Annotated in this window: 66 protein-coding genes, 1 rRNA gene and 2 pseudogenes (1 of these 69 only partly in view); 15 read left to right on the top strand and 54 right to left on the bottom strand. The window is 71.9% G+C overall.

Features of this window, described 5'->3' with window-relative positions; all coding sequences use genetic code 11:
* From FZ103_RS00355 to FZ103_RS00265, 20 genes are all read right to left on the bottom strand, one after another.
* Positions 1-111: the start of a hypothetical protein gene (locus tag FZ103_RS00355; protein WP_155997971.1), read on the bottom strand. Its footprint begins 114 nt before the window's first position; 111 of the gene's 225 nt are visible here — the first part of the coding sequence; its start codon is at positions 109-111; its stop codon lies off the left edge, out of view.
* 256 nt (positions 112-367) lie between these two features.
* The gene (locus tag FZ103_RS00350) at positions 368-2386 is read right to left on the bottom strand and encodes a right-handed parallel beta-helix repeat-containing protein (protein WP_186355589.1); all 2019 of its coding nucleotides are present in this window, start codon (positions 2384-2386) and stop codon (positions 368-370) included.
* Entirely contained in the window at positions 2386-2610 is a 225-nt protein-coding gene (locus tag FZ103_RS24765; protein WP_186355588.1) for a hypothetical protein, read from the bottom strand. Before FZ103_RS24765 ends, FZ103_RS00350 begins: the two co-directional genes overlap by 1 nt.
* 85 nt (positions 2611-2695) lie before the next feature.
* On the bottom strand, positions 2696-3553 hold the full coding sequence (locus FZ103_RS00345) for an N-acetylmuramoyl-L-alanine amidase (RefSeq protein WP_155997967.1): 858 nt from the start codon (positions 3551-3553) through the stop codon (positions 2696-2698).
* Positions 3554-3613: 60 nt separating this feature from the next.
* Entirely contained in the window at positions 3614-3955 is a 342-nt protein-coding gene (locus FZ103_RS00340) for a hypothetical protein (RefSeq protein WP_155997965.1), read from the bottom strand.
* Between the two features lie 4 nt (positions 3956-3959).
* The gene (locus tag FZ103_RS00335) at positions 3960-4535 is read right to left on the bottom strand and encodes a hypothetical protein (protein ID WP_155997963.1); all 576 of its coding nucleotides are present in this window, start codon (positions 4533-4535) and stop codon (positions 3960-3962) included.
* Positions 4510-5697 (bottom strand): hypothetical protein, encoded by a 1188-nt coding sequence (locus FZ103_RS00330; protein WP_155997962.1) that lies wholly within the window; start codon positions 5695-5697, stop codon positions 4510-4512. Before FZ103_RS00330 ends, FZ103_RS00335 begins: the two co-directional genes overlap by 26 nt.
* A 1-nt stretch (position 5698) precedes the next feature.
* On the bottom strand, positions 5699-6562 hold the full coding sequence (locus FZ103_RS00325; RefSeq protein WP_155997961.1) for a hypothetical protein: 864 nt from the start codon (positions 6560-6562) through the stop codon (positions 5699-5701).
* A 10-nt stretch (positions 6563-6572) separates the two neighbouring features.
* On the bottom strand, positions 6573-7487 hold the full coding sequence (locus tag FZ103_RS00320) for a hypothetical protein (protein ID WP_155997960.1): 915 nt from the start codon (positions 7485-7487) through the stop codon (positions 6573-6575).
* A 14-nt stretch (positions 7488-7501) separates the two neighbouring features.
* Entirely contained in the window at positions 7502-9013 is a 1512-nt protein-coding gene (locus FZ103_RS00315; RefSeq protein ID WP_155997959.1) for a hypothetical protein, read from the bottom strand.
* 157 nt (positions 9014-9170) lie between these two features.
* On the bottom strand, positions 9171-9713 hold the full coding sequence (locus FZ103_RS00310) for a hypothetical protein (RefSeq protein ID WP_155997958.1): 543 nt from the start codon (positions 9711-9713) through the stop codon (positions 9171-9173).
* A 2-nt stretch (positions 9714-9715) separates the two neighbouring features.
* The gene (locus tag FZ103_RS00305; RefSeq protein WP_155997957.1) at positions 9716-10171 is read right to left on the bottom strand and encodes a phage tail tube protein; all 456 of its coding nucleotides are present in this window, start codon (positions 10169-10171) and stop codon (positions 9716-9718) included.
* Positions 10172-10228: 57 nt separating this feature from the next.
* On the bottom strand, positions 10229-10639 hold the full coding sequence (locus FZ103_RS00300; protein WP_155997956.1) for a minor capsid protein: 411 nt from the start codon (positions 10637-10639) through the stop codon (positions 10229-10231).
* A gap of 7 nt (positions 10640-10646) precedes the next feature.
* A complete protein-coding gene (locus FZ103_RS00295) occupies positions 10647-10997 on the bottom strand; it encodes a hypothetical protein (RefSeq protein ID WP_186355587.1) in 351 nt (116 codons plus the stop codon).
* Positions 10994-11329, bottom strand: a complete 336-nt coding sequence (locus FZ103_RS00290; protein ID WP_155997955.1) for a hypothetical protein — start codon at positions 11327-11329, stop codon at positions 10994-10996. Before FZ103_RS00290 ends, FZ103_RS00295 begins: the two co-directional genes overlap by 4 nt.
* On the bottom strand, positions 11329-11715 hold the full coding sequence (locus FZ103_RS00285; protein WP_186355586.1) for a hypothetical protein: 387 nt from the start codon (positions 11713-11715) through the stop codon (positions 11329-11331). The genes FZ103_RS00290 and FZ103_RS00285 overlap by 1 nt, the downstream gene beginning before the upstream one ends.
* Before the next feature lie 4 nt (positions 11716-11719).
* Complete coding sequence (locus FZ103_RS00280) at positions 11720-11923, bottom strand: hypothetical protein (RefSeq protein WP_155997954.1); 204 nt, start codon at positions 11921-11923, stop codon at positions 11720-11722.
* Positions 11923-12189 (bottom strand): hypothetical protein, encoded by a 267-nt coding sequence (locus FZ103_RS00275; RefSeq protein WP_155997953.1) that lies wholly within the window; start codon positions 12187-12189, stop codon positions 11923-11925. The genes FZ103_RS00280 and FZ103_RS00275 overlap by 1 nt, the downstream gene beginning before the upstream one ends.
* A gap of 9 nt (positions 12190-12198) precedes the next feature.
* The gene (locus FZ103_RS00270; RefSeq protein ID WP_155997952.1) at positions 12199-13056 is read right to left on the bottom strand and encodes a P22 phage major capsid protein family protein; all 858 of its coding nucleotides are present in this window, start codon (positions 13054-13056) and stop codon (positions 12199-12201) included.
* A 12-nt stretch (positions 13057-13068) separates the two neighbouring features.
* Positions 13069-13920 carry a hypothetical protein gene (locus tag FZ103_RS00265; RefSeq protein ID WP_155997951.1) on the bottom strand — a complete coding sequence of 284 codons (852 nt, stop codon included), beginning with the start codon at positions 13918-13920 and terminating at the stop codon, positions 13069-13071.
* Positions 13921-14078: 158 nt separating this feature from the next.
* Between FZ103_RS00265 and FZ103_RS00260 the strand changes: the two genes are divergently transcribed.
* The 3 genes from FZ103_RS00260 to FZ103_RS00250 are packed head-to-tail and all read left to right on the top strand — an operon-like array spanning position 14079 to position 14906.
* Entirely contained in the window at positions 14079-14261 is a 183-nt protein-coding gene (locus FZ103_RS00260) for a hypothetical protein (RefSeq protein ID WP_155997950.1), read from the top strand.
* A complete protein-coding gene (locus tag FZ103_RS00255) occupies positions 14261-14506 on the top strand; it encodes a hypothetical protein (RefSeq protein WP_155997949.1) in 246 nt (81 codons plus the stop codon). Before FZ103_RS00260 ends, FZ103_RS00255 begins: the two co-directional genes overlap by 1 nt.
* A 1-nt stretch (position 14507) precedes the next feature.
* Positions 14508-14906 carry a hypothetical protein gene (locus tag FZ103_RS00250; protein ID WP_155997948.1) on the top strand — a complete coding sequence of 133 codons (399 nt, stop codon included), beginning with the start codon at positions 14508-14510 and terminating at the stop codon, positions 14904-14906.
* Here FZ103_RS00250 and FZ103_RS00245 read toward each other — a convergent pair.
* From FZ103_RS00245 to FZ103_RS00230, 4 genes are read right to left on the bottom strand one after another with little or no spacing between them, the layout of a single operon-like run.
* The gene (locus tag FZ103_RS00245; protein WP_155997947.1) at positions 14894-15079 is read right to left on the bottom strand and encodes a hypothetical protein; all 186 of its coding nucleotides are present in this window, start codon (positions 15077-15079) and stop codon (positions 14894-14896) included. The two genes, FZ103_RS00250 and FZ103_RS00245, sit on opposite strands and share 13 nt — an antisense overlap.
* Before the next feature lie 9 nt (positions 15080-15088).
* Positions 15089-17011, bottom strand: coding sequence for a phage minor capsid protein (locus tag FZ103_RS25055; protein WP_222936404.1), 1923 nt, complete (start codon positions 17009-17011; stop codon positions 15089-15091).
* Between the two features lie 12 nt (positions 17012-17023).
* Positions 17024-18607, bottom strand: coding sequence for a phage portal protein (locus FZ103_RS00235; RefSeq protein WP_155997946.1), 1584 nt, complete (start codon positions 18605-18607; stop codon positions 17024-17026).
* 15 nt (positions 18608-18622) lie between these two features.
* The gene (locus tag FZ103_RS00230; RefSeq protein WP_222936402.1) at positions 18623-19879 is read right to left on the bottom strand and encodes a PBSX family phage terminase large subunit; all 1257 of its coding nucleotides are present in this window, start codon (positions 19877-19879) and stop codon (positions 18623-18625) included.
* 33 nt (positions 19880-19912) lie between these two features.
* Between FZ103_RS00230 and FZ103_RS00225 the strand changes: the two genes are divergently transcribed.
* Positions 19913-20218 (top strand): hypothetical protein, encoded by a 306-nt coding sequence (locus FZ103_RS00225; protein ID WP_155997945.1) that lies wholly within the window; start codon positions 19913-19915, stop codon positions 20216-20218.
* On the opposite strand, the gene FZ103_RS00220 is transcribed toward FZ103_RS00225, so the two are convergent.
* From FZ103_RS00220 to FZ103_RS00100, 25 genes are all read right to left on the bottom strand, one after another.
* Entirely contained in the window at positions 20193-20729 is a 537-nt protein-coding gene (locus FZ103_RS00220) for a helix-turn-helix domain-containing protein (protein WP_155997944.1), read from the bottom strand. The genes FZ103_RS00225 and FZ103_RS00220 overlap by 26 nt on opposite strands.
* 23 nt (positions 20730-20752) lie before the next feature.
* The gene (locus tag FZ103_RS00215) at positions 20753-21061 is read right to left on the bottom strand and encodes a DUF4190 domain-containing protein (protein ID WP_155997943.1); all 309 of its coding nucleotides are present in this window, start codon (positions 21059-21061) and stop codon (positions 20753-20755) included.
* A gap of 348 nt (positions 21062-21409) precedes the next feature.
* Positions 21410-21649, bottom strand: coding sequence for a hypothetical protein (locus FZ103_RS00210; RefSeq protein WP_155997942.1), 240 nt, complete (start codon positions 21647-21649; stop codon positions 21410-21412).
* A gap of 123 nt (positions 21650-21772) precedes the next feature.
* Entirely contained in the window at positions 21773-22411 is a 639-nt protein-coding gene (locus FZ103_RS00205) for a hypothetical protein (RefSeq protein ID WP_155997941.1), read from the bottom strand.
* Positions 22411-22659, bottom strand: a complete 249-nt coding sequence (locus tag FZ103_RS00200) for a hypothetical protein (RefSeq protein WP_155997940.1) — start codon at positions 22657-22659, stop codon at positions 22411-22413. The genes FZ103_RS00205 and FZ103_RS00200 overlap by 1 nt, the downstream gene beginning before the upstream one ends.
* Before the next feature lie 14 nt (positions 22660-22673).
* Positions 22674-23045 (bottom strand): hypothetical protein, encoded by a 372-nt coding sequence (locus FZ103_RS00195; RefSeq protein WP_155997939.1) that lies wholly within the window; start codon positions 23043-23045, stop codon positions 22674-22676.
* An 8-nt stretch (positions 23046-23053) separates the two neighbouring features.
* Complete coding sequence (locus FZ103_RS00190; protein WP_155997938.1) at positions 23054-23263, bottom strand: hypothetical protein; 210 nt, start codon at positions 23261-23263, stop codon at positions 23054-23056.
* Between the two features lie 2 nt (positions 23264-23265).
* Positions 23266-25839, bottom strand: a complete 2574-nt coding sequence (locus tag FZ103_RS00185; protein ID WP_186355585.1) for a bifunctional DNA primase/polymerase — start codon at positions 25837-25839, stop codon at positions 23266-23268.
* Between the two features lie 137 nt (positions 25840-25976).
* Entirely contained in the window at positions 25977-26177 is a 201-nt protein-coding gene (locus FZ103_RS00180) for a hypothetical protein (RefSeq protein ID WP_155997936.1), read from the bottom strand.
* Between the two features lie 16 nt (positions 26178-26193).
* A complete protein-coding gene (locus FZ103_RS00175) occupies positions 26194-26367 on the bottom strand; it encodes a hypothetical protein (protein ID WP_155997935.1) in 174 nt (57 codons plus the stop codon).
* A complete protein-coding gene (locus FZ103_RS00170) occupies positions 26364-26984 on the bottom strand; it encodes a hypothetical protein (protein ID WP_155997934.1) in 621 nt (206 codons plus the stop codon). Before FZ103_RS00170 ends, FZ103_RS00175 begins: the two co-directional genes overlap by 4 nt.
* Positions 26981-27175, bottom strand: coding sequence for a hypothetical protein (locus FZ103_RS00165; protein ID WP_155997933.1), 195 nt, complete (start codon positions 27173-27175; stop codon positions 26981-26983). The genes FZ103_RS00170 and FZ103_RS00165 overlap by 4 nt, the downstream gene beginning before the upstream one ends.
* Positions 27172-28773 carry a hypothetical protein gene (locus FZ103_RS00160; protein ID WP_155997932.1) on the bottom strand — a complete coding sequence of 534 codons (1602 nt, stop codon included), beginning with the start codon at positions 28771-28773 and terminating at the stop codon, positions 27172-27174. Before FZ103_RS00160 ends, FZ103_RS00165 begins: the two co-directional genes overlap by 4 nt.
* A gap of 76 nt (positions 28774-28849) precedes the next feature.
* Positions 28850-29443 (bottom strand): hypothetical protein, encoded by a 594-nt coding sequence (locus FZ103_RS00155; RefSeq protein WP_155997931.1) that lies wholly within the window; start codon positions 29441-29443, stop codon positions 28850-28852.
* A gap of 32 nt (positions 29444-29475) precedes the next feature.
* Positions 29476-30306: a hypothetical protein gene (locus FZ103_RS00150; protein ID WP_155997930.1), complete on the bottom strand. Its 831-nt coding sequence runs from the start codon at positions 30304-30306 to the stop codon at positions 29476-29478.
* Positions 30303-30587: a hypothetical protein gene (locus FZ103_RS00145; protein WP_155997929.1), complete on the bottom strand. Its 285-nt coding sequence runs from the start codon at positions 30585-30587 to the stop codon at positions 30303-30305. Before FZ103_RS00145 ends, FZ103_RS00150 begins: the two co-directional genes overlap by 4 nt.
* Entirely contained in the window at positions 30580-31131 is a 552-nt protein-coding gene (locus FZ103_RS00140; RefSeq protein WP_155997928.1) for a hypothetical protein, read from the bottom strand. Before FZ103_RS00140 ends, FZ103_RS00145 begins: the two co-directional genes overlap by 8 nt.
* A 157-nt stretch (positions 31132-31288) precedes the next feature.
* The gene (locus tag FZ103_RS00135; protein ID WP_155997927.1) at positions 31289-31669 is read right to left on the bottom strand and encodes a hypothetical protein; all 381 of its coding nucleotides are present in this window, start codon (positions 31667-31669) and stop codon (positions 31289-31291) included.
* Entirely contained in the window at positions 31666-32202 is a 537-nt protein-coding gene (locus FZ103_RS00130; protein WP_155997926.1) for a hypothetical protein, read from the bottom strand. The genes FZ103_RS00135 and FZ103_RS00130 overlap by 4 nt, the downstream gene beginning before the upstream one ends.
* Positions 32189-32458, bottom strand: a complete 270-nt coding sequence (locus FZ103_RS00125; protein ID WP_155997925.1) for a hypothetical protein — start codon at positions 32456-32458, stop codon at positions 32189-32191. Before FZ103_RS00125 ends, FZ103_RS00130 begins: the two co-directional genes overlap by 14 nt.
* Positions 32455-32718, bottom strand: a complete 264-nt coding sequence (locus FZ103_RS00120; RefSeq protein WP_155997924.1) for a hypothetical protein — start codon at positions 32716-32718, stop codon at positions 32455-32457. The genes FZ103_RS00125 and FZ103_RS00120 overlap by 4 nt, the downstream gene beginning before the upstream one ends.
* Complete coding sequence (locus FZ103_RS00115; protein WP_155997923.1) at positions 32715-32915, bottom strand: hypothetical protein; 201 nt, start codon at positions 32913-32915, stop codon at positions 32715-32717. Before FZ103_RS00115 ends, FZ103_RS00120 begins: the two co-directional genes overlap by 4 nt.
* Positions 32908-33282, bottom strand: coding sequence for a hypothetical protein (locus FZ103_RS00110; protein ID WP_155997922.1), 375 nt, complete (start codon positions 33280-33282; stop codon positions 32908-32910). Before FZ103_RS00110 ends, FZ103_RS00115 begins: the two co-directional genes overlap by 8 nt.
* Positions 33283-33342: 60 nt before the next feature.
* A complete protein-coding gene (locus tag FZ103_RS00105; RefSeq protein WP_155997921.1) occupies positions 33343-33516 on the bottom strand; it encodes a hypothetical protein in 174 nt (57 codons plus the stop codon).
* The gene (locus FZ103_RS00100) at positions 33513-33779 is read right to left on the bottom strand and encodes a helix-turn-helix transcriptional regulator (RefSeq protein ID WP_155997920.1); all 267 of its coding nucleotides are present in this window, start codon (positions 33777-33779) and stop codon (positions 33513-33515) included. Before FZ103_RS00100 ends, FZ103_RS00105 begins: the two co-directional genes overlap by 4 nt.
* Positions 33780-34000: 221 nt before the next feature.
* Here FZ103_RS00100 and FZ103_RS00095 point away from each other — a divergent pair, with 221 nt between their 5' ends.
* The gene (locus FZ103_RS00095) at positions 34001-34570 is read left to right on the top strand and encodes a helix-turn-helix transcriptional regulator (protein WP_186355584.1); all 570 of its coding nucleotides are present in this window, start codon (positions 34001-34003) and stop codon (positions 34568-34570) included.
* A gap of 84 nt (positions 34571-34654) precedes the next feature.
* On the top strand, positions 34655-35137 hold the full coding sequence (locus tag FZ103_RS00090; RefSeq protein ID WP_222936400.1) for a hypothetical protein: 483 nt from the start codon (positions 34655-34657) through the stop codon (positions 35135-35137).
* On the opposite strand, the gene FZ103_RS00085 is transcribed toward FZ103_RS00090, so the two are convergent.
* The 3 genes and pseudogenes from FZ103_RS00085 to ssd all read right to left on the bottom strand — a co-directional run bounded on the left by FZ103_RS00085 (position 35134) and on the right by ssd (position 38725).
* Complete coding sequence (locus FZ103_RS00085; protein ID WP_155997917.1) at positions 35134-36585, bottom strand: recombinase family protein; 1452 nt, start codon at positions 36583-36585, stop codon at positions 35134-35136. The two genes, FZ103_RS00090 and FZ103_RS00085, sit on opposite strands and share 4 nt — an antisense overlap.
* A gap of 29 nt (positions 36586-36614) precedes the next feature.
* A pseudogene (locus FZ103_RS00080) lies at positions 36615-37424 on the bottom strand (TadA family conjugal transfer-associated ATPase); the annotation flags it as partial.
* Positions 37425-37600: 176 nt separating this feature from the next.
* Positions 37601-38725: a septum site-determining protein Ssd gene (gene ssd / locus FZ103_RS00075; protein WP_155997916.1), complete on the bottom strand. Its 1125-nt coding sequence runs from the start codon at positions 38723-38725 to the stop codon at positions 37601-37603.
* Between ssd and FZ103_RS26135 the strand changes: the two genes are divergently transcribed.
* A complete protein-coding gene (locus tag FZ103_RS26135) occupies positions 38688-39752 on the top strand; it encodes a sensor domain-containing protein (RefSeq protein ID WP_155997915.1) in 1065 nt (354 codons plus the stop codon). The two genes, ssd and FZ103_RS26135, sit on opposite strands and share 38 nt — an antisense overlap.
* A gap of 1113 nt (positions 39753-40865) precedes the next feature.
* On the opposite strand, the gene FZ103_RS00065 is transcribed toward FZ103_RS26135, so the two are convergent.
* The gene (locus tag FZ103_RS00065; RefSeq protein ID WP_155997914.1) at positions 40866-41699 is read right to left on the bottom strand and encodes an oxidoreductase; all 834 of its coding nucleotides are present in this window, start codon (positions 41697-41699) and stop codon (positions 40866-40868) included.
* Between the two features lie 145 nt (positions 41700-41844).
* On the opposite strand from FZ103_RS00065, the gene acs reads away from it, so the two are divergent.
* The 7 genes and pseudogenes from acs (at position 41845) to FZ103_RS00030 (ending at position 50651) form a co-directional block, all read left to right on the top strand.
* Positions 41845-43824 (top strand): acetate--CoA ligase, encoded by a 1980-nt coding sequence (acs, locus tag FZ103_RS00060; protein ID WP_186355581.1) that lies wholly within the window; start codon positions 41845-41847, stop codon positions 43822-43824.
* Between the two features lie 268 nt (positions 43825-44092).
* On the top strand, positions 44093-44530 hold the full coding sequence (locus tag FZ103_RS00055) for a phage holin family protein (protein WP_255429673.1): 438 nt from the start codon (positions 44093-44095) through the stop codon (positions 44528-44530).
* Between the two features lie 22 nt (positions 44531-44552).
* Positions 44553-45464 carry an alpha/beta fold hydrolase gene (locus tag FZ103_RS00050; RefSeq protein ID WP_186355579.1) on the top strand — a complete coding sequence of 304 codons (912 nt, stop codon included), beginning with the start codon at positions 44553-44555 and terminating at the stop codon, positions 45462-45464.
* Positions 45465-45590: 126 nt separating this feature from the next.
* Positions 45591-46028 (top strand): annotated as a pseudogene (locus FZ103_RS00045) (DUF309 domain-containing protein); the annotation flags it as partial.
* Between the two features lie 247 nt (positions 46029-46275).
* Positions 46276-46827: a GNAT family N-acetyltransferase gene (locus FZ103_RS00040; protein WP_343233312.1), complete on the top strand. Its 552-nt coding sequence runs from the start codon at positions 46276-46278 to the stop codon at positions 46825-46827.
* A 672-nt stretch (positions 46828-47499) separates the two neighbouring features.
* Positions 47500-49902, top strand: a complete 2403-nt coding sequence (locus FZ103_RS00035) for a sodium-translocating pyrophosphatase (RefSeq protein ID WP_394350060.1) — start codon at positions 47500-47502, stop codon at positions 49900-49902.
* 275 nt (positions 49903-50177) lie between these two features.
* On the top strand, positions 50178-50651 hold the full coding sequence (locus FZ103_RS00030; RefSeq protein WP_155997910.1) for a histidine phosphatase family protein: 474 nt from the start codon (positions 50178-50180) through the stop codon (positions 50649-50651).
* Positions 50652-50769: 118 nt separating this feature from the next.
* Here FZ103_RS00030 and FZ103_RS00025 read toward each other — a convergent pair whose 3' ends face one another.
* Positions 50770-51453 (bottom strand): haloacid dehalogenase type II, encoded by a 684-nt coding sequence (locus FZ103_RS00025; RefSeq protein ID WP_155997909.1) that lies wholly within the window; start codon positions 51451-51453, stop codon positions 50770-50772.
* 836 nt (positions 51454-52289) lie between these two features.
* On the opposite strand from FZ103_RS00025, the gene FZ103_RS00020 reads away from it, so the two are divergent.
* A 16S ribosomal RNA gene (locus tag FZ103_RS00020) occupies positions 52290-52485 on the top strand; the annotation flags it as partial.

The raw sequence follows: 52485 nt of genomic DNA, 5'->3' as shown, positions 1-52485 counted from the left end.
CATCGTGCCCCAGGCGGACAGATCATCGCCCAGATCTGCCCGCGCGTGCTCCTGCGTCTGACCATCCAACGGGCCACCCACCAGCGTCACCCGCACCATGTCCTCACTCATGCGGATGAGTCTGCCCGCACCGGCTGACATCCGCAGCCGCAACGGCTACAGTGCTGGCATGCTCCCCGCGCCCGCGGGGATGACGCAGGCACACCGGCAGGACCCGCGCCACGCGCGCGTGCTCCCCGCGCCCGCGGGGATGAGCCGCCGGCGCCTGAGGATCCGGACACCGCGACCTGTGCGTCTCCCCGGAGTCGCCGGACATGCGAAAAGCGCCCCACCCTCCCGCGGGAGGGTGGGGCGCACTGTTGTGCGGTCAGGACGTTACCGCCGCTGGCTGGTTCGCCGACGTCGTGCTGTTCCATGTCTCGGATGTGCCGTTCATCGACGGCACCACGATCCGCCCGGCGTCGGCGTGTGTGCCCCACACCTTGATGTGGTCGCACGAGCTGGTGATGCTGATCGCATCCGTGATCGCGCCCGCGCCCTGCCGGATCCGGTTACCCGACACCGTGTGATGCGACGCGAAAGACGTAATCCGGATCCCGTAGTAGGTGCCGCCGCCCGCGGCCGCCCCGACGATCACGTTGCCGGACCATACGACGTCGTTGCCGCCCTGGGCCCACAACCCGTTTTCGCCGATTAGCGTCAAGGTGTTGCCGTCGACGACGCAGCCGGACAGCGAGTCGATCAGGGTGATGCCGGCGCCGTTGATCGCCCGCAGCCGGTTGCTGGAGATGGTGACGCCGTCGCATGCCTCTGTCGAGATGCCGGTTCCGCCCACGGACCGCAGTGTGTTGCCGGTGATGGTGGAATCGTGCAGGTGGATCAACCTGATGCCGTTCTCGACCCCGGTCGGGTCGATGTTGAGCAGCATGTTCCCGGTGACGGTGGCGTACTGGAGCGCCCCGGTCGACTCGCCCTCCAGGGTGATGCCGTCGTTGTGGGCGCCGGTGCCCGTGATGACGTTGCCGCTGATGACAATGCCGGGGAGCGGCTGTGATCCGGTGATGCTGGTGCCGTCGGGATACTGCTGGTCGGCGCTCTTGGTCGAGTCGAGCGACCGCCACCAGATGCCCGCGCCGCAGCTGCGGATCGTGTTGCCGGAGACGATGGACTCAGCCCAGCAGTAGGCGCCGACGGCGTACTCGCCGCACGAATCGATCTCGTTGGAGATGACGCGGATGTTGCGGTGCGGCTGGTCGGGGGCGGTGCTGTGGGAGCCGATGCCGCGGCCCCACGGCCCCGCGCCGGGGGTGCCGGACGGGCCCACGTAGCACCCCTGGATCAGGATGTCGATGCAGGCAGTGTGGTCATACGGCCCGAACGCCCCGAAAACGGAGCTGCGATAGGCGCCGTCGACCTGGACTGCCTCGGAAAAGCCGCGGGTGCCGGAGAAGTCCGTGAAGCCGAGGAAAGAGCAGTTGATCACGCGGCCCGTGTGGGTCGAGTTGAGTTCGACGCCGTGATAGCCCGGCACATCCAATATCCGCAGGTCACGGATGGTGACGTTCCGCGCGTGCCCGATGCTGATGGCCATGTTGTTGTCGGTGATGCTGGCCCCGTTGGCGTCCCACGTGCCGCCGGAGATGGTGATGTCACCATGCCCGTCATAGCCGCCGAGGGACTGGCCTGCATCACCGTTGACGATCATCGTGGTTGCGGCGTCGCGCCGGATCGTCGCGTCCGGGGCGAGCCACAGATGGGTTCCCTGGTAGATCCGCAGCGGCCCCGTCTGCACCGAGTAGACGCCACCGGGCACCCACACCAGGCCGCCGCCGGCCGCCCCAGCGTCGTCCAGTGCCGCCTGGATCGCCGCCGTGTCGTCCGTGGCCCCGTCACCCACGGCGCCGTAGGCGGACACGTCCAGCATGCCCGTCACGCCGCCCGCCAGGCTCTCGGGGAGCTGGGCGGTGGGCACCTGCCCGTCGGCGTCCAGGGTGGCCAGACCGCCCGGCGCGCCACGCGAGTCCTCCAGCGCGCTCACGCGCGCGTCGGTCCCGGCCTGCTGTGTCTCCACGCTGGCGATCCGCGGGGAGACGTCGGCGGGCACCAGGTGCACGCGGCCCACACCGGGGATCACGCCGTCGGGGGCGCCGATGATGTAGAGGTGCGGCGTGTCCGCAGGGTCGACCCATCCGTCGAGGGCGATGTAACCCCATTCGTCGCAGGTCAGGATGCCGTCGGGGATGACGGTGACGCCGTCAAGCTGGCGGAGGTCGGTCACCTGCGACCCGCCGTCCGCGGCATCCCAGACCGTGGCCTGCGCATACGGAATCGGGGTGCCGTCCTGGGTTTCGGCGCGCCAGGTGCCGCGGCGGTAGGTCCGCGCCATTAGGCCGTGCCCTCGGCGTCGTCGCCGCGGCGGGTGTGCGGCGCCAGCCACGCGGCCACGGCCATGACGAGCGTGACGATGGCGGCGGCGACCGCCTGCGGCATGTCGAGCCCGGCCAGGTCGGCGAGCCACAGCACCAGCGCCGCACCGGCGCCGCTGGCGGTGCCGGTGGCGACCTTGGTCTCGGGCAGGAAACGGCGCGGCGACTTCGGGGATTCGTGCATCGTGCCCTCCTCGGGGCATGGAAAAGCCCCCGGCGCGTGGCCGGGGGCAACGATTAACTGCGGGTTAATGGTTGGGGGAGGGGGGTCAGCCGACGCTGATGCGCTGCGCGGTCAGCGACCGCACGGTCAGGTCCTGCGGAACCTCCGCCGACCCGCCGCCGGAGCCGCCCATCTCGGCGAGCACCTCTCGGATCTCCTGGCGCATCACGGCCTGATGCAGCTGCGAGTAGGCGTGACCGCTGACGCGGTCGCCCCACCCTTCCTTGGCTTCGCTGCCGACGTCGGCGCGGCACAGCCGCAGCCCCTCAGCGGTGGCGTCGCCGTACCGGCCGTCGACCCCGGCGTCGCCCAACGCGTCGCGGCGGCCCGCCTTGACGATCATCGACTGCAGGGCGATCACGTGCTCGCGCTCGCCCGTGTCGGGGCCGGCGCCCTTCGTGAGGTTGATCAGGGACATGTCGTTGTCTCCTCCGAGTCCGTTCGTGGGCATGCCGTCGTGCACCCAGTCGTGCAGCTCCCCGCCGGGGCAGCTGGTTTCGTTGACGTCGCCGTGGCCCTTCGCGGAGAGGCGCCGCCCGGCGCGCTCGCACGCCTCGTCGTACAGCGCGCGGATCGTGACCATCGCCGCAGGGGTGGGGTTGTTCTCGCCGATGTAGCAGACGCCGATGCCGCTGCGGTTGTGGCCGACGGCGTGCGCCCCGACGACCAGCCACCCGCGGCCCTCGTAGGCGTTGCCGTCGTCGTCGACGAGCAGGTTGTAGCCGATGTCGGACCAGCCGCGCCCGTCGAGGTGGAAGTCCTGAATGCTGCGGACCGTCTGGGTGGTGGGTCCGGCGGAGTGGTGCACGATGAACTCGGTGCGGGCGTCCCACGACACGTACTCGCGGCCGCGTGGGGCGCGGGCGCCCCACTCCGACCGGTCGATGATGGCGACCTCGGACATGCGTGTGTGCCTCCCTGGGCATAGATCAGCCCCGGCACACTGGCCGGGGCGGAGGATGGGTCAGAGCAGGGCGGCCGACAGCGCCGCCACGATCAGCGACAGCACCGCGGCCAGAATCGACCCCCAGATCATGCGGCGATCAGCCGCCCGCCGGTCGTCGGCCGCCTGCCTGTCTGTCTCCAGCTGTTGCTTGTCGCGCTCACGGTCCGCGCGCAGGTCCGCCACCTCCGAGCCGAGCCGCTCGATACGCTCGGTCGTGAGCCGCTGCTCAGCGGCGTACACATCCGCGGACACGCGGGCGTCCAGTCCCGCTTTCAGCTCGGCGAACCCCGTGCGCATCTCCTCGCGCATCAGCGTCAGCAGTTCTCCCAGGTGCCGGTATTGCGGATCCTCGGGTGCCATCAGATCAGTCCTGCACCAGCGTGCCCTTGTAGTGCACCGTGCCGTCCGGCTGGGCCCACATGTACGACACGATATTGCCCGCGCTGTCGAAGGCAGCGATGTCGGCGCCCTCGATCGTGGCGCGGGCAGTGGAGCGCATCGACCCGTCCGGGTTGCGGTAGCGGACATCGGCCTGCCAGGTCGTGATCTTGGCTTCCCCGCCGCCTTCCACGTACATCGTGGCCTCGTCGACCGTGGCGGCCACCTGGGAGCGCAGCGCCCCGCCGGCGTCGTGCACCAGCATGCCGATAGCGGGGATGCCGTCGATAAGTGCGCTGGTCACGGACCCGGTCACCCCGCCGCTGTCGGGCAGCTCGAACACGACGGTCGGGCGGCCGTCGCGGTTGGGGTCGATAGTGATCAGGGTTCCGCCGGTGTCCTCGATGACGATTTTGCCGCCGTTGGTGACGCGGAGGGTGCCGCCGGACACGCCTGCGTGGCGGGTGCGCGGCGCGGTCTCCAGCGCCCGCAGCCGGGTCAGGATGTCGTTGAGGGTGCGGCGCAGCCAGGACTCGTCACGCGGCCGGTTCTGCGTGCCCACGGGCCTCCTCCAGTTGCAGTGTCGTCGTCTCAGTCGGGGCGGGGGTGGTGCGCATCCCGATCACGCGCACATGCCGCTCCATGGGCCCATCCGGCCACCTGGCCGGGTCGCTGATCCGCAGCCGCACCCAGTCCCCTTCGGCCACCGGGGGGCGGCCGACGACGGCCACGGCGGGAATCTCGACCGGGCCGCGGCGCCGCGCGAGCTCGGCACCGGCCTGCGCGGTCAGCGTGTCGACCTGGCTCGTGGACTTGTGGGAGACAGCGGCCTCTAGGAGGGGGTTGCCGTCGATCAGGGCCCGCCGGTCGATGACCTCGGACCACCGCATTTCAGACTCTTCGCCCGCGCCGAGCGAGGCCACATAGGTGGCCGTATCCGACGCGTCCTCGTCCCACTCGTAGTCAGTGATGGTGCCGGGGTACTCCAGGACGTGTGTGTCGGGGCCGGGTAGCCGGCCGATGGTGGGGTATCCGAGCACCAGGCGGCGCCGTGCCTCGCCGGCGGCGGTGAGGTAGGGGTCGACCCTCCACTCGAATCCGTCGACCAGGTCCGCGAGATCGTCCAGGTACTTGAGGTAGTCGTTGAACTCGTAGCCCTGATAGCTGCTGTCGGTCTCGCCGTCGACGGAGACGTGCCGGTCCCGCAACACCCCCGACATCACCGTGTCGTCAGCGTCGACGCGCAGGTCGGCGGGGAAAATGTTGTCGATGGCAACCGACTGCGCATCAGCGAGCAGCGCCCGGAAGATCTCGAACTGATCCACCTGCGTAAACGACAGATTCCTCGTCGAGCCGGGCCCGCCGCGGGGACGCAGCAGCAGCCGCTCCAGCCGCCACCGCACCGTGTCCGCGGCCTGGATCCGCATCACGCCGGAGCGCGCCGCGTACCGGCGGGTCACGATCATGCCGTCCCAGACGGGCACCCCGTCACGCAGGATCCACAGCTCGGCTCGGCGGGGCGTGGTCGCGCCGAGCACGTCGCGCATGCGCACCCGCGGATCTCGGATCTTCAGGGAGCCTTCCACGGTGCCGCCGCCGCCCAGCGCCCGCTCATAGGAGCCCAGGGCGAGCGGAATGTGCTCGGACAGGCGGCGGCCGGTCACGGCGTCGTACGTGGCGTAGGAGTAGGCGGGCTGCCGCCGCTGGGGAGGAGTGACAGACACGTCAGGCCGCCCCGGTCGCCTCGAAGAGGATGCCGCGCATACCGATCCACCCCGGCTCATATGGGCTGTGGAAAGACCGGATCGTGCCGTCGGGGCGGACCTCCGGCCGGGCGGCGCGCTCCCCTCCGGAGGACTGCCCGGCGCTGACGAAATGCACCAGCGAGGCGGGGCGCGCCTCGGGCGGCAGCGTCGCCAGGATTGTTCCCGTGGTGATCGGCTGCCCGTCGGTGCGCTCCAGCGTCCCGCGCACCTGCACCATGCCCGGCAGAAGGAAACGCCATCCCGGCGCGTCGTCGTAGGGGGCCTGCTGCAGGCCGGACGCCAGGTCGAGGGGATGCCACTCACCCGCACCCAGCAGCGCGTTCGGCGCCGGGTTGGTGATGTCCTGGTTGCGGATATACCCGTCGGTCTCGGCGCCCGCGCGCACGTAGACGTCGCCGATGAGCAGGTATGTCGCGTCGGGCTCGTCGGCCGGCGGCAGGGTTGGCAGCGACGGGGACGCGGCGGCGGTGCCGGTGATGATTCGCAGCCTGTATGCGTTGCCCGCCGCGGTGCCGGTGTCGTTCATGGAGATGATGACGGCGTCGCGCCGGTTGAGCGTCGACGACGACGAGGCGACGTCGAGGTCCGCATCCGCGAGCAGGTCGGCCGGGTAGTAGCCGCCCGCACCATCCGACAGGGCGGCCATGCCGGGGCCACTCACCCGCACCCGCATGTCCGGCGTCGGTAGAGCCTGCACGACCATGCCGCGGATGATGCCCTCCTGAGGCACCACCAGCCCGAGCAGCTGGCGGCGCAGCTCGGCGGCCGGGACGGTGGTGCCGTCCATCCACGCGGGCGGCTGCAGATCGACATCGGTAGCCATCGGTCTCCGATCACAGGTAGGCGTGGCGCCATGAGGCGGCCAGCTGAGGCAGGCGGGTGGGGTCGGTGGCGGTGCCGGTCATGCGCAGCCGCGTAGTCCCGGATGGGAGTAGGCAGTCGGCGACCACGGAGGAGCCCGCGGCCGGCGGGCGGGCGGCGTCCGGGCTGCCGAGGTAGGCGGCGCCCGCGGCGACGTCGACCGTGAGCACCTGCCCGGCGGCGAGGTCGAGGTCCCACGACAGCCGCCAGCTCGGCGTGGTGACGCCGGGGGTGCGCCACGGCCCGGTCAGTTGCAGCAGCGGCGGCGACGGCCAGGTGCCGCGGTTGAGCGCGAGGATGATGCCGCCGCCGGGCTGCTCGGGCAGGGCCAGCGGGGGTGTGAGCGGCGGCGCGATGCCGCCGCCCGGTGCCGGCAGGGTGGCGGTGTTGCGGACGGCGCGGTGCGAGTAGTACGCGGGGTCAGTCGAGACGAAACCGGCCTCGATCACCGAGACGCCCACACCCATGGTGGCCGTGTCCGGCTCCAGTAGCCGCGGCTTGCCCCACCGCAGGTAGGTGGTGCCGCCCTGCCGGTACAGCAGCGGCACCGGCTCAGCCGCGGGTCGGAACGCCTCGGTGATCCTCGACAGCAGGTAGTGCGCGCCCGCGTGCGACCGGGCGGAGATCCGCAGCGACATGGGCACCTGCAGCTCGGGCAGCAGGTCGGTGCCGGTCCACACGCCGTGCATCCCGGACCGCTCCTCATCCTCCTCACGCACGGACCTGATGCCGTACCAGTTGAGGCGCATGAGGCGGACGACCGACCCCGCGCGGGTGTCCATGATCAGCCCGCGCAGGGCCGCCTGCCCGTCCTGGTAGGGGTCGCCGTACAGCGGCTCAGGCAGCGCACCGGCGTCGGCGGGCGGCTCGACTGCAGGTATCGGCACCGGTCACTCCCTCTCTATGTGGCGAGCTGCCACGCGACATCACGCAAGACCTGCCGCGTGCTGAACTCGCCGGACACGGTCTTGACCTCCAGGTGCTCCACGTTGATGCCGCCGCGGCCGTGCCCGCCCGCTGGCGCGTAGCGCTGCACCCTCTCGCGCGCCGGAGCGACCAGGTCACCGGCCAGCGTCGACACACGGCCCATCAGATCCGTGCGGCCGGATTCGATGCCGGCGCCGATGCCGGCGGCGATCGGCTCGCCGACGTGCCGCTTGAACTCGCCGGACGGCGACGCGATGTCCAGGGCCGACCGTGCCTGCGCGAGCGCGTCCGCGGCGATGCTGCGCAGCGTCGACCCGATCGCACCGGCAGCACCCACAATGCCGTCGATGATCCCGCCAACGATGTCCTGACCGACACCCACGAACTTGCCGGGCAACGTTCGCGCCACCCACAGGGCCGCCTGCAGCGCAGAATCGACCACGTGCGGCACCCGCCGCCACGCGCCGACCGTGGCATCCTCGACCCGATCCCAAGCCGCATCAATGGCGGCCTCGATCTCATCCATCTGCGCGGCGGCAACGATCTTCATCGACCGGATCCCGACCTTGAATGCCTCTACGGGGTCATTCAAGAAACCCTTAATGGCGCCGCCCATCTTTTTTGCTGCGGCGTCCATGGCTATGTGAGCCTGTGCCAGCCAGCTAATCACCTGGATCAAGCCATTGACGAAAGAAAGCGCACCGAGAATGAGATCACCGAAGATCTCCGGATTTTCCTCGACAATTTTGAACAGCTCTTCGAGGGAATCCGCTATTTCTCCGAGCGATTCATCCAGCTCGGGACCGACCGCCTTTAGCAATTCATTAAAGGCGGCCGTTGCGCCATCGATCGTGGGGCCAAAGTTCTCAAAAGCACCGAGCAACTGATCCGAAAAATCGGACAGCACCGGCGCCATGTCCTCAAACGCCTGTTCCAGGTGCGGAGACAGCGAATCGAATAGCTCCTGCAGGTCGCCCGAGACGTCCACCAGGGTATCTTCGAGCGGCTCCGCCATGTCCTTCAGGTCGGAGACCACATTCTCTTTCAGGTCCGAGAATGAGTCCTTGACCTTTTTCGATTGGGCGGCCGCGGCGATGCCCACACCCGCGATGCCCAGGCCGAACGCGGCCGTGATGCCGGTCGCGGCTACCGCACCCGCTATCGGCAGCATGCCTATGCTGGCCACGACCGCCAACAGCATCGTGATCCAGTTGCCGGAAATGGTCTGGGCTGCAGTGCCGAACGCTCCGGCAACCCCGCTCGCGGCATCTTTTCCGGTGGCTACGAACTGGCCGCGAGAGTTTCGCAGCTTTCCGTCGAGTCCGACCGTGAATTTGTCGCCTGCGTCGAGCCCGGCGTCCTCGAATTCGTCCTCGATTTTGTCGGCTGCGGCGGCGGCCTCGGCTACCGCGCCGGTGAGTCCGCGCGTATACCCCTCATCCCGGACGTCCAGGCTGGCGTACAGTTCGCCGACATTGAGCGACATGGGGGCATCACCCCCAATGCGCTCTATAGATTACGGAGTGCGCTGCGGGCGGCCTCGCCCGAGACGGTTTTCGGTTCCCGGCTCACGAGCTGCCAGAATCGAGAATCCTCCGGCATGGCCAAAACGAGATTCTCGAATTGGCGCACCGGGAGGTCCGCTATTTCTTCCGGCGTCCACCCCTGCGCCGTGAGCCACCCCTCGATCGCCCACCAGTGCCGCCGGATGGCTTTATCGAACCAGGATTCTTTCCGGCCGCCGCCGCCGCCACCTTCGCTTTTCCCGCCTGCACCGCCTCATAGGCCCGCTCCCATGAGATGGGGCGGCCCTGAGTCTGCGCCAACCCCCATGCCAGGATCACGGCGAGCTGCTCGACCATCAGCCCGCGCTCGATCCACGCCTCCAGGGCGCCCTCGCCGTACATGTCGCCGATGGCGGCGTGCAGCTCCGGCTCGGTGGTGAGGCGCTGCTGAGACCTCGCCCGGTCCAGGATGCGGCGCAGCCGCATCGTCAGCTGTCCGGGTGCGGGCACCTGCACCCGCACCCCCCGGATGGTCGTGTACTCGACCCGCCGGCGGGACTCGACCTCGGACCAGAACTCGTCGAACGTCCGCTCGTCGGCCTGCTGCTGTTCAGCCTGCTCGGCGGCGTCCTTCTCGGCGTGGATCTCCTCGGCGCGCCTGATCGACTCCTCGACATCCATGCTCAGACGACCGCCTCAGACGTCGACGGCCCGGACCTGCGCAGTGTGCAGTTCCAGGCGGCGAAACCGTTCGTTTCGCCGCCGATTTCGCCGATTCGGGTGGTGGCGTCCCAAACGGTCCAGTTGGTGTCGCTGGGGTACCTGAAGCGGTAGGCGCCATGCGACGCCGCGCCCACGCCCTGAGCGTTGGTCTCGCACAGCGCCTGCCCAGGGTCCAGCTCGCCCGTGGTCGCGTCCTGGAGCATCTGGCCGACCATGGTCACCATGGCGCCGCGCTGCAGCACGTCCTCCTCGTGATGGCCGCCGCTGTCGAAGGTCGCGGCGCTGGGTGCTTCCTCGTTCTCCGACTTGTTGATGATCGCCGACGTGAGCCCGCCGATCTCGGTCCAAACCGGGGTAGCGGCCCCGTCGGAGACCTGGATAATGATGTCGCGCGCGGGCACCCTGGTCGGGGCCATGGCGGACACCTCCTCACTGCATACTGGGGCGCCCCCGACACGGGGGCGCGATGGTGGTCAGCGTTCGATGGCGATGCGCAGGTTCACCACGTGCTCGTGCCGCCCGGACTGGTCGCGGCCCATGTACACCGGCCCCGACTGGAGCCCCACCGCCAGAGCCAGCCACGTACCGCCCGCCAGCGTGCGGCCGGCGAGCCCGTGCATCGCCCCGTAGGCGGCCTGCGCCAGCTGCTCGCCCGTGCGGGCGTCGGTCGCGGTGCCGCGGGCGCGCAGCTGCATCCGGGGCTCGTGCCAGCCGTTGCGGATGTCGCCCTCGGCGCCGGCGCCGTAGCGGGCCACCGACAGGGCGACGTCTGGGGTGTCGGGCAGGGTGGTGAGGTAGATGGTGCCGCCCGGTGTGCCGTCGGCGTGGTAGGTGCCGACGCCCAGCTCGGCGAGCAGGGCGGCGACCTCCTCGGTGAGGGTCACGCGGGCCTCACCCCCTGAGTCTGCGTCGGATCTCGGCGCCGATCAGGGCCTCGATCGTGCGATGCGTGCTCGGATCGCTGGCCGGCTGCTCCAGGTATTTAGCCTGGCGGCCGGGGTCGTGGCGCCAGGTCAGCTCCTCGTGCTGCCGGGCCGCGTACACCGTGTCGTAGGAGACGGTGCCGGACAGGCCGTCCTGATCGGTGGTGCCGGACCGCTGTAGGGTGCCCTCCTCCAGCGGCACCAGGCGGTCAGATTCGCCGAGCAGGTATTCGAGCCCCTTGCCGAGCCCGACCTCGGCGCCCTCGCGGCCCGCCCGCTGGGCAGGCGCGATGTTCGGGCGGAAGTGCGCGGAGGTCACGTCAGGGCCACCTCCAGGTGTGACGGGACGGGCAGGCCGCGGCCGTCATGGCGGCTGGTGGTGATCACGGTCGGCGTGGTGCCGTCGGGTAGCGTCACCCTGCTATGCGCGGGAAAGCTGACGGCGTCGGCGAGGCGGACGCGCAGGGTGGTCTCCGAGACCACCTCGGATCCGTCGTCGCCGCGCACCAGGCGGCGGCCAGCGTCCATCAGCGCCCGCACCGCCACCGGCGCCCCATACGTCGGCCCATACGCGCCCGCCCCCTGGTACGGCTCGACGGTGATATCCCAGCCCATGCGGCGCAGCATCCACCCGGGGATCGTGCCGGGCATCAGCACCACCCCGACCGCGGCGCGTGCCCGGTCAGTCCGGCCTGCTGGAGCACCAGCCACGCCTGGTGGCCGAGGTGCTGTGTCACGGACAGACGCTCGCCGGTGCGCCCGCCCGCCCGCGACATGCTGATGCTGCCTGCCGAGACGGTCTGCCAGGCTGAGGGGTCCGACGCCTGCGTGCCGTCGGACCCTGCCTCATCCCACTCCGCGCATTGCTCCAGCGTCGCCGAGCGCAGCGCGTCGATGACGTCGGGGTCGGCCGGGTCGTACCGGGCGGAGATGAGCGCCTGGTCGACGAGCCGCGTCGCACGGTCGAGCATGCGCTGAGCGCCGTCGGGGGCGGTGCCGAGGTAGGCGGTCAGCTCCTCGGTGGTCGCATACGCCACGGGGTCACCCCCCGTCGGCGTCCGCGGCCTCCGCGGGCTGCTGGTCGCCCTCGGCGGCCTGCTCGTCGACCTTGTGCCAGCCGTCCGCCTCGCTGTGCTTCGCGCGGTCCAGGGCGGCGAGGCCGAGCCGGGTGTCCTCGAACTTGCCTGCGACGGTGCGGACGCGCTCGATCACGCGCCCGCCCTGCCGGTACTCATACAGCGGCATCAGTCACCGCCCTTCTCCGAGCCGTCGCCGTCGCCCTGGCCGCCGTCGCCGTCGCCCTGGCCGCCGTCGCCGTTCTCCTGGCCGCTGTCGGGTGCCTTGGTGTCGCCCTTCGCCGAGGTCGCCTTGCGCCCCTTGGGCGCGGCCACCTTGACGAACTCGGGCTTGCCGTTGTCGCCCACACGCGACTCGTAGAAGCTGGCGGGCGGCCGCGTGCGCTCGTCGGCGCCGTACACCTGCCCTGTTTGGGTGTGCTTGTAGTACTGCACTCGGGCCTCCTAGATCGTGTAGTGCAGGACAGCGATGCCGGACGGTTCGACCAACTTGGCGCCGTAGAGGTGCAGACCCTTGACCGCGTCGCTGAAAAACTTCTCGGGGCGGTACGCCTCAAGGGCGCTGACCGGGATCTGCTCGGCGTAGCTGATCGCGGCCGGGATGCCGGTCACGACCTTCTGCGAGGTCGCCGACGGCGAGTTGTTCGACTTCATCACGTCGAATCCAGCGGCGGACCCGGCGAATCCGTTGCGGCGGACCTGCGCCGAAGCGCCGTCGCCCGACGAGGTGAACCGGTCGTCCTTGGCCAGCATGTTGACGAACGCCGGTGCGGCGATCGCCCACCGCCCCTCAGTGGGCACGTTGGCCTCGTCCAGGGCGGTGCCGAGGTCGACGAGCTGGTCGTAGGCGCTGGTGGAGCCCGTCGGCGTGATCGTGATCGGGGCCGCGTCGGTGCCGATCACGTTGGCCGCGGCCACGCCGGTGTAGAGCCCGGCGACGTACTGGTCTGCCACGTCGCGCAGGCCGTAGGCGGCGCGGCCCATGGCGGTCTGCATGACCTTGGGTCGGTTCTGTGCGGCGTCGATGTCATCGACCATGAAGTTCACGAACTTGGCCTGGTCGATGACGAGGTCCCGCTGTGTGGAGGTCAGCACCTCGGGGTCGGTGATGGCGGTGTTCTTGGTGTAGTCGCCGACGGTGACGGGGCCGACCTGGTTGATGTGGACGGTGTCGCCGGCCTGGCTGATCTCGCCCTCGTAGTCGCGGTTGACCACGCCCTCCTGGGCCCAGACCAGGCTCTTGTCGAGGTAGAACAGGATCTCGCGGGCCCAGATCTCGGGCGTGAAGTTGTCCAGCGCCATGCTGGCGTCTCCTTACTTGCTCTTGCTGAGCTGCGCCATGATCGCGTCGCGGTTCTTGGCGTACTCGGCGGGTGTCATGCGAGCGATCTGCTCGCGGGTGAAGGTCGGCGTGTTTCCGGGCCCGCCGGAGAAGTCGCCGCCGGAGCGCGCCGGCGCCTGGCCGGTGCTGGTGGTCTTGTATCGGGGGTCGTCCTTGTACTCCTTGACCAGCGCGTTGAGCGCGGTCTGGAAGTCGGACGCTGCGGGGTCGAGCTTGCGGAGCTTGCCCTCGAACTCGCGGGAGTCGAGTAGCCGGTCGGGGTCGAGGTCGGCGGCGCGGGCGGCCTTCTCGGCGTAGCGTTCGCGGCGCTCGTTGCTGAGCTGCTCGGCGAGCTTGTCGGGGTCGGCCTTCTGCTGGTCGTCGGTGACGAGCCCGAGGGCCTTGCCGATCTTCTGGGCGAAGTCCTGCCGCGCGTCGTCGGCCGCCTGTTGCTTGGCGTTCGTGCGGGCGGACGCGTTCTCCTTGCGGAGGTCGCGGACCATGCGCGCGAGGTCGGCCTGGGAGAGCTGGGCGAGGTCGTCGCCGTCGCCGCCCTGCTGGCCGCCGCTCTGCTGCTGCGCGCCGGTCTGGCCCTGCTGGGACTGCTGCTGGGGGGCGCCGGCGGGCGGGGTCGGCGCGGGCTGGCCGCCGGCGGGCGGCGTGCTGCCGCTGTCGCTGCTGCCGCCCTGCTGCTGCCCGCCGCCCTGGGCCTGGCCGTCGCCGCCGGACTGGCCGCTGGGGGCGCCGGTGGGGTCGCCGCCCATCTGCGGCCAGACGGGGCCGCGGCTGGTGTGGCCGATGGCGCGCAGGCCGGTGCGGGGGTGCACGGGGAGTGTGGTGGTCATGAGTGGTTCGCCTCCTGGGCGTTGTGGGGTCCGGCGCCTGGCCGGGCATGACGACGGCCCGCACTCGGTACGGGGCCATTTTTGTCTTCGGTGTTGACACGTGAGCGTGGCGCCCGTAGCGTCCTACCTGTCAGCAGCGGCGACAGTTAGGGGCGGTTATGGACGCGCTGTTCTCCACCTGGGAGTGCCAGCAGTTGCGGGGGCAGGTCGACATCTGGGACGCCATCGCCGAAGCCGAGGCCGAGACGCCCGCGGCCCCGCAGCCGCGGAATGGCGCGCTGTTCGCGATGCGCGTCCTCGACGAGCCCGCCGACGGCGCGCTGTTCGGGATCGGCGTCTGATGGCGCGCACCAGGGAGTACCTGAGCACAGCGCAGGTCGCGGCAGAGGTCGGTGTCGACCGGTCCACCATCACGACCTCGCTGCGCCGCCACGGACCCAAGAGCACACGTCCATTCCCGGTGCCGCGGGTGCGCGTGGGGTCCTCGCCCGGCTGGGACGAGGACCAGCTCGACGACATTCGAGCGTGGTTCGGGCTGCCCGCGCGCGGCCGTCCCCGCACGCACACCAATACAGAGGAGGCATGACATGGGCGCGATCCTGACCAGCACCGACGCCATGGGCGAATGGGGCGTCGAGGTGCGGCGCGAATCGTTCTACGTCAACGACCCGACCGGGGTCGACGAGCCCGGCCGGTTCGCGGTCCGCGATGACGGGCTCGCCGTCGACGCAGCCGACGTCCCGTACCTGCTTGCGTGCCTCGACCGGGTCGACGCCTGGCGTGAGGAGCACACTCCCGACAGCCTCGGCGAGGTCCGGGACGTAGCGGTGCGGCGCGACGGCGACCAGGTCGTCATCGTGGGCGATGTTGGGGCGGCATCCCTGGACTACCTGCGCGACGCCGGGCACGCGGCGACGGATGCCCTGGAGCTGACGTATGCGGAGGTGCCCGTGCTGCGGTCGGCGCTGGCGTCTCAGCCGGAGTAGTCGACCGGGGTCGGGGTGATCTCGGCGTATCCCCGCATCCACGCGACGAACGCGTTCCGGGTGCGGGGATCGGTGGCGTTCGGGTCGTGCGGGCACGTCGATCGGAGCGCCCCGTCCTGGGCGGCCTGGCGGCCGGCGGCGTAGGCGTCAATGATGTCGAGCGCGAAGGACACGGCGCACCCCTAGCGGTTGAAGTCGCGGCCGGTGCCGCCACGATAGCGGCCCTGCTCGATGGAGTCGACGAATTCGCTGAATGTCATGCGCCCGTGCTGGTCAAACCAGTTTTTCAGCTCCTCGCTGGCGTACTTCTCGACGCGTGACCGCGGCCCGGAGAACAACGACATGTAGTTGATGCCCGCCCGCTCTCCGGCGGCGTTGACCATGACGCCGCGCAGCTCGGTCTCCGCCTCCACGTAGCGGCGTTCGATGTAGAGCCGGTACTGCTCACGCGCGAGCTGCTGGAACGAGCGCCGGTCGTCGGCGCCCGCGCGCTGCTCCTGCGTGAACATCCTGCGGCGGATCGCCTCGACCGGCTGTCCCAGCACCTCGGCGGCCGCCTCATCCCATGGGACGCCCTGCTCGACCAGCTCCGCCATCGCGGCGTGCTGCTCGGCCTCCCGCTGCTCGCGGGTCTGGCGGCGTTCCTCGCGCTGCCGTGCCGCCCGGTCGCGGCGGTCCAGCTCGCGGCGGAACCGGCGCAGGCCGGGGCTGTCCCAGTCGGCGCCGCTGCGCACGAAGTCCAGCGCGCGCGCCTCCAGCTCGCCATCCGTCATGGCGCGCAGCTCCGCCGTGGTCAGCTCGCCCAGCTCGGTCTGCCCCGCCCCGGCGGCCGGCGCCTGCTCGTCGGCGGGCGCGGGCTCGTCGCGGCGCGTGCTGGGCGTGGCGAGCTGCCCGCCGCCGAGGAGGTCGGGCTGCACGTCGGGGCCGAGCGGGGTGACAGCGTCGTCGCGGCGGTCCGGCGGCGGCGTGCTGCCCGCGCCGAGCTGTTCTCGGTACCTCAGGCGTTTCAGGCTGGGGTTGTCGGCGAGGTGGTCGCGGAGGGCGGCCTGCCGCGCGCGGATCTTCTTGCGCGCGGCCTTGCGCGCGTCGTCGTCGAGCGCGGCCGCCTCCTGCGCTTTGGCCTTGCGGATCTGCCGCTCCAGGTAGCGCTGCCGCATGCGGGCCTCGTAGGCGTCGGGGTCCTGGTCGCGCGGCTCGGGTATGCGGGTGACGCCGGGCAGGTAGGCGGACACGCTGTGACGGCAGTTGGGATGGAACAGCCCGGCGGCCCTGGCCTCGGGCAGCGATCCGGCGACGTCGACCTCGATCGGCTCGCCCGACAGCGCGTGCGGCACCGTGATCCGACCCGACGGCCCGGCCACCCGGTGCAGGATGGTGGACTCCCACGGGCGGCAGAGCGGGCACTGCTGGGCATGGTCGGACACGTACACCAGGTCGACGCCCAGCGATCCGAGCCGGTCGGTCTGGCCCTGCACGGCGGCCCGCGCGCTGGCGGTGCGCACTGCCATCTCCGCATAGGAGTGCAGCCGCCACATGCGCCCGGCGCGATCCTGGAAACCCACGATGCCGCGATCGACGAGCGCCGACCACGCTGCCTGTGTGGCCTCGCGGCGGGTCTGCCCGCCGGCGAGCATGCGGGCGGTGGCCCCGGCGACGGTCTCGCGGTAGGCGTCGAAGACGTCTCTCAGGATGTTGGAGACGACGCGGCCGACGTCGCGCACCAGCGCCGACGCCAGCGACTCGATAGCCCCCGACTGCGGCACCACCGCACGCGCCGCCGCGGCGGCGTCACCGATGCCCGACTCCGGCCACCAGGCGCGCGGCAGATCCACCAGCGCCGAGCGGTCGCCCAGCCGCCACGCCGCGGCGATCGACTCGCGCAGCGCCGCGGACCCGTCCGCCTCCAGGGCCGCCTGGATCGACTCGACCGACCGGCGCAGTTGCCCGATCGCCTCTAGCCGGACCTCGCCGGCGCCCGCCCCCGGCGCACCGGGGTACCGCTGGAAGTGGCGGGCGAGCTGACGGTACAGGGCCAGCTCCGCCTCGCGGTAGATGGCCGCGGCGTGCTGCACGATCGCCTCGATGTCGTCCGGCTCAACGGGCACAGCGGGCACCCCCTACTCGGCGGGCTCCTCGCCCGCGGGCCCGCCGCCGTCGGCGATCCGGTTGCCGGCCAGCCCCTCAGCCGCACCCATCCACGGATCCGCCTCGCCGGCGCGATCCCCGCGGATCCGCTCGACTTCCTCGTCGATCGCAGGCTCGTCCCAGTCCGGGTGAAGCATCGCCACGCGGGTACGGATCGACGCGGCCTCGGCCGTGGCGATACCCGACAGGGCGCGCGACAGCGCCTCCGGATCCGGGGTGACGGCGTCGGGCCACTCGATCTCAGGCCGCTCGACCACGGCGCCGGCGCCCGGCCACACGGTGACGTCGATACCGAGCAGGCCCTCGATGTAGCTCCCGAGTTCGGGCCGCCAGTACCCGATCTTGCGGGCCCTGGTCTGCAGTGACCGGCCCTTGCGGTCGTGGATCTCGGTGGCGGTGACCGCCTGCCCGTCGCCCTCCTCGGCGATGCCGGGCGCCGAGTACCCGGCGCCGCGCACGGCCTGCTTGGCGACCTCGGCGCAGGTGCGGGCGTGCTCCTCTACCCGGATGGCGGGCTGGATGAGCTGCACCAGCTGCGAGGGGTTGGCGTCTTGTCCGGGCAGCATTTCCAGCCCGGACCAGATCTCGCGGTCCTCGTCGAAGTGCGCGCCGTTGCCGGGCCCCATGTCTTCGAGGGCGGTGTTCGGCACGACCGCGCGGGCTTTCGACAATCGGAGTTCACGCGCCCAGGACGACCATGCCTCATCAAGGAGGTCGAGCACCTGCTCGATACCCGAGAAGTCGGAGCGGCCCAGCGGGGACCCGCGCAGCATCCGGTTCGGGCGGACGTTGGGGATGTAGACGACGGCGAGCCCGTCGAGACCGGTTCGGATCACACCGCCCGTCTCGGCCTCGGCGAAGGCCGCGGTTTCGGGCTGCTCGGTGAGGTCGACCTGTTGTCCGAGCCGGCCGCGGGTGCCGCGGTAGAGCCCGTGCAACACCTGCCCGTGCTCGTGCCGCTCCAGATGCCGCCACACGGTGCCGGCATCCTCGCGGACGGTGCGCCAGAACGTCACCGCGACGAGGTGGCCGTGCGACCACTCGGGCGCGGCGCAGTCCGGCGGGATCACGTCGGTCAACGGCACGTCGGCGAGGGTGGTGTCCCAGGATGCGCGCAGGTACACGCCGCCGTATGCGGCGCACACCTCGGCGGCCTCCTGCAGCTTGGCGTGCAGCCCGGACTCGCGAATGATCTCGTCGAGCCGCTCCTGTGATCCCTCGACGGTGATGGTCGGCATCTCCTCGAACAGCAGTTGCGAGGATGCCTCGGCGATGGCTGAGGCGAGGGGGACGTGCACGCGCGAGGGCGCCTGTGCGGGGTTGGCGCTCTGGCCCCAGAACCAGCGGACGACGGCGCGGACCGCGCGCCCGATGACGGTGCCCTTGTCGGGGTCTTCGTAGAACCCGCGGGCGGTGTCGGTGCCCAGCGCGCCGCCGTAGACCTGCGCGAGGTCGGCGGGGTCGCCGGTGTACCAGGCGCCCCAGGTGGCATACAGCTTGCGGGCGGGCTCGGTTTCCTCGGGCGGCCAGACGGGGTTGCCGGTGGGGAGCGGCACGGTGTCGCCTCCCCTCTATGCGGCGAGGGCGGCCGGCCGTAGCCGGATGCGCCAGGTCGGGTGTGTGGTGTGCAGCAGATACCGGCCGCCGTCGAGGCTGTGATCGTTCGCCTTCACTGGGCGGTCTTCGCCTTTCTCGGCGGCGTCGTCGTCCCAGGAGTAGCCGGGCGCCTCGTCGATCCAGCCGGCGCACGACTCGTGCACCCTGAGCCGATCGGTGCCCAGGAGCGAGGAGACGGTGCGGATGCCGTCGAGGACGTCGTTGTTGGCGTGCGCGGCGGTCACACGGTCGGTCATGAGCTGGCGAATGAAGCTGGAGGCGGACGGGTCGACAACGTGCCAGCGGGGGCGCACGCCGAGCCCGTCGAGCCAGGCCCGGTACCGGCGGGAGTACTCGTGATCGGTGAGCTGCCCGTACTCGCGCCGGGAGTCGTACCGGTACTCACTCGCGAGGTAGATCCGGCCGTCGTCGCCGAGCCCGCCGAGCAATGCGGCGAAAGGATTGACGGTGCCGTAGTCGACGCCGGTGCCGATCCATTCGCGGATGGTGGGCAGCTGCGAGACGACGTGCCGGTCCGGGTCCCACATGTCGTACACGGCGCCGCTGGCGAGGCACCATTCGCCGGCGATGAACCGCCGGTACCAGAGTCCGACGTATTGGACCTTGAGTCGGTCGGCGAACCCCTCGGGCAGGCCGGGGTTGTCGTCCAACGTGAAGTGCCAGTGCCGCATGCCGACCTCGTCGGCGCGGAGGATGTAGTCCTTGCGGAGCCAGTGGGCGGGCCCGTCGGGGTTGGTGGTGCCCAGGAGTCGGGCGTCCTTGACGCGGAGCCGGGACAGCAGCATCGTCCAGAACGACTCGGGTATGAGTGACGCCTCGTCGACGTAGGCGAGCCCGACCGTGGCGCCGCGGATACGGCCCTCGGCGCGGGCGTCGGATGCGCCGATCAGGTGCACGGTGCGGCCCAGGATCACGGCTGTGGTGCTGCCGGGTGTGTGGTGGACGTGGGCGGCCACCGGGCCGAACAGTTCGGGGCTCTGCAGGACGTCGATGATGTTGCGCTCAATGGTCTGCAGGGTGCGGCCGACGATGACGACGAGCCCGTGCCGGGGGGCGCGGACGAGCAGCAGCAGGAACGCGACCAGCGAGGCGATGGTTTTTCCGGAGGCGACGGCGCCGGACCAGAGGGCGATCTGGGGCGTGGTGAGGGCGCCGGCGATGCTGCGGAGTTGGGGGCGGGACATGGTGTCGGTGAGCCGGTCGAGGTCCACACTTTGCCCCCTCTCACCTGCGACGATTCGTCTATGAGTGAGCAGAGCGAAGGCGTGGACTGGGCAGCCGAGCGTGACGCGGTCGAGGATGTTCTGCGTCGCGCGAACGTCCCGGTCGACGTGCCGATCTCAGGGGTTAACACGCAACAGGGTTGGTGGCACGTGGTGCGTGTGAACGACGGCGTGCGGGTCGATCGTCAAAGGGTTCCGGCAGCATCGGGCGAAGAAGTCCGGGCGGTCCTTCGACGTGCGGGCTGGGAGGCACGCCTGACAGGTCCGGACGATCCCGCCGCAGGCATGATGATGATTCGGATCACTGAACCTCGTCGTCAGCCGTAGCGTCGGGCGGTGTGTCGAGGCGGTCGGCGGCGCCGAGGAGGGCGTCGCCGATGCGTCCGAGCATGGACGCGACGTCGTCGGCGCCGTCGCTGGCGTCGACCTGTTCCAGGCGGACGGCCTTGTCGGTGGCGGTGCCGATCGACTGGATGAGTGCTTTGACGTCCTGGGCGGGGAGGTGCTTCGCGGTCCAGGTGATCAGCTGGCCGGCCGATGGCTGGGACAGCTCGTGCTCGTCGAGGTTGAGCCGGGCGAGCTGGGCCTCGGCCTGGTCGTAGAGCCCGGCGATGATGGCGCGGCGGCGGGCGGCGTGGTCGGCGCGGGCGGCCTCGGTGGCCTCGGCGGTGCGGTCCCGGTCGAAGGTCAGCCCGAGATCCTGGGCGATCAGGCTGACCGTGGATTGGGACGCGCCGACCTGGCGGGCGATGGCGTTGCGGGAGTGCCCGCCGGCGTGCAGCTGGCGGACGCGGTCGCGCAGCTCGGGGTCGTCTCGGCGGCGGGGCTGTGCTCCCACACGGGCTCACCCCCTCCGCGCGGTCAGGACGTGGTGTCGGCGATCAGGGAGATGAGCACCGCCACGCCGACCACGGTGAGCGCCGCGTTGAGGATCAGCCCGACGACGGCCATGGGGCGGCCGCGGCGGGGTCCGCCGGGGCGAGTCTCGGCGATGCCGATGATGCCGAGGAGGACGCCGATGGCGGGGAGGATGACGACTGCCCAGAGGCAGGTGACGGCGGCGATGCAGCCGATGACCAACGACGCGATGCCGTTGCCGGTGTTGGGGAGGGGCGGGTGGGTGGGGATGGGCGGCGGGGGCGCGTAGCCGTAGGGGCCGTACTGGTGCATGGGGGCTCCCGGTGGGGTGTGGGGGGATGGCCCTAACGGTAGCCGCGGCCGTGGTGGGGGCGGGTGTGGTGGCCGGGGGCGGCCTGGGTGTGAACCTCGCGGCCCTGGTGGGCGTCGGGGGGTGCCACCCTCGGACGGTTCCCGGCCGTCCGAGGGTGGCCGGCGCCCGCACGCCTCCCAGCCGCTGCTGGGCCTGTGGGTCCCGGCCGCGGCTCGACACGCTCCCCCACGGGCGTGGAGCCGGGGCCGGGACGGGTCCGCGCCGGGCCGGTGTGTGCCGGTCTGGTGCGGACGGTGGGGTGCCCGCGCGGCCGGGAGTCGGCGGCCGGGCGGGCACGTCTGGCGAGGTCAGTCGAGGGTGGCGGCCTCTAGGGCGGCGGCGGTGGCGGCCCAGCACGCCGGGCAGTACCAGGAGTCGCTGAAGTGGCGCCATCCCAGGTCGGTGAGCTGGGCGCATCCGATGATGATGGCGTGGCCGGCGGTGGTCTCGACAGGCACCCGGTACTCGAAAGTGTGCTCGGTGTGGCAGTCGTCGGCGGCGCGGTAGTCGCAGCCGACGCTGAGGATGACGCGGCGAGTGTCGTCCATGGGGCCTCTCGGCAGGGGGGCGGGCATGCAAAAAGCCCCGACCGCGGACGATCGGGGCTTTCATGCGCGTGGAGTGCGCGTGGAGATAAAACTCCAACGTGCCTGAAAGTACACCTCGATATGTCAAATCCGCAAGCGGGCGCCGCGGCGGCGGTCCATCATCGCCTGCACCGTCGTCGTGTGCTCCGGATCGCCCGAGCTGCACCGCACCTGCCCGTCGGCGGGCAGCCCAGGAGCGAGGACCGCGGACAGCTCGCCGCCGCACGGCACCGGGGTCTGCCCGTCGAGGACGACGGCGCGGCACGACTGGTGGAGCGGCACGAGCCGGGTGGGGCGGTCGACGGCGCGCCGGGCTTGGCCGACGGCGGCGAGGATCTCGTCGACGAGGTCGGGCCCGTAGTCGGCGTGGCGGGCCCACCCGATGACGGGGGCGAGCCAGGCGGCCATGGCTGTGAGGCTGTCAGACGGCCATGAGCCGCCGCGGTCGCCGTGCACCACCCGGACCCACCCGACGAGTGCCGATCGGAGCACAGCGGCGGCCTCGGCGGCGCGGGGGTCGATCGGCAGCGGCACCTCGGCGCGGGGGGTGCGGCCGCCGTGACTGCTACCGAACCGGGTCTGTTTGCCGGTGGCGTCGTCGAGGTCGGCGACCAGGTCGGGCACCTGCCGGAGCGCGGTGGCGCACTGGCCGGCGCAGCGGGTGCACACGGGGGCGTCGTCGCCGGTGGGGTGGGCGCAGAGGTGGCAGGGTGTGCCGGGCATCAGCGGTGGGTCTCCTCGTCGGCGTCGCAGGCGGGGCAGGAGTCGGTCAGCCGGTAGCCGCCCGGATGGCCGCACGGGGTGGCCTCGGCGAGCACGCGGCCGGGGCCGGCGATCCAGTACTCGGGGTCGGCGGCGATGTCGGCGGGGGTGAGCCCGCGGCGGGCGGCGTGGCGGCGGCGCATGCGGGTGACGGCCTCGTGTGTGCGCGATGGCCAGCTCGACCGATCGGCGCTCATAGGACTCGGCATGGCGGGGCTCCTCCTCAGTACGGCGGCCGGTCGCCGGCGGGCTCGGCAGCAACCGGAGCGGGCATGGGTGCGGCGTGCTCGGTCATGGGGCGGCCGCAGATGTGGGCGGGGTAGACCGGGCCGCGGCGCGGCGCGGAGATGTTGTGTTCGGCGCGGTGGTGGATTTCTTTTCGGCCGCGGCTGGTGGTGAGGTCGTATGTGGTCCGCCCTTCCATTAATGCGATTGCCTCGCCGATTTCTGTTATCGGGGTGGGGTCGATTTGGACGCTGAGTGCGCATATGTCGGCGTCGTATCCGGCGAGCACGGGCGCCCGGCATTTTTTGCACAGTCGGAGTTGTGCGGCGCGGGCGTATTCCTCGCGGCGCTGTTTCATCCATTGGGGCATGGGGGCGGTCATGGTGCGCCGCCGGAGAATCCGGGCTCCCAGGATCCGACGCGCCGGCGCGAGATCCAGATCTGGGGTTCGCCGAGGTCGGGGCGGTCGACACCTTCAAGCTTGGCGATGAACGCGCGCGCGTCGCGCTCGCGGCTGAAGATTCGCGACTTGGTGCTTGCCGTGGCTGACCAGGTGGAACGCCTCCACTGAATGCGGTACTCGAACATGGCTACTCCTTGGGCTGGTGCGGGAGGTCATCGACGCGTCCATAGATCTCGCCGGTGGTCGCGTCGACGAGGTCGCCGTCGTCGGGAGTGAGGACGACGCCGCCGCGGTCGGTCATGGCGATGATGCGGCCGTCGATGACGATGATCTTGGCGTCGGGTTGGCGGCCGGTGCCGACGGCGGGGGCGCTCGGTGGCTCGGAACCGGTCTCGGTCGGTTCCGGCGCGCCCGGCCGGGACGGTTCCCGGTTCCGCTCTATAGAGAGCGGAACCGGGAAACCGGTCCCACCGGGGCCCGGGAAGGTGGTTTCGGAACCGGTTGAAACCGGTTGGGAACCGGTGAAACCGGTACCGGTTTCGGCCTTTACGTCTGAATTGCCGGTTTCTGGCGCGTCCGCGGGCGGTTCCGAGGTGGTTTCACTGGTTTCATGCAGGTCAGAGGATCGGGCGATCAGGTCGTCGAGCGTGGAGTAGGGCCGCACGAGCGTGTGCGTGTACGCCTGCCCGGACTTCGCTCGCGTCACGTACCCGTCGGCGACGAGCGTCTCGACAGCCTCGGCGACATCGTCCGGGCGCCCCTTCACGACGTCCCGGATGCCGCGCAGGCTGGTCCGCTCGGGCTCAGTGGCGAGGTAGGTCGAGACGGCTTCCATGAGCCCGCGGATGCGCGCCGAGGCGGCGCCGGCGGCCGTTCCTTCCGCGGCCGGATTCTCGGCGGCGTCCTCGGGCGCGCGAATCACAACGCCCACGGCGCCCGAATTCCGGTCGGACTGGAGAATGGCGGTTCCGGCGTATTTCGCTTCGGAGCAGACGGCGCGCACGAATCCGGGCCGGTCTTTGTCGACGAGAAGCCGCAGCCGCCCTTTCATGCCGCGGCCGAATGGCGCGGCAACTTCCACGGTGATAGAACAGCCGGTCATCATGGCGCGTTTCGCCTGGGCGCCGATTCCGCCCTTGCCGCGGGATTCCTTGGCCTTGGGGACGTGGTCGACGGCGACGACGGCCGCCCCGGTGGCGGTCAGCGGCTTCAGCAACGTCTGCGTGAACTTGGTGGCGTCGGTGTTGCTGGTGAGATCGAGCCCCATGAGCGTCATGGCGGCGTTGACGCCGTCGACCACGGCCAGGGCGGGGCGGTGGTGGTCGATGTATTCGGTGAGGTCGCCGCGGGCGCCCATGTGCAGCGCCTCGTCGGGCCCGATGTAGTCGAGACGGCCGAACTGGTCGTCGGGTACGCCGATGGCGCGCAGACGGGACACGATCCCGGCCGGGGTGTCCTCGAAGTCCAGGTAGGCGACGCGCTGCCCGTCGGCGAGCGCTTGGGCGACGCCGAGCAGCGCAATCCACGTTTTGCCGGACTCGGACTCGCCTTGGAGCCCGTTGACCTTGCCCGCGTACCAGAGGCGGGCGCCGTCGTCGCGGGCGAGCAGGGCGGGCGGCGGCTCCTCCTCGGCGCCGGAGAGGATCGCTGACAGCGACCGGGGCCACCAGGACGTGCGCTCGCGCTCGTCGGCGTCGAGCTGGTGGACGGTGGCCAGCGCCCCCTCAACCCCGCCCGCGCCGTCGGCGGTGGGGGCGGGGGGCGCGGTGAAAGGGAGCAGCTCCGCGATCATCTGCGCTTCGTCGGGGGCGCGCTCGTCGGCGCCGTCGACCACACCGGTGATCTCCTCAGCCGGGGCGGCCTGGGCCTGGGCGATGGCCCAGGCGAGGATGCCGGCGAACTCGGCGCGCGCGGTATCGGCGGGGATGGCGCGCTCGGTGCCGTCGCGCGACGTCGCCAGGGCGGCCGTGAACGCGTTCTGTAGGGCGGTAGCCGCGGCGTGCGCCGAGTACAGCCCGGCGCGGGCTTCCCGCATGGCGTTGGCGGCGGGCAGCAGCATGGATTCGTGGCGGGACCGCGCGGCGGCGACGTCGGCGGTGAACCGCTGCACGATCGGGGTGATCAGGCTGGGCCGGTCCGCGCGCGTGTGCTCGTCGAGGAACGCGCGCACCGCCGTGTCGGTGGCGGCGTCGGCGGACTGAGATGCGTCCGGCAGGGCGGCCGCCAGGGCGGCGGGCAGTTCGGGCACGGGCCCGGTGGTGACCCACTCGTACCGGCCGCCTTCAGCTGCACGCTCGTGCTCGGACGGGCTGACGACGATGATGCCGTTCTTGCCGCGGACCTCGCCCCAGTCGCGGCCCAGGGAACCGGCCCCGTTGCCCAGGGTGCGGCCCGCGGGCTCGGCGAACACGTAATGCCCCCGATTCGGGGTGTGCTCCCGGGTGGACTGGAACGGCGGCGCGAGGTCGGCGGCGGCCTGGGCGAGTTCGGGCGGTACGGCCTCAGGCCGGTCGACGTCGAACACGACGGCGCCGCTGCGGCCGACGTGCAGCGCCAGGGCGTACCCGCCGAACACGAACCAGTCGGTGATGGTGTCGCGGTCGCGGCTGCTCTTGGCGGGCCAGCCCTTCCCGAGCACGGAGCCGGGGTGCTTGGTGCCGGGGTCGACCGGGAGGACGTACCAACCGGCGTCGGCGTAGTCGAGGGCGGCGGCGATGGTGCCCCGGTCGGGGTCGATGTCGGGGATGTGCAGGCGTGTCACGCGGCGCCGCCCGCGGGGTGGGTGGTGGTCATGGTGTGCGCTCTCCCCCTGGTCGTGTGCTGCTGTGCGGGCGGTGGGTGGTGCCCGCCCCGGTCGCGATCCGGGCGCCGGCCTGGAAGCCGGTGCGGGCTGAGGGGTCAGGGGTTGACCTGGGCGATGCCGACGTACCGGATTTCGCGGGTCGGGATCACCACATAGCCGTCGGTCCGCTCCAGCCACACGGCGTGGCTGTCGAGCAGGCCGCGCAGGTGCTCGACCGTCTCGTCGGTGGGGGCGGCGTCCTCGGGTGTCCCGTAGTGGGTGCCGTGGTGGGTGTGGATCTCGATGCGGTACTGCATGGATCGGCCTTTCGGGTCAGAGGCGGATGACGGCGGAGTACACGCCGCGCAGGACGGCGATGCAGTCGCGGCAGCGGACGGTGCCGACGAGGCAGGGGCGGCAGCAGTCGGCGCAGGTGTTGGATCGGCGGCCGGGCTGGTGGGCGGCGGCCGGGACTTCCAGCACGCGGGCGGCGGCGAGCCGGATCACCGGGCCCCCGTGTCGTGGTCGGGCGCGTCGGCGCAGGGCATCGTGTGGATCCGCACCGGGCGCCAGTCGATGCGGCCGCCGCGCACCTCTGCGTGGATGCCGACCCCGGCCTGGCAGCGGGGGCAGCCGCCGGGGTCCTCGGCGGCCTCGTCCATGTCGTCGGTGGTGATGAGCACCGACGGCGGGGCGGCGGCCGGGATGTCCTCGTCGCCCAGGGCGCGGATGGCTTCCTGGATCTCGTCGAGCGTGGTGACCGCTCGCCCGTCCCCGAGGTCGGCGGATGCCTCGATGTAGGGCCAGAGCGCGTCGGCGCACCGCTCGCGCTCCTGGCGGCGGGCGGTCGCCAGCTCGGCCCTCAGTCGCCGCACCTCCGCCACCAGGGCGGGCACGTCGGCGCGGGCGTGGGCGATGAACTCGGCATCGGGCCTCGCCTGCGGGTCTGAGAGGTCGCCGAGAATCGCGACGACTGTGCAGTGGCCGCGGTGCATCACCATCAGCGAGCTGCCGACGGCCTCGACACCCCAGGGGTCATCGGTGGCGGCGTCGGTGCGCGCCTCGATGGCGTCGAGGTCGAGGTCATCGAGGTTGCTCACTGGCTGCTCACTGGGGTTGCTCACTGAGCCTCCTCGGTGGTGGTGCGGGCGGTGGTGCGGGTGGCGTTGTAGGCGGCGGTGCGGTCCTGGTGGGTGTCGTAGGGGCGCACCCGGCGGCCGCCGTGCAGGGTGCACGGGGCGCCGGGGTCGGCGCCGCAGTAGGTGCAGGGCACGCTGATCTGCGGCAGCTCCAGGGCGGGAATCTGGTCGCTCATCGGGCGTCACCGGCCTCGGCGGAGTCGGCGGTGAAGTAGTACTTCGGGGAGACTGGGCCGTGCCCGTTGGCGGTGCCGCCGTCGAGGACGATGTGACCGCGGGCCGGGCCGACGAGCACGACGTTGGTGACCTTGCGGATGCGGGGATCACCGATCTTGCGGACCCGGTCGCCGACCTTGAATGGCAGATCGTCCTGGGCGGTGGCCTGCTCGCAGTCGTCGGTCACGGGTGCGAGCGGGCCGAACCGGTGCTCGACCTCTTCCCGCGGGTACGCCGCCGCGCCGGGGTGGTCGGGGATGCGCAGCAGACCGCTGGGGGCGGGCTCCCAGATGTCGCCGTGCCGGTCGCGCCACCGGGGACGCTCCGCGGCCGGGTGCTCGTCGTCGCTGAGTCCAGTCGCGGACTCCAACTCCACGACACGCTCGACCAGGTCGCGGACCGATATGGTGGCGCGCCGCTTGACGTCGGCGAGCTCGTCGCGCACGCTCGCGACCGCGCCCTCGACATCGGTGTGCCGGTCGCGCTGCTCGTGCTGGGCGGTCTCGACATCGGCCAGGCGCACCGACTGATCGGCGAGGCGCTGGTCGACGGTGGCGGCCCGGTCGGCGTGGCGGTCCTCGAGCCGGGCGAGCCGGTGCATGGTGTCGGAGATCGCCGCGTTGAGGTCGTCGATGTCGCGGGCGGGCTCGGGTGCCTCGCTGCTCGGTGTGGCGGCCGCAGTGGCCGCAGGCTCGGTCAGCGTGCTCGCTACGGCCCACGCCAGGTGCCGGTCCTGGTCGACCGTCCACGCTGTGCCGTCGCTGGTGCCGATCACGGTTCCACAGATGCACCGGCCGTTGCCCTCGTAGTCATGGCGCCGGAGTTCGGCGAGGATCCGCTCGGCGAGGACAGGCGTGCTGGCGGGCTCGGCATCCTCGTCGCCGTAGCCCCCCACGCTGTGACCGCCGATCGAATCGCCCGCCAACTGGGCGTCCCCGGTGGCGTTGTCGGCCTGCTCGGGCAGCTCCAGGTGCCGGATGTCCTCGGCGAGGCGCTCCTCACCCTCCAGGTCGGCCCGATCCGCAGCCTGCTCGCGCATGTCCCAGGCGCCCCGGCGGCGCTCCGCGAGAGCCGCGGCGCGGGCATCCTGTGCCTGCTCGCAGCACTCGTGCACGGTGCTGGTCGGGCGGGCCTCAGCCTCGCGGCGCCAGTCAGTGGCCCGCCGGCGGGCCGACATCCACGCGGTGCGCAGCCGGTCCCGCTCGGACTCGGCGCGCTCCACGACGGGGCCGACGGCCGACAGGGCAGCGTCGGCGTAGCGCCCCATCACCGTGGGGTCGGACAGGTCCCAGGAGATACCGCCGGTGGTCGCGTGCCAGATGGCGCGGGCGACCCGCTCACGCAGGGGCATGTCGTCGGCGGTGCCGGTGGCGGCCGGGGGGACGACAGTGGCGCCGGTGTCCTGCAGGATGGCGCGCGCGATGGCGATCCGGCCGTCGGCGTCGGCGGGCAGGAGCACGACGGCGAGGTCGCCGTCGCCGCCGTCGTGGATGCTTATGGTGACGCCGCCGATGCGGAGCTGGTCGCCGTCGGCGTCGGTGTACTCATATGGGGTCATGGGTGGGTGACTCCTGTTCAAGGCGGGCGGGGGGCGCCACTGGGCGAGCGGCGCCCCCCGCGGGATGGGGGCGGGCCTACAGGCCCAGGGCGGCGCGCTGCTCCGGCGTCAGCTGCGCAATGGCGGCCTGCTGCTCCGGCGTCATCGCCGCGGGCGCCGCCGGGGCGGCCTGCGCCTGCGGAACGGGAGCCGGGGCGGCGGGCGGGGCGGCGGGCGGCTGCTGGCCACCCATCAGGACGTCGTTCGCGGCCGCGCCCGGCGCCGGCGGCTGGTAGGTCGCGCTGTACTGCTTGGGCGGGTTCAACCCCTTCCGGGACGGCTCACCGTCGCCCGTGTAGGTGATGGTCAGCGTCCCGCCGACCTCCAGGCCCTTCGACCGGGACGCCTTCACGGCGGCGCGGACGGCCTTGAGCATCCCCGACTTCACGTACAGGGCGCGCTGCCCGTCGTCGTCGGGGTCCTCCGGGTTGCGCTCGGCGGTGTCCAGCACCAGCTTGATCTGCTGCCGCGGGCTGCCGTCGTCCCAGAACAGCGGCTCGCCGCTGTTGAAGTCCTTCTGCTGCTGAACCTCCGGCGGGACGGCGATCGCGCCGGTCAGCACGCGGCCGATCTGCTCGAACTTCGCGGCCGGGATGCCGCCACCCATGAGGAAGTCGTTTGCGGTGGTCATCGGTATGCGTCTCGCTTTCTGCTGGTGTTGGGTCAGGCGATGAGCGACTCGACCGAACTCGGCTGAGTCGCCTTGGCCCCGGTGTGGCCGGGGCACCCGGACGCGAGGTCGTCAGACCCGCGCCGGAAGAAGGGGCAGTACTGGCAGTAGGAATCGGCCGTGGGCAGCAGCGGCAGCGCCTCGGCGCCCATCGACGAAGCCAGCGAGGCGATGCCCTCCACGCGGGCGAGCGCGTCGGTGGCGACCGACTCGTCGTAGGGCTCGGACGCGAACACAGCGCCGCTCAGCGACGGCTCGTTGCGGGGCAACCCCCAGACGGCGACCCGCTCGACCGGGTGGCCGGCGGCCGCCCACCCGCGCCCGTAGGCGTGGCCCTGAACCCGGTATTCGCCGGTGGCGCCGTGGCGGCGGAGCTTCTGCAAGCTGGTCTTGCCTTGGATCTTGAAATCAATGGCGGTCGCGGTCGCCCGGTCGTACAGGTCGCACGTGCCGGTGACGGGCTGGCCGTTGATCGTGCCGACGGTGACGCGCTGCTCGACCATGAAGCGGAGCCACCCGTACCGGTAGTTGGCCGCCTCGAACTGCTCGGCGAGCCAGGCGTGCACCGCGGTACCGACCGTGGGCAGCCACCCGCCGCCGGGGTTGATCTCCTCGGTGCCGAGGAGCTTGTAGCCGATCCGGCGGGCGCACTCGATACCGATCTCCGACGGCCCCAGCGCCGTCTGCTGCGACCGGGGCGCGTGGGTGATGGCGTGCTCGATGACGTGGTGGCGCAGCTCGGCGGCGAGTTGCTCGCCGGTCTGGCCGCGGGTGCGCTCGCCCTCGGGCAGCGGCGGCATCTGCGATACGTCCACGCCGATCATGCGGCATCCCCCCCGACGTAGCGCGCCCACACCTGGTGCACCCCGTCCTCGGTGGTGATCGCGCGCGCCTCGAACGCGTGAGCGGGCAGGTAGGCCGGGTACCCGCCGATCCGGATGCGCGACGCCGTGTTGTAGGCGGCGCGCCGGGAGGCGGCGGTGTCGGTGACCAGCCCCCACCGGCGGGGCTGCCGGCGCAGCTGGCGGGCGATGTCGTTGTGCCGGGTGAGCCCGCGGCCGCCGTAGTCAGGCGGCAGCTCGGACACGATGGGGACCTCAGGCATCGGTGGCCACCCCTCCCAGGTAGGGCCATACGACTTTGTCCAGCGCGGCGTGGTGGGCGACTGGCACGCGGGCGGTGGGGTGACCGAGCCGGTCGGCACCCATCGCGGCCAGCACGACCGCGTCACAGGCGTTGTCGTTGCCGCCGGTGGCGTACTGCGGCCACCGGCGGGCGACCGCATCCACCACCGCGCCCTTGGTCGCCGAGCCTTTGCCGGTGGCGTACAGGCACCGCTGGTTCGGGGTGACCTCGGCGACCGGCACACCCTGAGCGAGCAGGTGCCGCACGATGCGCCACCACAGCCCGGACCGCTCGTGCGACCCGCCGCCGGAGCGGGAGTAGGCGGGCGCCTCGATGACGGCCAGGTCCGGCGCCCCGGTGGTCTCCAGGATGATCCGGGCGAGGTGGACGATGGCGAGGTCCCGCTGGGCGAGCGGCAGGCCGGTGAGGCCGGCCTGGCCGACGGTCTCGCACCAGCCCAGGGAGGAGGCGATGCCGGTGCCGGTGAGGCTGACGTCGAGCCCGATCACGCGGGGGGCGCTCATGCGCTCACCCCCCGCGGGGCGCTGGTCGGCCGCGGCGCGGGCAGCGCCAGGCACGCCGAGCATCCGGATTCGCGGCACACGGTGCGGCCGGTGCGGCGGTCGCAGCAGCAGCCGGGGCACACGCACCCGCGCGGCCGCGGGACGGTGGTGGGGGCGGTCATGGGGTCTGGTCTCCTGTCGTGTGGTCGGCGGGCAGCGCGGTCAGGGCCTCGCGCAGCGCCCGCTGGGCGTCGTCGATGTGGTGGTAGGCGGCGACTCGGCGGACGTGTGCGGCCTCGACCGAGGGCGGGTCGAGCAGGGCCTGCAGGTCCCGCAGAGCGGCCGTGGCCTGGCGGACGCCGTCGGTGGTGTGCCGCATGGCGTCGCGTCGCCGGTCGTCGTCGTCCCGGTCCAGCTCGGGCGGGATGACGACGGGGATGGGCACGGTCAGCTCGCCGATCGGGTGGGCCCGCGGGATGCGGAGCATCTCGGCGGCGGTCGGGCGCACCGGCCGGACGGGCGGCAGGATGCCGAGAGCACGCAGGACGGTGCGGATCATGCGGCACCCCCCGCCCGGCGCGTCCGGCGGGCAGCCTCCCGGCGGCGCCAGTCCTCGCGGATCGCCGCCAGGCACGCCGCGCACGCGGCTTCGTTGCGGTACCAGTGCTGCCGGTAGCCGCGCGTGGTGCCGTGGACGATCGGCCGCAACCGGCGCGTCGCACCAGGCGTGCCAACCGCGCGCTGTGCCTTGCGGCGGTTGGCCTCGCGGCACGCCTCGCACGGCTCCGACCCCTCACGCAGGTGCCGCTGGTAGCCGCGGCGGGTGCCGTGGGCGCCCGGATCCGGCGCAGCCGGGGCAGGGGCGGGCCGCCCCGGCAGCGGGATACCGAGCACATCCAGCAGCCGCGCCAGGTCCGCGGCGTCGCGGGCGTGGCCGGCCACCGTGCGGCACGCCGCCGCGCACTCGGCGGCGTACTGCTCCGGCGACGGATCCGCCTGCCCCAGCACGTGCATCACCCGCGTCAGGCGGCGGAATTCGGGGCTGGGCCGCACCGTGTGGTCGGCCTCGGCTACCTGGTCACTCGTCGCCACGGGTCACCTCCGCGGGGTCCAGCTGGTCGGCCGAGGCCAGATCCGCCACCTCGCGCCCCAGCGCCTCACGGGCGTCCTGCAGCTCGGAGATCGCGGCCGCGAGGGCGGCGTCGACCTCGGCAGCCATCGCGCGCCCGCACCCGTGCACCCAGTGCGCGTACAGCTCGGCCGCGGTGGCGGCCTGGATGCGGCCGGTCATCATGTGGTCCAGGGCCGTGGGCCGGTCGGGGCCGGTCTGCCCGGTGCGGGCGCTCACGCCGTCCACCGCCCCTGCCCATCGGTGCGGTGCACGGCGTCGAGGATGTCCTCGGCGCCGCCCGTCGCACGCTCCAGCGCCGCGCGGGTCTCCTCCAGCTCGGCGGTCAGGTCCCGGATTTCGCGGACCGCGCCGAGGTGGGCGACCTGCAGCCGCACCAGGTACCGGCCGCACAGGTGCCACAGCAGGCCCGCGAACACGACGAGCGCGACCACCAGCACGGCGGAGAGGATCAGCTCGATATCGGTGATGCCGCTCATCGGGCACCACCTCCGGCGCGCGCCATGCCCCGGCGCATCACGTGCCAGATGGCCGCACGCAGCCGCAGCCGCGGCGAGGCCACCGGCGAGGACGCGAGGTGCCGCACCATCGACCGCAGGTCCTCAGCGGACAGCGAGTCGAGCCATGCGGAGTCGCGGGCCGACCAGACGGGCCCGTCGAGGTAGCGCTCAGCCACGGTCGCCCCCGTCCTGGTCCTGCGACGCCTCGGACATCTCCAGGTCGTGGGCGTACTCGGCGACCTGGTCGAGCCACGCCCGCACCTCGGGGCGCAGGTGGGAGATCAGGCGGCGCACCTGGTGGGAGGTCATGGCCGGGTCGATCTCCAGCCGCACCCGGACCGGGCCGGCGGTGATGTCGAGCCGCGGCGGGTGGTCCTCGGCGAGCCCGCGGGCGACCTCCTGCGGGTAGGGGCGGTGGCGGCAGGCGATGTCTGCGCCGCGCGTGAGCTGGATGAGGGTTGTGTCGGGGTCGGGGTCGATGGGTGGGACGGTGATGTGCAGCCGCTCAGCGGCGCGGCGCATCGGGTCGGTACTCTGGGACACGAAGGGATTTCCTTTCTTCACGGGGCCCCCGCGGGCTTGGCGGCTAGGCGGGGGCCTTCCTCATGCCGCCTGGGCGGCGGCGACGGTGTAGGGGCGCAGGAGCACGGCCAGGCGGCCGATTTCGGCGTCGGTGAGGCGGCAGGAGGGGCAGACGTCGGGGGCGTCGCCGTGCTCGCAGTCGGCCTCGAAACCGGCCCGGAACGCGTCCTCAGCGGTGACGCAGACGGCGCTCATGCCGCGGTCCCGGTCGTGCGCTTGCGCTGGGCAGCGGTGACGGTGAGGGGTTCGCGGAGGATCGCGTCGCAGTCGACGGCGAGAGCGTCGGCGATGCGCTGGGCGAGGACCGCCGAGCAGGGACGGGTCTCAAGCTCCACGTTGCTGATGTGCTGAGCCGTCGTTTCGACGCGCTCGGCCAGCTCCCGCGTGTTCAGGTTCCGGAGGACCCGGAAGGTGCGGATCGCGGCCCCGTTAACCCGCGCGGTGATCGTTCTCGGCATGTGGCCACATTAGGCATAGCTAGGCATCGTGGGCAAACACGCCTAGGCATCGCTCAGCATCGTTTAGCATCGCCGCAGGTACGGGTGTGAGAGCACGAAACGCCTGCATGTCAAGGGATACTGTGCTTACCTAGGCGTGGCCGAAAGCTGCCTAGCGATGCCTATTGATGCCGAAATTTTTCTAGGCAACGATGCACCCGGACCGAGAGAGGAGGCGCCGTGTGGCGACCACACCCGACAGGCCCAGCCCATACATAGACCTGCACGGCAGTGAGGAACAGGTCGGCCTGCAGCTCACCCAGCGACGCAAGACGCTCGGCATCAGCCGCGCCGAGATGGCGCGGCGAGCCGGAGTCAGCTACCGCATGCTGCAGGACCTCGAACGCGGACACCGGCCGCGATACAACGCCATCACCATCCACCGAATCGAATCCGCCTACCAGTGGGAGCACGACTCCATCGCCCAGATCGCCGACGGCGGCGAGCCGACCCCGGCGCCGGCCGCCGAGGCCGCACCCGTGCAGCCCCGCCCCGACGCTGAGGGCAAGGAGTACCGGACGGATTACCGCATCACCCGCACCCGCTTCGGAGTCGTCGTCGACCGAATCGTGCGCGACGCCGAGAGCCAGCTCGGCGACCTCTCGGATGACGAGGCAGCCGAGATCATGGAGACCGTGATCGATGACTTGAACGCGCAGACGCAGATCGCCTTGGAGCGCGAGCGCCGGCGGCTGGAGCGCGAGCGGCAGCGGCGCGACCAGGTCGAGAATGGCAGCGGCGGCGACGCATAGGGTGATGGGATCGTTTACTCGGTAGCGGCAGAAATTCGTGCCCGATTCCGGTAAACCGGTCACTCTCCGAAGAAGTCGACTGCGATGGGGAGTACAGACTGGATTGCACTTCCGCTGCACGTCACGGCGGGTTACGGTGCCATTTCACCGCTTCAGTCACTTGCACCGTGGGAGGGCCTGCTCGTGACATCCCCCGCCATCGACACGCACAGTCACGTGGACCGGTTTTCGGCTGCGCCGCCCCGCCTGTCCATAACCACCGGCCACCTCGCGCCGGGCATGCACGTCATCGTCCGCCAGCTCGCGCCGGATTGGTGGCTGATCGTGGTCCGCGACGGAATCAGTACCGGTGAACTGGTGCGCGCCTACATCGATCAGGTGTCGAGCATCCCGCCGCTGTGGCGCGCGCTCACGCGGGCCTTCGGGGTCGACCCCCTCGTCGACCCCGACCGGTGCGCCGAGATGTACCCGCCGGACAGGCGGGCGCCGCTGCATCAGATCGTGGAGATGGAGGCGGCCGGGCTGCTCACCCCGTGGCCGCACCGCTGCCTGCCGCGCCTCGCCTAGGCGGGCTGCAGTGGCCGCCGCGTCACCTCCACGCTGGAGGGATCGAATCCCGGCCCCCGCTTCGTGGTCGGGTACACGACGATCCGGAACAGGATCCGGGCCACCGTGGCGCGGACGTCGACCGGGGTCGCCTGCCACTCCTCGCGAGTGATGCCGACCATCCGCGCGAGCACCTGGTGCTGCGACGTGGCCACCAGCTGAGACCGCAGCTCGGAGATCTTCCGGTCGAAACTGGCGAGCGAGCGCACGAGGATGCCGGGGTCGGCCTCGGGATGGTCCGCCAGCTCTTCGAGCGTCGCCTCGGTTTCGGCGCGGCGGCGCTCCAGCGCGGCGATCTCCGCGGCCACCCCCGGCCGTCCGGCGTCGGCGGCCGCGTGCAGCTCCTCGGCGAACCGCTTGTCTTGCAGAAGCCGCAGCACCCGGCCCTCGATGTAGGCGTCCAGGTGCGCCACCGACCGGCCGACGCGTTTACAGTCCGGGCAGTAGTAGATGCGGGAATCCTTGCGGTTGCGGCCGCCGGTCGGTTTCGACCGGAAACCGGCGCCGCAGGCGTAGCACTCGGCAACCCGCGTCAGGAAGTACTTCCGATCCTGCCCCTGGTAGGGGTGCTCTTTGGAGTTGCGGGCGAACAGCGCTTTGATGTCCTCCCACTGCTCACGCGCCCGCGCGCGACGCTCCTCCTCCGGCGCGTCCGGCGCCAGCACCGGCGCCCATACAGCCTCATACAGGGTGCCGCCGTGCTCGACCAGCCCGGCGATCCGGGGCGACAGCAGCAGATGCCGCAACGTCGCGTCCGTCCACCGCGCCCCCTGCGACGTCTGCGAGCAGGTGTCGAGCCACCGGATCACGCCGCCCATGGACTGACCGGCCAACAGCCGGTCGGCGGCCTCGGCGAGTAGAGCGCACTCCGGCTCGCGGCGGGTCACGAAATCGGACTCGAAACCGAAGGGGCGTTTCCCGCCGGCGGAGGGGCGGCCCTTGGCGGCGCGGGCGGCGATCGCGCGCCGCATCCGGCGGGACGTGTTGTCGGACTCGCGGCACGCCTGCGCAGCCTCGATACGCAGGATGAAACGGTCGTCGGGGTTGTCGAGGTCGCGTGTACCCGACACGGATGCGATGCGGATGCCGCGGCTGTCCGTGATCCCGATGAGTTTTTCGAGGTCGTAGGGCTGCCGGATCAGCCGGTCGCCGTGGTAGACGATGATCGCGTCGATGTGGCCGGCTTCCAGGGCGGCGAGCATGCGGTCCCAGCCGGGGCGCTTGCGGTTGCGCTGCCACGCCGAGCGGGAGTTGTCGCGGTAGACGTGGGCGTCGGAGACGGGCCAGCCGAGCCGGGCGGCCAGCTCCCGGCTGTCGGCCTCTTGGCGTTCGACCTTCTCCTCGGATCCGTCGGGGGCATAGGAGAGGCGGCAGTAGATGCCCGCTCTCTGGGGGGTGCGTGCGGTCATGGGGCGAGTGTAGGTGTTTGCTGATGATTCAGCATGACGGCCTCGGGGCCGCGGACCTCGCCGACCACGAGGCGGTCGGGGCGCATGCGCAAGGCCTGGCGCACCAGGTCGTGCAGGCCGACTTCGCCGCTGCCCTCGATGTTGGGCGGACGGGCCTGCAAGCGCACCACATGGGGATGATCGGGGCGCAGCTCGGCGGAGTCCTCGACCAGAACCACGCGTTCGGCGGGGTCGGCAAGCGAAAGCAGAGCGGACAGCAGGGTCGTCTTGCCCGTGCCCGTGCCTCCCGAGATCAGGAACGCGCTGCGGGAGGTCACCACGGCGCGCAGCAATCGCGCGCCCGGCTCGGGGACCGTCCCGGACGCCACGAGCTCGGCGAGGGTGAACACCGAGTGCCGCGGAAGCCGCAGCGACAGGCACACGCCTTCGGGAGCCACGGGCGGCAGCACGGCATGCAGACGCGCCCCGCCGGGCAACCGGGCGTCCACCCACGGCGCGGCGGTGTCGAGTCGGCGCCCGGCCTGTGCCGCCAGGCGCTGGGCGAGGCGGCGCAGCGAGGCGTCGTCGGGGAACCGGATGCCGGGGGCCTGCCGCAGGCCCGCGCCGTCGTCGATCCACACTTCGTGGGGGCCGTTGACCAGGATGTCGGTGATCGCGGGATCGCTGAGCAGCGGATCGAGCGGTCCGGCGCCGGAGAGGTCGGCCCGCAGCAGACGGACGAGCGAGAGCACCTCGGCGTCGCCGAGGACCGCACCTTCGGCGCGCACGGCCGCGGCTACGCGTGCCGGGGCCGGATCGCCGCCCTCGCGCGCCAGCCGCATGCGCACGGCCGCGAGCAGCCGCGGGTCCGCCCCGGCGGTGGAGGGGGCCGGCGGGGCACTCGGGAGGCCGTCGGTGGGGGGTTCGGCGTCCACGCCGACCGTCCTTTCTTTCGAGGAGGAGGGAGTACCGGACCCGGAGGCTCGGGCCGACCGGTGTGATCGGAGGTCCGAAGGAGCGGCGACGCGCGGTCGCGTCAGGCGGATCTCGGGGGCGGCCGGGGCGGCGCGGACCGGTTCGCGCTCGCGGGCGGGGATGCGGGGAGCAGGTCGGTGAGCAGCCGTGCGGCGAGGGAGCTCAGGGGCGCGGAGCGGGCGCAGTCGAGCGGTGTGCCGGGGCGCAGGGCGCGGAGCGGGCCGCGCTCGGCAGGGCAGCGCCCGGCGAGCGGGAGGTCGAGGGTCCGGGCGACATCGGCCGCAGTGACCTGGGATCCGTCCTCGCGCACGACCAGCCGCACGTCGCGCGCCGTGCGGCGCAGCCGCGGCGCCATACGCGCGGCCGCGAAGACCGCGGGTAGCTCCGCCGGCACCACGAGCAGCACCACCGAGCTGCTGCGCAGCGCTTCGTCTGCTGCGGGATCGGGTGCACGCGGCAGGTCGGCGACGACGAGGTCGGATCCGCGGGCGGCGCAGGCGAGCACGGCGCGCATGGCGGCGGGTGGGACGGCCGCGGCCGGACCCTGTTCCCAAGTGACGAGCGCGACGCCGCCCAGGTCCGGCAGCCGTGAACGCAGGGCCGACCAGTTCAAGCGGCCCTCGCGGGCGACGAGGTCGCCCCAGCGGTCGCCGGCGGCCTCTTCGCACCCGAGCAGCGTGTCGAGGCCGCTGCCGCAGGGGTCGGCGTCGACGAGCGCGCTCCGCAGGCCCGAACGCCGCGCCGACAGCGCCAAGGCGATCGCGAGCACGCTCGCCCCCGCACCGCCGCGCCCGCCGACCACCGAAACCACCGGGGAGCGCCCGGCGCGGGCGTGCGCCGACTCGGTGAGCAGCCCGGCCAGGCGCGACTCGTCGGCGGGCAGGGACAGCACGGCTTGGGCGCCCGCGCGCAGCGCCGCCTCCCATACCTCGGTACCGCCCGCCTCCGGGCCGATCCCGGCGACCAGGACGTGCCGGCGGGGTTCGAGGTCGAGCTTCGCGAGCGCGGGCAGCAGGTCGGTGCCGACGACGACCAGCGGCGCACGCGCCCATTCGGGAACCGCCTGAGCGGCGTGGTGGGCGACGGTCGCCTCGACTCCGGCCGCGGCGGCCAGCCGGAGCAGGTCGTCGAGCAGGCGGGGATCGTCGGTGACGAGGAGAGGACGGGCAGGGGCGGAGAGGGTCATCGGGCCTCCCGGAGCGGAATGGCTTCACTCCACGCTGGCCCGGCCCGCCACCCGGGGAGAAGTCCGATCCTCAGCCTGTGGAAAACCCGCCCCGCTGTCGGAGCCGCAGGACCGTGCGCGGGGGAGGAGTGGTGCCTACACCACCGCGGGTCGGCATCCGCGCGCCAGTGACCGGCCGGACGCGGCTCGCGAGGATGCGGGATATGGAAAGGATCCTGCGCCGCCTCGGCACCGATACCCGCTACGTCCTCCTCTCGCTCCCCTGTCCATCGTCGGCTTCGTCATCGTCGTGACCGGGCTGGCGCTCGGTGCGGGGCTGCTTCCGATCGCCGCGGGGCTCGTCGTCGCCGCCGTCACGCTGCGCGCCGCCCGCGTCACCGCGGCGGTCGACCGTGACTGGCTGCCGCACGTCTCAGTGGATCCGCCGACACCTCCCTCCTTCCGGTCCGCGCGCGCCGGCGCCGGCGCCGGGGCCGCGGCGCGGCCGGCGACTCCGCTGCGCTGCCCGCAGAGCTGGTACACGCGCTCGGGGCGGTCCTGCGGCTGCCCGCGTCCCCGGTCGCCTTCGCGACACCGCCACCTGGTGGTCCCTCGCCCTCGGCGGGCTGCTGTACCCGCTCTACGGCTCTGTGACGGCGCGCATTCCGGGCAACACGACACTGGCCGAGCTGATCGGTCTGGGCCCGGGGTTAGCCCGTGTTTGGTGGGTCCGTCCGTAGTGAGCGGCGCACTCGCGTGCGCCCCGCGCCCGATGGCGCGAAGCGCCGCCCCGGTGCGGGGCGCCGCGATAGGGCCTCCCCTACGCCCCTACTCGGCGGGCTTCGCCATTATCGCCGAGCGGGGGCCCTGGCGGGCTTGGCCATTATCGCCGAGCGGGGGCCCTGGCGGGCTTGGCCATGATCGCCGATCGGGGGCCCAGTGCCGCTCTCGCAAGGCCGAGGAAGGAGTCCCCCCTGCGCGGGCTCCGCAGGCTCCGCATCATCGCGCAGAGGGGGCCCGGGGCGGGTCCCCTGTCGACTGTCCCTGACAGGCGGCTTCGCCATGATGCCTGTCAGGGGCCCAGAGAACGCAGCGAGAGCGAGAAGCCCACCCGTCACCCACCACCACCCCGGCAGCCGCGCAGTAGAACAGCGACCCACCGAACACGGCCTTAGGCCCGGCCGCGGTGCTGTCGGCGGCCGTCGGCGCGGCGGCGGCACTCGCTCTTGTGCCGGTCGTCCGGTTCGCCGCACTCCTGGTCGCGGGCGTGGACCAGGGGCCGAGGGCCGCGGGCGGGCGGCGCGCGTCCCGCGTGGCCGATCCGGTGGGTAGCGGGGGTGGGCCGGCGCGAGCGGTCCGGCGCTCGCCGCGGAGTTCCGCTGATGCCCGTCGTTTCCGCCCGGTGATGCCGGGGCGTCGGTCCGCCCGCGGGGCACCGCGGCCCGGGGGCGATGCCGACCGCACCGGGAGAGCAGATGACGACGGCCCCCGCCGGGGGGAAGCGGGGGCCGTCGCACGGTCCGGCTCTGGGGGGGAGAGCCGGTCCGTTCCCGGATAAGTCTCGGTGGCCGGGCGTCCGCCCGACCGCACGCGTGGCGGCTCGGGGCCGCGTCACGCCATATCGTCACACAAGCGCGAAAACAGCACCAGATCCGAACAAGGGGTATTCCGACGATCGAACGCGCGCGCTGAGGGGAACGCTGAGGGGGCGCGGCGCCTCACGTGGGTAATAGGTATAGCACGGGACGCTACCACGGCGAATTGGCTTCCTGTCGAGATCTTTGACCCGCGGGGGTCTTTTCAGCGTGCGCCACCGGGCGTACAAAGGAAGGACAAGGTGGATTGGTGATCCACCGAACACGGAAGCCGGGTACCCACGCGTCACCAAGCCGCGGGAGGCTCGTCCAGATCAGGGAGCGATCGCTGGTCGGACTATGAGTAAGCACGCATGATAGCCCGGTGCTCCGTGGCAGCGGCGGTGCCCCGGCTCGGACTCCGGTTCGGGCGGGGCATCGTCTTTATTTTGCGCTTTGGTCCCAAATCGGGCATATCAACACGTTTTTCGGCGGTTAAAAGTAACCGGATCGAGATAGGGGTGCCGGTCCTGGCACCCGCCTTCTCGGTGTTCCCGGCGGCCCGGTCGCGGGCGGCGCGCGCCCGCTCATCCCCGCTGCAGTGCCTCGCAGGTGGCCAGCGAATCGCGAGCGCCGGCGGCGACGGCCCGGCAGCAGAAGGCGACCCAGTCCCCGACTCCCTCGGGGGTGGCGGTCAGGTAGCCGCGCAACGCGGGGCCGTACTCCTCGTGCAGTTCCAGATAACCCAGTTCGGTGGGCACCAGCGACTTGGGGTCGAGCCCGCGCGCGATCAGGGTCAGCCGCTCGGCGGCGCGCGCGATCATCCCGTCGCCCCACCCGAACGGGCGCAGGGCGGCCAGTTCGCCGTGTACCACCGCGCCCACCACGAGCGCCGGCACCGCGGCGCGCGCGGCCAGCAGGCCGTCCAGCGCGTCGAGCCGCGCCGCGACCTCCGCCGCCCCGGGCGCCGGCCCCACGCCGAGCGGATCGCGGGCGGGTTCGGATCCGGTCCGCGGGCGGCCCAGCTCCTCGGCGCCGGCGCCGTCGGCCGCCGCGAGCGCGTGCAAACGCGCGAGCACCTGTCGGGGCGCCTTGGGCCAGGTTTCGGCGAGCAGGCCCAGCTCGCCGGAGACGCGCAGCGCACCCTTGATGCGCGGGTCGCCGCTGCGGCCGGCGCGGACCTCCTCCAGGCCGGCGTCGGCGCCGTCGAGCACGGCCGAGGCGCGGGCCCCGCGCAGCGCGGACTCCATGGACACGTCGCTGCTGCGCCGGCGCAGGATGCGGTGGCCGAGCAGGCGGTCGACGACGGTGCGGGTGTCGGCGACGGCCGCACCGACGCCGGGGAGGTCGGCGACCCGCTGCAGGGGCTCTTCTGCGTTCACGCCATCAACCCTACTCACGGGTAATCGATGTCCGTCCATGGCCCGGGAAGGACCGCCCGTCCCCAGGGGTGACCGCCCGTCCACAGCCCGGGAGCGGCCTCTTGTATGTGCCGCTACCAGTTGATGAAGTGGGGTCCACCACACGATATGTTCTGTGGGACCGGATTAGTAAGGAGACTTAACAGTGGCTGAGACTCCCCAGGGGCAGGGTCAGGAGACACTGTCCAACCTTCTTCAGGAGTCCCGGAGCTTCCCGCCCCCCGCGGATCTCGCCGCAGACGCGAACGTGCAGGCCGACGCTTACGACGCCGCCTCCGCCGACCGGCTGCGGTTCTGGGAGGACCAGGCCCGCAGGCTGCAGTGGGAGCAGCCGTGGAGCAACGTACTGGAGTGGAACCCTCCGTTCGCCAAATGGTTCACCGGCGGCAAGCTCAACGCCGCGGTGAACTGCGTGGACCGGCACGTCGACGCGGGCCGCGGCGACAGGGTCGCCTTCCACTGGGAGGGCGAGCCGGGCGACACCCGCACCATCACCTACGCCGACCTGAAGGACATGGTCTGCCAGGCGGCCAACGCGCTGCTGGAGCTCGGTGTCGGCAAGGGCGACCGCGTCGCCATCTACATGCCGATGATCCCCGAGACCGTGATCGCCATGCTCGCCTGCGCCCGCATCGGCGCCGTGCACATGGTCGTCTTCGGCGGCTTCTCGGTCGACGCCCTGGGCACCCGCCTGGACGACAGCGAGGCCAAGCTCGTCATCACCGCCGACGGCGGCTACCGCCGCGGCAAGCCCAGTTCGCTCAAGCCGGCCGTCGACGAGGCCGTGCGCGACCGCCCCGCCGTCGAGAACGTGCTCGTGGTGCGGCGCACCGGCCAGGACGTCGACTGGAACGAGGGCCGCGACGTCTGGTGGCACGACATCGTCGACCGCCAGCCCGCCGAGCACGCCGCCGAGGCCCACGACGCCGAGCACCCGCTGTACATCATGTACACCAGCGGCACCACGGCCAGGCCCAAGGGCATCCTGCACACCACCGGCGGCTACCTCACCCAGGTCTCCTACACCCACTGGGCCGTGTTCGACCTCAAGCCCGAGACCGACGTCTTCTGGACCGCCGCGGACATCGGCTGGGTGACCGGCCACTCCTACATCGTCTACGGCCCTCTCTCCAACGGCGCCACCTCGGTGATGTACGAGGGCACGCCCGACACCCCGCACAAGGGGCGCTTCTGGGAGATCGTGCAGAAGTACGGCGTCACCATCGCCTACATGGCCCCCACGGCCATCCGCACGTTCATGAAGTGGGGCGACGAGTACCCCGCCCAGTACGACCTCTCCAGCCTGCGGGTGCTCGGCTCGGTCGGCGAGCCCATCAACCCCGAGGCCTACATGTGGTACCGCACCCACATCGGCGGCGGCCGCACCCCGATCGTCGACACCTGGTGGCAGACCGAGACCGGCGCGATCATGGTCAGTCCCATGCCCGGCATCACCCACGGCAAGCCCGGCGCCGCGATGCAGCCGATCCCGGGCGTGGTGGTCGACGTCGTCGACGACACCGGCGCGTCGGTGCCCAACGGCGGCGGCGGCTTCATCGTCGTCCGCGAGCCCTGGCCGTCGATGCTCCGCGGCATCTGGGGCGACCCCGAGCGCTACCAGAAGACCTACTGGTCGCGCTTCGAGGGCCTGTACTTCCCCGGCGACGGCGCCAAGCGCGACGAGGACGGCGACCTGTGGCTGCTGGGCCGCGTGGACGACGTCATGCTGGTCTCCGGCCACAACATCTCCACCACCGAGGTCGAGTCGGCCCTGGTGGCCCACAACAAGGTCGCCGAGGCCGCCGTCACCGGCGCCACCGACCCGGTCACCGGCCAGGCGATCGTCGCCTTCGTCATCCTCCGCGGCGAGGCCGGCGAGGGCGGAGCCGACCTGGTCAAGGAGCTGCGCGACCACGTCGGCGCGCACCTGGGGCCCATCGCCAAACCCCGGCAGATCCTCGTGGTCCCGGAGTTGCCCAAGACCCGCTCCGGCAAGATCATGCGCCGCCTGCTCAAGGACGTGGCCGAGAACCGCGAGCTCGGCGACGTCTCCACGCTCACCGACGCGCAGTCGATCCAGACGCTCAAGGAGGCGTTCCAGGAGAGCGGCAAGAGCGACGAGTAGCCGCCTTCACGGCGGGCAGTGTCCCAAGCACGGTGTTGGCGGCGGCGCGTCGCCCGATCGTGCCGCCGCCTCGACAGACCGGTCCCGCATCCGGCCGAACCGGGCCGGGCGCGTGCCGGTCCCCGAGGCGGCTGCACCCCGGAGCCTCCGCCTGTACAACCCCGCGCCCGGCGGCGGGCGCGGGGCTGTACGCGGCGTGTGGAAACGCGTGTGACGCGGGATGTGCGAGGATGCTGAAGACGTCTGCCGAGTGAAGGGAGCAGTCTCCATGCCCGAGACCCGGTCGGGTGGCCAGGAGCCTGAGGAGTTCGACGCCGCCGAACACTCCCTGGGCGAACTCGTCGACGAGGCCAAAGACGGCGTCAAGCGCCTCGTGGGCCTCGAACTGCAGCTGGCGAAGCTGGAGTTGTCCCGCGACGTCCAGAAGATGGCCATGGGCGCCGGACTCGCCATGGGCGCCGCGGTGCTGGGCCACATGTTCCTCATCCTGGTGGCGATCACGATCGGCCTGGGCATCATGGCGCTGGGACTGGCGCCCTGGCTCTCCTTCCTCATCGTCACCGCCGCATACCTGCTGCTCGCCGGGCTCATCGGCTTCCTGGGCCTGCGCCAGTTCCGCAAGCGCCAGGGCTTCCCGCGCACCAGCGCCACCATCGCCGAGTCGATGGCGCTGTTCCGCGGCGGCGGCCGCTCCTCCGGCAGCTGACCCGCTGCGGCCCCGGTGAGCGGTGACTGACGAGACGGCCGTCCTGATCGACGGCCCCTGGACGCACCGGACCGTGAGCGCGGCCGGCACCCGGTTCCACATCGTCGAGGCCGGCGAGGGGCCGCTGGTTCTGCTGCTCCACGGATTCCCGCAGTTCTGGTGGTCCTGGCACGGCCAGCTGAGCGCACTGGCCGGCGCCGGATACCGCGCCGTCGCCGTCGACCTGCGCGGCTACGGAGCCAGCGACAAACCCCCGCGCGGCTACGACCTGATCACTCTCGCCTCCGACGCCGCCGGCCTGATCCGCGCGCTCGGCGAAGCCGACGCGGTCGTCGTCGGACACGCCACCGGCGGCCTGCTGGGCTGGACGATGGCGGTCTACTTCCCCAAGACGGTGCGGCGCCTGGCCGTGCTGTCCATGCCGCACCCGCGGCGCCTGCGCGCGGCCATGGCCACCCGCGGCCAAGGATGGGCGAGCCGCCACCTGCTCGGCTTCCAGCTGCCGATGGTGCCCGAGCGCCGCCTCGTCGCCGACGACGCCCAGCACGTCGCCGACATGCTCCGCGCCTGGTCGCGGCCTGGCTGGCCCGATCCCGAGACCGAGCGGCACTGCCGCGACGCCTTCCAGATCCCCGGAGTCGCGCACTGCTCCCTTGAGTGCCACCGCTGGCTCTTCCGCTCCCAGCTGCGCCCGGACGGCGGCCGCTACATGCGCCGGATGCGCCGCCCCGTCGGGGCGCCGACACTGCAGCTCCACGGCGCGCTCGACCCCGTCGTGCTGCCCGCGGCGGCCCGGGGGTCGAGCCGCTACGTCGAGGCCGCCTACCGGTGGCGCCTGATCGAGGGCGCCGGGCACTTCCCGCACCAGGAGCGCCCCGATCTGTTCGACCCCGCGCTGCTCGGCTGGCTGGCCGCCCCCGAACCCGAGACCTGAGCACCCCGCAGACCCCGCCCCCGCCTGCCCGCCGGCACGCATACCGGGGTGCACAATGGGCACAGCGGTCAGCAGAGCACGACCGGTGCAAATGGCAGTCGGAGCGGTAGATCAGGAGCGGCGAGCATGAGCGACTCCGCGTGGGCCGAACGCGACCGCAACCCGCAGGGCAGGGCGCAGAACCAGCGCCCGCGAGACCGCTTCGGGCGTCCGCTCCCCCATGGCGCGGAGGGCGTGCCGCGCATTCCCGACGACGCCGAGTTCACCCCTCAGGAAGGGCTCGACGAGGCGCAGCGCCTGCTCGACGACGGCTACGCCTTCCACGCGCACGAGGTGCTGGAGGCCGTCTGGAAGTCGGTCGCCGAACCCGACAGGGAGCTGTGGCGGGGCCTCGCCCAGATCGCGGTGGGCCTGACCCACGCCCAGCGCGGCAACCGCGTCGGGGCGGCACGGCTGCTGCGCCGCGGCGCCGAACGCGTGGTCGGCTACGGCCCCGAGGCCCCCGACGGTGTCGACGCCGTCGGGGCCGCGGCTTTCGCCAGGTCCGTGGCCGACCGGCTGGAGGACCTGGACCACATGGAAGGTGAGGACCGGGTCGACACCCCCCAGAACCCCAACGAACCCGATGCCGACGCCGGATCGGTCGGCCCGGCCGGATCCGGCGGCCCGGGCGGGCGCGAGACCGCGCAAAGCACCGAGGATCCGCAGAGCCCCGTCGGCCCCGACATCGCCCGCGACGCCCCGGCCATCGACACCAGCGGCCTGCGCCTGCGCCGCGGCGACGCCCGCCGCGGCTGAGGCCGCGGCACCCGTGGCAGGGGACACGCCCCCGCGGACGTCGCAGGCGGGCGTCCTGGAGCCCGAGGCGATCGGCACGCAGCGTCTGGACCTGTCCCCGTTGCGGCTCGAACACGCGGCGGAGATGGCCGCGGTCCTGTCCGATCCGGCCCTCCACGCCTTCATCGGCGGAACCCCGGACACTCCGGCGGAGCTGCGCGCGCGGTACCGGCGCCGCCTCGCCGGATCGCCTGATCCGGCCGTGTCGTGGCTGACCTGGGTGATCGTGCTGCGTTCCTCCTCCTGCCTCACGGGGACCGTCCAGGCGACCGTGTCGGCCGGGGAGCGCGGCGCCGGCGCCGAGGTCGCCTGGATGGTGGGCACCGCATGGCAGCAGCGCGGCATCGCGAGCGAAGCGGCCCGGGCGCTTGTGGCCTGGCTCCAGCGCAGGAACGTGCGGAGGGTGATCGCCCACATCCACCCGGCCAACAGCGCATCGGCCGCGGTCGCGACCGCCGCCGGCCTGGCTCCGACCGCAGAGCGGAGCGACGGCGAGCTCCGCTGGAGCCGCGACCTCCGGCCCTGATCCCGGCGCCGGTGGACGGGCGGCCCCCGCGGCCCCGAGCAGCACCCGCCGGGCGTGCCCTGCGACACATCCGTGCCGAAACGGTGGCGGCGCCGGTTCCCGATGCGGTTGGCTGAGAGCAGACGGGACGGCCCGCCGCACCGCGGCCCCGGCCCCCGCTTCCAGCGCCGCGCAGCTCGGCAGGAGCGCGCGGCTCCCGCACGACCGCGAGACGCTCCGCCGGTCGGCCGCGCGCGTCCTGAGCCGCCGCAGAACCGCGCTCTATCGCCGTCTTCCTGCCTTTATGTGTGTTTTACGCCGATTAATCACTTTAATATCCTTTTGCGTAAAATGTAAGGAAGGCGGGTATTCCCGCGGAAGATCCGCATTCTCAGATCACTTTGCGATCACATATCCGCGCGGGGAAGGCGAACTCCCCGACCCGCGCTCACGTTTTGCCATACCGGTGCGTAGAATCCCCGGACACCGTTCTCGCTGGACCCAGCGAAACGGCGAACGCAACCGTGTTGGTGGCACCCGCAGGACCCTGCCGGGCGTGCCGTCGGGCCTGGTGACAGGTTGGGAGGCGGCCGCACGACCCCGCGGGGGCCAAAACGTGCCCGTCTCTAGGAGGACGGATTGTCTGGGCTCACCCAAGCCGCCGATGGCGGCCCGGCCCTGGCCTTGGACGGCATGAATTTCACGCTGGTCGTCGTCGTGCTGGCGGTCGCGCTCCTCGCGCTCGCCGTCGCCGGATGGCTGGTCCGTGAAGTTCTCGCCGCAGGCCAGGGCACCGAGCGGATGCAGAACATCGCGCGTGCCGTCCAGGAAGGAGCGGCGGCCTACCTCAAACGCCAGTTCCGCACCCTGGCCGTATTCGTCATCGTCATCCCGCTGCTGCTGTTGCTGCTGCCGGCCGACGATCTCGCGGTGCGGATCGGACGATCGGTGTTCTTCGCCCTCGGCGCCGGCTTCTCCGCCCTGACCGGCTTCATCGGCATGTGGCTGGCCGTGCGCGGCAACGTCCGCGTCGCCGCGGCCGCCCGGGAAGGCGGCGAGGCCGGAGAGCACGCCGCGATGCGGATCGCCTTCCGCACCGGCGGCGTCGCCGGCATGTTCACCGTCGGCCTGGGCCTGCTGGGCGCCGCCGTCGTCGTCCTCCTCTACCGCGGCGACGCGCCCAACGTCCTGGAGGGCTTCGGCTTCGGCGCGGCCCTGCTCGCGATGTTCATGCGTGTCGGCGGCGGCATCTTCACCAAGGCCGCCGACGTCGGCGCCGACCTCGTCGGCAAGGTCGAGCAGGGCATCCCCGAGGACGACCCCCGCAACGCCGCGACCATCGCCGACAACGTGGGCGACAACGTCGGCGACTGCGCCGGCATGGCCGCCGACCTCTTCGAGTCCTACGCCGTCGTCCTCGTCGCCTCGCTCATCCTCGGCCGCGTCGCGTTCGGCGTCGAGGGCCTGGTCTTCCCGCTGCTGGTGCCCATGATCGGTGTGATCACCGCCATCATCGGCATCTTCATCGTCGCCCCGCGCTCCCGCGACAAGACGGCGATGTCGGCGATCAACCGCGGCTTCTTCGTCTCCGCCGTCATCTCCGCCGTGCTGGTCACCGTCACCGCGTTCGCCTACCTGCCCAGCAGCTTCTCCGGCCTCACCGGCATCAGCGAGGAGATGCAGGCCCTGCCGGGCGACCCGCGGTTCGTGGCCGTCGGGGCCGTGCTCATCGGCCTCGTGCTGGCGGCCGCCATCCAACTGCTGACCGGCTACTTCACCGAAACCGACAGGCGCCCCGTCAAGGACATCGGCGAAAGCTCCGAAACCGGCGCGGCCACCGTGATCCTCTCGGGCGTCTCCGTGGGCCTGGAGTCGGCCGTCTACTCGGCGGTGCTCATCGCCGGCGCCGTCTACGCCGCCTTCCTCGTCGGCAGCGCTTCGGTGACGCTGAGCCTGTTCGCGGTGGCCCTGGCGGGCACCGGCCTGCTGACCACGGTCGGCGTCATCGTCGCGATGGACACCTTCGGCCCGGTGTCCGACAACGCCCAGGGCATCGCCGAGATGTCGGGGGACGTCGAGGGCCGCGGCGCCGACGTGCTCACCAGCCTCGACGCCGTGGGCAACACCACCAAGGCCATCACCAAGGGCATCGCCATCGCCACCGCGGTCCTCGCCGCAACGGCGCTGTTCGGCGCGTTCCGCACCGCGGTCGAAGAGGCCCTCACGTCCATCGGGCAGGACGCGGGCACGTTCAGCCTGTCCATCGACGAGCCCAACGTGCTGGTCGGCGTGATCATCGGCGCCGCGGTCGTGTTCCTGTTCTCCGGCCTGGCGATCATGGCGGTCGGCCGCGCGGCAGGGCGCGTCGTCGTCGAGGTGCGCGAGCAGTTCCGCAACCGCCCGGGCATCATGGACGGTACGGAGAAGCCCGAGTACGCGCGCGTCGTGGACATCTGCACCCGGGACTCGCTGCGCGAGCTGGTCACTCCGGGGCTGCTGGCGGTGCTCACGCCCATCGCGGTCGGCTTCGCCCTCGGCTACGCCCCGCTGGGGGCCTTCCTCGGCGGCGCGATCGCGGCCGGCGCCCTGATGGCGGTCTTCCTCGCCAACTCCGGCGGCGCCTGGGACAACGCCAAGAAGCTCGTCGAGGACGGCCACCACGGCGGCAAGCACTCCGAGGCCCACGAGGCCACGGTCATCGGCGACACGGTCGGCGACCCGTTCAAGGACACCGCCGGCCCGGCCATCAACCCGCTGCTCAAGGTGATGAACCTGGTCGCACTGATCATCGCGCCGAGCGTCGTGATGTTCGCCGACAGCTTCTTCCTGCGCGCGGGGGTCACCGTGGTCGCGGTGGCCGCCATCGTCGGCGCGATCGTGTGGTCCAAGCGCCGCAGCGGCGACGCGGGCGCCCCGGACCGCCCCGCCGAGCAGGGCGGCGGCCCCGAGGCGGGCTCCGCCGAGAACGACGGGAGCGCGGAGCTGGGCTCCGCCGAGCAGACGGCCGACCCGGCCGCCGACGGCTCCGCCCCCGCCACCGAGGAGTCCGAACGCAAGGAGGAGGCGCGCGCCGCCGACGGCGGCCGCGAGGAGTGACACCGGCCTCCGCGACACTGGGGCGCGGGTGCCCGGCTCGACTCGGCCGGGCGCCCGCGCCCCTCGTTCTGCCAGGTCGAAGCCTGCTTGGCGGTGCGGGCGGCCGTCGGTGCCGAGGCCGCCGCGTACAGTGTCGGCGACCCCCTAGGCTAAGCGGCGAAGGACCGCGCGGAGGGAAGTCACCCGTTGTCAGGAATGAAAGGGCTGGCCGCCATCGTGGGAGCCATGCTCGGCTTCATGGCGTTGATCGCGATCGTGGCCACGGTGCTGTCGCCATGACCAAACGACTGATCGTGCTCCGGCACGCCCAGGCCGAGCCGCTGATCGACGGCTCGGACCACGAGCGTCCGCTGACCGCTCAGGGCCGCGAGCAGGCGCGCGCGGCGGGTGCCCACCTCGCCTCGGGCGGCCTGTTCCCCGACCACGTCCTGTGCTCGACGGCGCTTCGCGCCCGGGAGACCGCCGAACTCGTCGCCGATGCCTTCCCGAACTCCCCTGCCGTCGAACAGGAGCGCGACCTCTACAGCGCCGACGTCCCCGCGGTGCTGGAGCTGGTGTCGCGGACCGATCCCGACGTGCAGAACCTACTGGTCGTGGGGCACAACCCCACCATGGCGCAACTGGTCGCCGCGTTCATGCCCGACGACCCGCTGGACTCCTTCCCCACCGCGGGCCTGGCCGTCGTCGAGCTGGAGGTGGAGTGGCTCTACGCCGCCCCCGGCACCGGCGCCGCCCGGCTGCTGACCTGACCGGCGGCGGTACCGAGGCACCCGCCGCTCTCCCGCTGGGCAGTCGCGGGCACGGCCGGAGCCGGAGCGGTACCGCCGGCCAGCTGCCGGGGGGCGCCGCCGGCGAGCGGGCCGCGCGTCAGGCCGACGTGAGCTCCAGCAGGCCGGTGGCGACGTCGGCGAGGGTGTCGCCCGTGGCGTCGGGCGGAGCGAACACGTCGCCGTACTCCCCTTCGAGTCGGCGGCACCAACCGGACAGGCACCCCGCACGTTTGGCGCCGTGGCAGTCCCAGGCGTGCACGGCGACGAGGGCCATGTGCTCCGGCGGAGTCTCCAGCGCCTCGGCGGCCGCGCGGTACACCCCGGCGGCGGGCTTCCACACGCCGGCCTCCTCAGCGGTGACCACCGCCTCGACGAAGCGGTCCAGGCCCGAGGACGCGAGGAACGCCGTGGTCGCGGCCCGGCTGCCTTGAGTCAGGCAGCCGATGCGCACTCCGGCTTCGTGCAGTCTGCGCATGGCCGGCTCTGCGTCGGGATGTGCCGGAAGCTCGCCGAATCCGTCGAGGATGTGGGTGATCTCGTCCTCGGAGACCGTGTTGCCGGACGCGGTCCGCAGCGCCTGCCGGGCCACCTCCGGGAAGGGACGCAGGTCTCCGCTCAGCGCCAGGGCCATGCAGTCGCGCTGAGCGCGCAGAAACCACGGCCGCAGCAGCTCCGCCGGCTGGCCGGCGTCCGTGAAGCGCCGACCGAGCGGATCCAGATCGATCAGCGTCTCCAGAACGTCGAAGGCGACGGCGTAGGGATGGAAGGGATGAACGGCCATTGTTCGTCTCCCGCGGTTGCCTCGAAGCCGCCTCGGATCGGTGAGCAGGACCACAACCGCGGCGCCGGCGGGCGGCGGGCACCGGCGCCGCTTCGGCGCCCAGCAGGGCCTTCAATGGAGTTTCCCCAGCGCACGGGTGTCCTTCCGGTTTCGGAGAGGACGACTGAAGGCCGTCATAAGGGCTCTCGCCCGAGCGGAACCTCCCCAAACATCCCGTGCCGCCGCCCGATCGGACGGAAAATCGGGCCTCCTGCGAGTTGGCGTCTGCGCGGAAGACGGCTATAGTCGGTCGAGCCGCTGCGGCCCGGCCGATTGTGCTGGGCTCCGCGAGGCGGCCTTCACCCGGTCCTCGACCGTCGCTCGACGGTTCGGACCGCATCCGTTTGGTTCGTTCACCGGATTCCGTATGGCAGGATTGATTCCTGCCCGCCGGATGCGGTGGGAATTGCGCGGATGTATCGGGTTTCTGGAAATTCACCGCGATTTGGTGGGTTTGCGGGGGTCCTGATAACGTGAAGGCATAACACAGCGGATCGGTTCCCGCCCCGGGATTTCACCGGGAACGGGGTTCGGGTCCGCGGGGAGATTCCGTCTCTTGGGAAGAGCCTGGGGAGCCTGCCGGTTGGCGGGTTGGGGCTTGTGCCGGATGAGCGGTTGCTTCTTGAGAACTCAACAGCGCGTGTTCAACTTTGTGCCAAGTTTGTTTTGGCCCCGTGGGACCAGCCCTCCTGTATGGGGTGTGGTTCCGGGGTTCCTTTGATGGGCCCGGGTTCGCCTCTCGGTCGCGGTTTGCGCGGTCGGGTGGGTTTTTCCGGGTCGTGTCAGGGTTCAGACCTTTGATGGAGAGTTTGATCCTGGCTCAGGACGAACGCTGGCGGCGTGCTTAACACATGCAAGTCGAGCGGTAAGGCCCTTCGGGGTACACGAGCGGCGAACGGGTGAGTAACACGTGAGCAACCTGCCCCCGACTCCGGGATAAGCCGGGGAAACCCGGTCTAATACCGGATAGGACGCCCTGTCGCATGGCGGGGT

Source organism: Streptomonospora sp. PA3 (assembly GCF_009728995.1).
Taxonomy (GTDB): domain Bacteria; phylum Actinomycetota; class Actinomycetes; order Streptosporangiales; family Streptosporangiaceae; genus Streptomonospora.
The sequence above is the reverse complement of the archived record's forward strand: the minus strand, read 5'-3'. Positions and strand labels throughout refer to the sequence as shown.

Bases quoted from the DNA above. Each gene is read 5' to 3' on its own strand.
- FZ103_RS00225 (WP_155997945.1), top strand. From the start codon at position 19,913: ATGAGTGAGCAGAGCGAAGGCGTGGACTGGGCAGCCGAGCGTGACGCG.
- FZ103_RS00340 (WP_155997965.1), bottom strand. From the start codon at position 3,955: ATGGCACCCGAGGATCCGCAATACCGGCACCTGGGAGAACTGCTGACG.
- FZ103_RS00120 (WP_155997924.1), bottom strand. From the start codon at position 32,718: ATGAGCGGCATCACCGATATCGAGCTGATCCTCTCCGCCGTGCTGGTG.
- FZ103_RS00190 (WP_155997938.1), bottom strand. From the start codon at position 23,263: ATGTTCGAGTACCGCATTCAGTGGAGGCGTTCCACCTGGTCAGCCACG.
- FZ103_RS00280 (WP_155997954.1), bottom strand. From the start codon at position 11,923: ATGCCGCTGTATGAGTACCGGCAGGGCGGGCGCGTGATCGAGCGCGTC.
- FZ103_RS00315 (WP_155997959.1), bottom strand. From the start codon at position 9,013: ATGTCGCTCAATGTCGGCGAACTGTACGCCAGCCTGGACGTCCGGGAT.
- FZ103_RS00100 (WP_155997920.1), bottom strand. From the start codon at position 33,779: ATGCCGAGAACGATCACCGCGCGGGTTAACGGGGCCGCGATCCGCACC.
- FZ103_RS00310 (WP_155997958.1), bottom strand. From the start codon at position 9,713: ATGGATGTCGAGGAGTCGATCAGGCGCGCCGAGGAGATCCACGCCGAG.
- FZ103_RS00255 (WP_155997949.1), top strand. From the start codon at position 14,261: ATGGCGCGCACCAGGGAGTACCTGAGCACAGCGCAGGTCGCGGCAGAG.
- FZ103_RS00155 (WP_155997931.1), bottom strand. From the start codon at position 29,443: ATGACCACCGCAAACGACTTCCTCATGGGTGGCGGCATCCCGGCCGCG.
- FZ103_RS00035 (WP_394350060.1), top strand. From the start codon at position 47,500: ATGAATTTCACGCTGGTCGTCGTCGTGCTGGCGGTCGCGCTCCTCGCG.
- FZ103_RS00135 (WP_155997927.1), bottom strand. From the start codon at position 31,669: ATGATCCGCACCGTCCTGCGTGCTCTCGGCATCCTGCCGCCCGTCCGG.
- FZ103_RS00270 (WP_155997952.1), bottom strand. From the start codon at position 13,056: ATGGCGCTGGACAACTTCACGCCCGAGATCTGGGCCCGCGAGATCCTG.
- FZ103_RS00205 (WP_155997941.1), bottom strand. From the start codon at position 22,411: ATGCCCGGCACACCCTGCCACCTCTGCGCCCACCCCACCGGCGACGAC.
- FZ103_RS00305 (WP_155997957.1), bottom strand. From the start codon at position 10,171: ATGGCCCCGACCAGGGTGCCCGCGCGCGACATCATTATCCAGGTCTCC.
- FZ103_RS00105 (WP_155997921.1), bottom strand. From the start codon at position 33,516: ATGAGCGCCGTCTGCGTCACCGCTGAGGACGCGTTCCGGGCCGGTTTC.
- FZ103_RS00140 (WP_155997928.1), bottom strand. From the start codon at position 31,131: ATGAGCGCCCCCCGCGTGATCGGGCTCGACGTCAGCCTCACCGGCACC.
- FZ103_RS00200 (WP_155997940.1), bottom strand. From the start codon at position 22,659: ATGCCGAGTCCTATGAGCGCCGATCGGTCGAGCTGGCCATCGCGCACA.
- FZ103_RS00030 (WP_155997910.1), top strand. From the start codon at position 50,178: ATGACCAAACGACTGATCGTGCTCCGGCACGCCCAGGCCGAGCCGCTG.
- FZ103_RS00325 (WP_155997961.1), bottom strand. From the start codon at position 6,562: ATGGCTACCGATGTCGATCTGCAGCCGCCCGCGTGGATGGACGGCACC.
- FZ103_RS00150 (WP_155997930.1), bottom strand. From the start codon at position 30,306: ATGATCGGCGTGGACGTATCGCAGATGCCGCCGCTGCCCGAGGGCGAG.
- FZ103_RS00145 (WP_155997929.1), bottom strand. From the start codon at position 30,587: ATGCCTGAGGTCCCCATCGTGTCCGAGCTGCCGCCTGACTACGGCGGC.
- FZ103_RS00195 (WP_155997939.1), bottom strand. From the start codon at position 23,045: ATGCCCCAATGGATGAAACAGCGCCGCGAGGAATACGCCCGCGCCGCA.
- FZ103_RS00165 (WP_155997933.1), bottom strand. From the start codon at position 27,175: ATGAGCGACCAGATTCCCGCCCTGGAGCTGCCGCAGATCAGCGTGCCC.
- FZ103_RS00210 (WP_155997942.1), bottom strand. From the start codon at position 21,649: ATGGACGACACTCGCCGCGTCATCCTCAGCGTCGGCTGCGACTACCGC.
- FZ103_RS00345 (WP_155997967.1), bottom strand. From the start codon at position 3,553: ATGTCCGAGGTCGCCATCATCGACCGGTCGGAGTGGGGCGCCCGCGCC.
- FZ103_RS00265 (WP_155997951.1), bottom strand. From the start codon at position 13,920: ATGACCACCACACTCCCCGTGCACCCCCGCACCGGCCTGCGCGCCATC.
- ssd (WP_155997916.1), bottom strand. From the start codon at position 38,725: ATGACCCTCTCCGCCCCTGCCCGTCCTCTCCTCGTCACCGACGATCCC.
- FZ103_RS00290 (WP_155997955.1), bottom strand. From the start codon at position 11,329: ATGCCCGGCACGATCCCCGGGTGGATGCTGCGCCGCATGGGCTGGGAT.
- FZ103_RS00180 (WP_155997936.1), bottom strand. From the start codon at position 26,177: ATGCAGTACCGCATCGAGATCCACACCCACCACGGCACCCACTACGGG.
- FZ103_RS00065 (WP_155997914.1), bottom strand. From the start codon at position 41,699: ATGGACGGACATCGATTACCCGTGAGTAGGGTTGATGGCGTGAACGCA.
- FZ103_RS00055 (WP_255429673.1), top strand. From the start codon at position 44,093: ATGCCCGAGACCCGGTCGGGTGGCCAGGAGCCTGAGGAGTTCGACGCC.
- FZ103_RS24765 (WP_186355588.1), bottom strand. From the start codon at position 2,610: ATGCACGAATCCCCGAAGTCGCCGCGCCGTTTCCTGCCCGAGACCAAG.
- FZ103_RS00090 (WP_222936400.1), top strand. From the start codon at position 34,655: ATGGGGAGTACAGACTGGATTGCACTTCCGCTGCACGTCACGGCGGGT.
- FZ103_RS00215 (WP_155997943.1), bottom strand. From the start codon at position 21,061: ATGCACCAGTACGGCCCCTACGGCTACGCGCCCCCGCCGCCCATCCCC.
- FZ103_RS00250 (WP_155997948.1), top strand. From the start codon at position 14,508: ATGGGCGCGATCCTGACCAGCACCGACGCCATGGGCGAATGGGGCGTC.
- FZ103_RS00160 (WP_155997932.1), bottom strand. From the start codon at position 28,773: ATGACCCCATATGAGTACACCGACGCCGACGGCGACCAGCTCCGCATC.
- FZ103_RS00085 (WP_155997917.1), bottom strand. From the start codon at position 36,585: ATGACCGCACGCACCCCCCAGAGAGCGGGCATCTACTGCCGCCTCTCC.
- FZ103_RS00025 (WP_155997909.1), bottom strand. From the start codon at position 51,453: ATGGCCGTTCATCCCTTCCATCCCTACGCCGTCGCCTTCGACGTTCTG.
- FZ103_RS00350 (WP_186355589.1), bottom strand. From the start codon at position 2,386: ATGGCGCGGACCTACCGCCGCGGCACCTGGCGCGCCGAAACCCAGGAC.
- FZ103_RS00260 (WP_155997950.1), top strand. From the start codon at position 14,079: ATGGACGCGCTGTTCTCCACCTGGGAGTGCCAGCAGTTGCGGGGGCAG.